This window comes from Streptomyces olivaceus (assembly GCF_000721235.1).
Lineage (GTDB): Bacteria > Actinomycetota > Actinomycetes > Streptomycetales > Streptomycetaceae > Streptomyces > Streptomyces olivaceus.
Genome location: NZ_JOFH01000003.1, coordinates 1 through 56,176, shown reverse-complemented (window position 1 = coordinate 56,176; position 56,176 = coordinate 1). Strand labels below are relative to the sequence as shown.

Annotated in this window: 49 protein-coding genes and 3 pseudogenes (1 of these 52 cut by a window edge); 30 read left to right on the top strand and 22 right to left on the bottom strand. The window is 73.2% G+C overall.

Annotated features, from left to right (window positions below; genetic code table 11):
- A protein-coding gene (locus tag IG94_RS0104765) for a class I SAM-dependent methyltransferase (protein ID WP_031031493.1) crosses the window boundary here: on the top strand, positions 1–504 show its 3' portion. It extends 234 nt beyond the left edge of the window; only the last 504 of its 738 coding nucleotides appear in the window; its start codon lies off the left edge, out of view; it ends in the stop codon at positions 502–504.
- Between the two features lie 185 nt (positions 505–689).
- A complete protein-coding gene (locus tag IG94_RS0104760) occupies positions 690–1,412 on the top strand; it encodes an FAD binding domain-containing protein (protein ID WP_031031489.1) in 723 nt (240 codons plus the stop codon).
- A 37-nt stretch (positions 1,413–1,449) separates the two neighbouring features.
- Here the strand turns inward: IG94_RS0104760 and IG94_RS0104755 are convergent, their stop codons facing one another.
- Positions 1,450–2,283: a lysozyme gene (locus IG94_RS0104755; protein WP_031031487.1), complete on the bottom strand. Its 834-nt coding sequence runs from the start codon at positions 2,281–2,283 to the stop codon at positions 1,450–1,452.
- Positions 2,284–2,710: 427 nt separating this feature from the next.
- Here IG94_RS0104755 and IG94_RS0104750 point away from each other — a divergent pair, with 427 nt between their 5' ends.
- The 5 genes from IG94_RS0104750 to IG94_RS0104730 all read left to right on the top strand — a co-directional run bounded on the left by IG94_RS0104750 (position 2,711) and on the right by IG94_RS0104730 (position 7,203).
- Positions 2,711–4,432 (top strand): ATP-binding protein, encoded by a 1,722-nt coding sequence (locus IG94_RS0104750; protein WP_043482939.1) that lies wholly within the window; start codon positions 2,711–2,713, stop codon positions 4,430–4,432.
- A gap of 117 nt (positions 4,433–4,549) precedes the next feature.
- The gene (locus IG94_RS0104745) at positions 4,550–4,969 is read left to right on the top strand and encodes a roadblock/LC7 domain-containing protein (protein WP_052410553.1); all 420 of its coding nucleotides are present in this window, start codon (positions 4,550–4,552) and stop codon (positions 4,967–4,969) included.
- Complete coding sequence (locus IG94_RS0104740) at positions 4,966–5,325, top strand: DUF742 domain-containing protein (RefSeq protein ID WP_031031481.1); 360 nt, start codon at positions 4,966–4,968, stop codon at positions 5,323–5,325. The genes IG94_RS0104745 and IG94_RS0104740 overlap by 4 nt, the downstream gene beginning before the upstream one ends.
- Positions 5,306–5,941, top strand: coding sequence for a GTP-binding protein (locus IG94_RS0104735; RefSeq protein ID WP_031031477.1), 636 nt, complete (start codon positions 5,306–5,308; stop codon positions 5,939–5,941). Before IG94_RS0104740 ends, IG94_RS0104735 begins: the two co-directional genes overlap by 20 nt.
- A complete protein-coding gene (locus IG94_RS0104730; protein WP_031031475.1) occupies positions 5,938–7,203 on the top strand; it encodes a cytochrome P450 in 1,266 nt (421 codons plus the stop codon). Before IG94_RS0104735 ends, IG94_RS0104730 begins: the two co-directional genes overlap by 4 nt.
- Positions 7,204–7,247: 44 nt before the next feature.
- Here the strand turns inward: IG94_RS0104730 and IG94_RS43315 are convergent.
- The 3 genes and pseudogenes from IG94_RS43315 to IG94_RS0104720 form a co-directional block, all read right to left on the bottom strand.
- A pseudogene (locus tag IG94_RS43315) lies at positions 7,248–7,458 on the bottom strand (cytochrome P450); the annotation flags it as partial.
- A complete protein-coding gene (locus IG94_RS43075; RefSeq protein ID WP_211269651.1) occupies positions 7,385–7,537 on the bottom strand; it encodes a hypothetical protein in 153 nt (50 codons plus the stop codon). The pseudogene IG94_RS43315 and the gene IG94_RS43075, both read right to left, overlap by 74 nt.
- Positions 7,538–7,623: 86 nt before the next feature.
- A complete protein-coding gene (locus IG94_RS0104720) occupies positions 7,624–8,259 on the bottom strand; it encodes a TetR/AcrR family transcriptional regulator C-terminal domain-containing protein (protein WP_031031472.1) in 636 nt (211 codons plus the stop codon).
- 80 nt (positions 8,260–8,339) lie between these two features.
- Between IG94_RS0104720 and IG94_RS0104715 the strand changes: the two genes are divergently transcribed.
- Positions 8,340–9,776 carry an FAD-dependent monooxygenase gene (locus IG94_RS0104715; protein ID WP_031031469.1) on the top strand — a complete coding sequence of 479 codons (1,437 nt, stop codon included), beginning with the start codon at positions 8,340–8,342 and terminating at the stop codon, positions 9,774–9,776.
- Between the two features lie 64 nt (positions 9,777–9,840).
- Here IG94_RS0104715 and IG94_RS0104710 read toward each other — a convergent pair whose 3' ends face one another.
- Together IG94_RS0104710 and IG94_RS0104705 are read right to left on the bottom strand one after the other, a co-directional pair.
- On the bottom strand, positions 9,841–11,718 hold the full coding sequence (locus IG94_RS0104710; protein WP_031031465.1) for a LamG-like jellyroll fold domain-containing protein: 1,878 nt from the start codon (positions 11,716–11,718) through the stop codon (positions 9,841–9,843).
- Between the two features lie 146 nt (positions 11,719–11,864).
- Positions 11,865–12,626, bottom strand: a complete 762-nt coding sequence (locus IG94_RS0104705) for a FadR/GntR family transcriptional regulator (RefSeq protein WP_031031463.1) — start codon at positions 12,624–12,626, stop codon at positions 11,865–11,867.
- A gap of 236 nt (positions 12,627–12,862) precedes the next feature.
- Between IG94_RS0104705 and IG94_RS0104700 the strand changes: the two genes are divergently transcribed.
- The 9 genes from IG94_RS0104700 (at position 12,863) to IG94_RS0104660 (ending at position 20,604) form a co-directional block, all read left to right on the top strand.
- Positions 12,863–14,230 carry an MFS transporter gene (locus IG94_RS0104700; protein ID WP_031031461.1) on the top strand — a complete coding sequence of 456 codons (1,368 nt, stop codon included), beginning with the start codon at positions 12,863–12,865 and terminating at the stop codon, positions 14,228–14,230.
- Complete coding sequence (locus tag IG94_RS0104695) at positions 14,227–15,960, top strand: dihydroxyacetone kinase family protein (protein ID WP_031031458.1); 1,734 nt, start codon at positions 14,227–14,229, stop codon at positions 15,958–15,960. The genes IG94_RS0104700 and IG94_RS0104695 overlap by 4 nt, the downstream gene beginning before the upstream one ends.
- Positions 15,961–15,971: 11 nt before the next feature.
- Positions 15,972–16,478, top strand: coding sequence for a ribose-5-phosphate isomerase (locus IG94_RS0104690; RefSeq protein ID WP_031031456.1), 507 nt, complete (start codon positions 15,972–15,974; stop codon positions 16,476–16,478).
- Entirely contained in the window at positions 16,478–17,257 is a 780-nt protein-coding gene (locus tag IG94_RS0104685) for a triose-phosphate isomerase family protein (RefSeq protein ID WP_031031453.1), read from the top strand. Before IG94_RS0104690 ends, IG94_RS0104685 begins: the two co-directional genes overlap by 1 nt.
- Positions 17,257–18,057, top strand: a complete 801-nt coding sequence (locus IG94_RS0104680; RefSeq protein ID WP_031031450.1) for a sugar phosphate isomerase/epimerase family protein — start codon at positions 17,257–17,259, stop codon at positions 18,055–18,057. Before IG94_RS0104685 ends, IG94_RS0104680 begins: the two co-directional genes overlap by 1 nt.
- Positions 18,057–18,932 (top strand): phosphogluconate dehydrogenase C-terminal domain-containing protein, encoded by an 876-nt coding sequence (locus IG94_RS0104675; protein WP_031031447.1) that lies wholly within the window; start codon positions 18,057–18,059, stop codon positions 18,930–18,932. Before IG94_RS0104680 ends, IG94_RS0104675 begins: the two co-directional genes overlap by 1 nt.
- Positions 18,933–19,073: 141 nt before the next feature.
- On the top strand, positions 19,074–19,238 hold the full coding sequence (gene rpmG, locus IG94_RS0104670; protein WP_031031444.1) for a 50S ribosomal protein L33: 165 nt from the start codon (positions 19,074–19,076) through the stop codon (positions 19,236–19,238).
- A 26-nt stretch (positions 19,239–19,264) separates the two neighbouring features.
- Positions 19,265–19,387 carry a type B 50S ribosomal protein L36 gene (gene ykgO, locus IG94_RS0104665; protein ID WP_031031441.1) on the top strand — a complete coding sequence of 41 codons (123 nt, stop codon included), beginning with the start codon at positions 19,265–19,267 and terminating at the stop codon, positions 19,385–19,387.
- A 140-nt stretch (positions 19,388–19,527) separates the two neighbouring features.
- The gene (locus tag IG94_RS0104660; RefSeq protein ID WP_031031436.1) at positions 19,528–20,604 is read left to right on the top strand and encodes a polyprenyl synthetase family protein; all 1,077 of its coding nucleotides are present in this window, start codon (positions 19,528–19,530) and stop codon (positions 20,602–20,604) included.
- Between the two features lie 112 nt (positions 20,605–20,716).
- On the opposite strand, the gene IG94_RS0104655 is transcribed toward IG94_RS0104660, so the two are convergent.
- Positions 20,717–21,925 (bottom strand): S8 family peptidase, encoded by a 1,209-nt coding sequence (locus IG94_RS0104655; RefSeq protein WP_031031433.1) that lies wholly within the window; start codon positions 21,923–21,925, stop codon positions 20,717–20,719.
- 294 nt (positions 21,926–22,219) lie between these two features.
- Here IG94_RS0104655 and IG94_RS0104650 point away from each other — a divergent pair, with 294 nt between their 5' ends.
- Positions 22,220–23,653 carry a WGR domain-containing protein gene (locus IG94_RS0104650; protein WP_031031430.1) on the top strand — a complete coding sequence of 478 codons (1,434 nt, stop codon included), beginning with the start codon at positions 22,220–22,222 and terminating at the stop codon, positions 23,651–23,653.
- Positions 23,654–23,665: 12 nt separating this feature from the next.
- On the opposite strand, the gene IG94_RS0104645 is transcribed toward IG94_RS0104650, so the two are convergent.
- Positions 23,666–24,088: a DUF350 domain-containing protein gene (locus IG94_RS0104645; RefSeq protein ID WP_031031428.1), complete on the bottom strand. Its 423-nt coding sequence runs from the start codon at positions 24,086–24,088 to the stop codon at positions 23,666–23,668.
- Between the two features lie 29 nt (positions 24,089–24,117).
- Positions 24,118–25,065: pseudogene (locus IG94_RS0104640) on the bottom strand (DUF475 domain-containing protein); the annotation flags it as partial.
- 196 nt (positions 25,066–25,261) lie between these two features.
- On the opposite strand from IG94_RS0104640, the gene IG94_RS0104635 reads away from it, so the two are divergent.
- From IG94_RS0104635 to IG94_RS0104600, 7 genes are all read left to right on the top strand, one after another.
- Positions 25,262–25,717, top strand: a complete 456-nt coding sequence (locus IG94_RS0104635; RefSeq protein ID WP_031031422.1) for a Fur family transcriptional regulator — start codon at positions 25,262–25,264, stop codon at positions 25,715–25,717.
- 25 nt (positions 25,718–25,742) lie between these two features.
- Positions 25,743–27,965 (top strand): catalase/peroxidase HPI, encoded by a 2,223-nt coding sequence (katG, locus tag IG94_RS0104630; RefSeq protein ID WP_031031420.1) that lies wholly within the window; start codon positions 25,743–25,745, stop codon positions 27,963–27,965.
- A gap of 159 nt (positions 27,966–28,124) precedes the next feature.
- Positions 28,125–28,391 (top strand): hypothetical protein, encoded by a 267-nt coding sequence (locus tag IG94_RS0104625; protein ID WP_031031419.1) that lies wholly within the window; start codon positions 28,125–28,127, stop codon positions 28,389–28,391.
- 60 nt (positions 28,392–28,451) lie between these two features.
- Positions 28,452–30,050, top strand: coding sequence for a molybdopterin-dependent oxidoreductase (locus IG94_RS0104620; RefSeq protein ID WP_031031416.1), 1,599 nt, complete (start codon positions 28,452–28,454; stop codon positions 30,048–30,050).
- Between the two features lie 58 nt (positions 30,051–30,108).
- On the top strand, positions 30,109–30,651 hold the full coding sequence (locus IG94_RS0104610; protein ID WP_224290232.1) for a hypothetical protein: 543 nt from the start codon (positions 30,109–30,111) through the stop codon (positions 30,649–30,651).
- A 53-nt stretch (positions 30,652–30,704) separates the two neighbouring features.
- On the top strand, positions 30,705–31,394 hold the full coding sequence (locus IG94_RS0104605) for a response regulator transcription factor (protein ID WP_031031396.1): 690 nt from the start codon (positions 30,705–30,707) through the stop codon (positions 31,392–31,394).
- The gene (locus IG94_RS0104600; protein WP_031031394.1) at positions 31,391–32,713 is read left to right on the top strand and encodes a sensor histidine kinase; all 1,323 of its coding nucleotides are present in this window, start codon (positions 31,391–31,393) and stop codon (positions 32,711–32,713) included. Before IG94_RS0104605 ends, IG94_RS0104600 begins: the two co-directional genes overlap by 4 nt.
- 24 nt (positions 32,714–32,737) lie before the next feature.
- On the opposite strand, the gene IG94_RS0104595 is transcribed toward IG94_RS0104600, so the two are convergent.
- The gene (locus IG94_RS0104595) at positions 32,738–33,613 is read right to left on the bottom strand and encodes a CAP domain-containing protein (protein WP_031031391.1); all 876 of its coding nucleotides are present in this window, start codon (positions 33,611–33,613) and stop codon (positions 32,738–32,740) included.
- Between the two features lie 347 nt (positions 33,614–33,960).
- Here IG94_RS0104595 and IG94_RS0104590 point away from each other — a divergent pair, with 347 nt between their 5' ends.
- Positions 33,961–34,446 carry a hypothetical protein gene (locus IG94_RS0104590; RefSeq protein ID WP_031031389.1) on the top strand — a complete coding sequence of 162 codons (486 nt, stop codon included), beginning with the start codon at positions 33,961–33,963 and terminating at the stop codon, positions 34,444–34,446.
- Here the strand turns inward: IG94_RS0104590 and IG94_RS0104585 are convergent.
- Entirely contained in the window at positions 34,439–35,644 is a 1,206-nt protein-coding gene (locus IG94_RS0104585; RefSeq protein ID WP_031031385.1) for an IS110 family RNA-guided transposase, read from the bottom strand. The genes IG94_RS0104590 and IG94_RS0104585 overlap by 8 nt on opposite strands.
- A 326-nt stretch (positions 35,645–35,970) precedes the next feature.
- On the opposite strand from IG94_RS0104585, the gene IG94_RS0104580 reads away from it, so the two are divergent.
- The gene (locus tag IG94_RS0104580) at positions 35,971–39,345 is read left to right on the top strand and encodes a pyruvate carboxylase (RefSeq protein ID WP_031031382.1); all 3,375 of its coding nucleotides are present in this window, start codon (positions 35,971–35,973) and stop codon (positions 39,343–39,345) included.
- 246 nt (positions 39,346–39,591) lie between these two features.
- Positions 39,592–39,996, top strand: a complete 405-nt coding sequence (locus IG94_RS38415; protein WP_051159683.1) for a hypothetical protein — start codon at positions 39,592–39,594, stop codon at positions 39,994–39,996.
- A 31-nt stretch (positions 39,997–40,027) separates the two neighbouring features.
- On the opposite strand, the gene IG94_RS0104570 is transcribed toward IG94_RS38415, so the two are convergent.
- The 9 genes from IG94_RS0104570 to IG94_RS0104530 all read right to left on the bottom strand — a co-directional run bounded on the left by IG94_RS0104570 (position 40,028) and on the right by IG94_RS0104530 (position 52,156).
- Entirely contained in the window at positions 40,028–41,554 is a 1,527-nt protein-coding gene (locus tag IG94_RS0104570) for a CYTH and CHAD domain-containing protein (RefSeq protein WP_031031375.1), read from the bottom strand.
- A gap of 66 nt (positions 41,555–41,620) precedes the next feature.
- Positions 41,621–42,766: a M23 family metallopeptidase gene (locus IG94_RS0104565; RefSeq protein ID WP_031031373.1), complete on the bottom strand. Its 1,146-nt coding sequence runs from the start codon at positions 42,764–42,766 to the stop codon at positions 41,621–41,623.
- Positions 42,767–42,827: 61 nt separating this feature from the next.
- Complete coding sequence (locus IG94_RS0104560; RefSeq protein ID WP_078892158.1) at positions 42,828–45,560, bottom strand: SpoIIE family protein phosphatase; 2,733 nt, start codon at positions 45,558–45,560, stop codon at positions 42,828–42,830.
- A gap of 229 nt (positions 45,561–45,789) precedes the next feature.
- The gene (melA, locus tag IG94_RS0104555) at positions 45,790–47,115 is read right to left on the bottom strand and encodes an alpha-glucosidase/alpha-galactosidase (RefSeq protein ID WP_031031366.1); all 1,326 of its coding nucleotides are present in this window, start codon (positions 47,113–47,115) and stop codon (positions 45,790–45,792) included.
- Positions 47,112–48,068: a carbohydrate kinase family protein gene (locus tag IG94_RS0104550; protein WP_031031363.1), complete on the bottom strand. Its 957-nt coding sequence runs from the start codon at positions 48,066–48,068 to the stop codon at positions 47,112–47,114. The genes melA and IG94_RS0104550 overlap by 4 nt, the downstream gene beginning before the upstream one ends.
- Positions 48,069–48,116: 48 nt before the next feature.
- Positions 48,117–49,007, bottom strand: a complete 891-nt coding sequence (locus IG94_RS0104545; protein WP_031031361.1) for a carbohydrate ABC transporter permease — start codon at positions 49,005–49,007, stop codon at positions 48,117–48,119.
- Positions 49,004–49,954 (bottom strand): carbohydrate ABC transporter permease, encoded by a 951-nt coding sequence (locus IG94_RS0104540; protein WP_031031358.1) that lies wholly within the window; start codon positions 49,952–49,954, stop codon positions 49,004–49,006. Before IG94_RS0104540 ends, IG94_RS0104545 begins: the two co-directional genes overlap by 4 nt.
- Before the next feature lie 14 nt (positions 49,955–49,968).
- Positions 49,969–51,294, bottom strand: a complete 1,326-nt coding sequence (locus IG94_RS0104535; RefSeq protein ID WP_031031356.1) for an ABC transporter substrate-binding protein — start codon at positions 51,292–51,294, stop codon at positions 49,969–49,971.
- A 34-nt stretch (positions 51,295–51,328) separates the two neighbouring features.
- Positions 51,329–52,156 (bottom strand): endo alpha-1,4 polygalactosaminidase, encoded by an 828-nt coding sequence (locus IG94_RS0104530; protein ID WP_031031353.1) that lies wholly within the window; start codon positions 52,154–52,156, stop codon positions 51,329–51,331.
- Positions 52,157–52,527: 371 nt separating this feature from the next.
- Here IG94_RS0104530 and IG94_RS0104525 point away from each other — a divergent pair, with 371 nt between their 5' ends.
- On the top strand, positions 52,528–52,749 hold the full coding sequence (locus IG94_RS0104525; RefSeq protein ID WP_031031350.1) for a hypothetical protein: 222 nt from the start codon (positions 52,528–52,530) through the stop codon (positions 52,747–52,749).
- 61 nt (positions 52,750–52,810) lie between these two features.
- Here IG94_RS0104525 and IG94_RS0104520 read toward each other — a convergent pair whose 3' ends face one another.
- Entirely contained in the window at positions 52,811–53,896 is a 1,086-nt protein-coding gene (locus tag IG94_RS0104520) for a GNAT family N-acetyltransferase (RefSeq protein WP_031031347.1), read from the bottom strand.
- 814 nt (positions 53,897–54,710) lie between these two features.
- Positions 54,711–55,475, bottom strand: coding sequence for a hypothetical protein (locus IG94_RS0104510; RefSeq protein ID WP_031031342.1), 765 nt, complete (start codon positions 55,473–55,475; stop codon positions 54,711–54,713).
- Positions 55,476–55,805: 330 nt separating this feature from the next.
- Between IG94_RS0104510 and IG94_RS44015 the strand changes: the two are divergent.
- Positions 55,806–55,964, top strand: a pseudogene (locus IG94_RS44015) (cold-shock protein); the annotation flags it as partial.
- Between the last annotated feature and the right edge of the window lie 212 nt (positions 55,965–56,176).

Here is a 56,176-nt window from a genome sequence, read left to right as displayed (position 1 = left end):
GGAGCCGACCGGGTGCGCTGGATCGAGGGCGACGCGACCACGCTCCCCGCGCTCGACGTCGACCTCGCGACCATGACGGCGAACGTGGCCCAGGCCGTCACCGGCCCGAGTGCGTGGCAGGGGACGCTGAGCGGTGCCTACGAGGCGCTGCGGCCCGGCGGACACCTGGTGTTCGAGACGCGGGACCCGGCCCGGCGCGCCTGGCGGGAGTGGGACCGCGAGCACACGCACCGGATCGTGGACGTCCCCGGCACCGGCGCGGTCGAGAGCTGGTGCCGGGTGCTGGACGTGAGCGGTCCGCTGGTCACCTTCCGGTGGACCTACGTCTTCGCCGCGGACGGCGAGGTCCTCACCTCCGACTCCACGCTGCGCTTCCGCGAGCGCGCCGAGGTCGAGGCGGACCTGGCCGGCCAGGGGTACGAGCTGATCGAGGTGCGCGACGCCCCCGACCGCGCGGGCCGGGAGTTCGTCTTCGTCGCGCGGCGCCCCGGGCGCGTCGACTGACCCGCGGCGGTCCGGCACCGGCCCCCGCACGGCGTGCACCGGGCGCACGAAGGGCGCACAGCGGAATTGAGTGAGCCCTGTACGCGCCCCCTTGGCGGTGCGCACAATCGCACTGGTCGTGATCACGCGGCGGGGGAGGCGTACCGCCGTCCGACCGCCGACTGCCGGGAAGCAGGTCGATCAGCATGCTCTTGCGTCTGCCCACGTCCGTGTCCGAGGCACAGCAGTGCCTGGCGGAGGGAGCGGTGCCCATCGGCGGGGCCACGCTCGTGTGGGCCACCTGGCAACGCGACGGTTTCCCGGAGCTGGCCATGTCCCTGCGCAACCTCCCGGAGGCCACCGTCCTCGAACCCGAGGCACTGGGTGCCGCCGTGGTGCTGCACCGCATAGACGACCGCGTGCCCGGGGTACTGCGCGGGGCGGCGGGCTCGGTGGGGACCGGGGCGGTGCGCCGGACGGCCACGGTCGGCGGCAACATCGTCGGCAGCAGTCTGCGCTGTCTGCTGCCCGCGGCCCTGGTGCTGGACGCCCGGGCCACCGTGCTCGGGCCCGACGGGACCTACGGGACCGATCTGGCCGAAGTGGTGGCCAAGCGCCACCTGCTGCTCGGCCTGCGCTGGCGCACCCCTCTCGCCAGCGGCTACCGCAAGCAGCCCGCCGAGGCCGGCGGGCCGCCGCCCCTGGTCGTCGCCACCGCCGTGCACGCCGACGACGACGGCCGGCGCCACCTGCGGGTCGCGGTCCGGGACGGCTACGAGGTGCTCGACGCGACCGTCGCCTGCGACGGGGACACCGGCGAGGCCGTCGGCGCGCTGGAGGGCACGGACGTCGGCGCCCTGCCGTCCGGTGCCCTGGACGTGGTGCGCGAGCAGGTGGCCGACATACTGCGCCCCCTTGCCGGCCGCTGATCCGGCGGCAGGCGAGGGGGCGGGGGCGAGTGCGGGGTCAGCCGTTGGCCAGGGCCTTGACGCGGTCCACCGCCCCGTTGAACTTGTCGTGGTCCCCGACCGTCGGCCCGGTCGAGGTGTACTGCCACATGGTGTGGAAGCCCCACCCGGCCGGCAGGGGACCCACGGTCGAGGCGTACCGGGCGACCCACAGCGGGTTGCTGGCACCGAAGCCGCTGTAGTTCCCCGTGCACTGCTTCCACCAGTTGGTGGAGGTGTAGACGGTGGCGTGGCGCCCGGTGCGCTGCTTGTACCGGTTCAGGAAGTCCCTGATCCAGCTCACCATCTGACTCGACGTCCGGCCGTAGCAGGTGGCGCCGTACGGGTTGTACTCGATGTCGAGGACGCCCGGCAGCGTCCTGCCGTCCTTCGACCACGCGCCGCCGTGGTCGACGAAGTAGTCGGCCTGGGCGGCGCCGCCGGCGGTGTCCGGGGTGCCGAAGTGGTAGGCGCCCCGGATCATTCCGGCGTCGTACGAACCGCCGTACTGCTGGGCGAAGTACGGATTGCGGTAGGAGGTCCCCTCGGTGGCCTTCACGTAGGCCCACTTGACCCCGCTCTTCCACAGGGTGGACCAGGCGACGTTGCCCTGATGGCTGGAGACGTCCACGCCCTCGGTCTGGGCGACCCGGGTGCCGGTGGGACGGCCCTGGACACCCTCGTGGGCGAGGACGCCCGCGCCCATGTGGGCGGAGCCGCGGACGGCCGGCCCGCTGTCGTCGGCCGAGGCCGGGAGCGCGGGCAGGGTGAGGAGGAGCGACTGGGCGGCGAGGAGGGCGCCCGACGTGAGCAGGCGTGAGTGGCTCTGGGCCACGGCTATGGGTCTGCGCATGGCACTCATCTGATCCGCTGTCACGCCCCGCCGCACCTCACGCTCGGCCAGACGGTGTCCCCGTTCGTCCGGGCGGGTGCCACGGACCCTCGCCGGCCCCTCCCCGAAGGCGCCGGCGTCCCGTTCCGCGCGGCCGGCGGGGCGGACACCGCGGCGGGGCACTGCGACGGCACATCCGCCCCGTCCAGAACGCCTGTATCACATCGGTGCGTTCGATTGGCGGGATGCCGTGGAAGTTCGCTCCTCGGTGGGGTTCACGGTCGGTCCGGCGTGCGCGCCGGTGACGCTCACTAGCATGAAACACACCCCCCGCCGGAGTGATCGACGAGCGTCCGGCGGTACTGCTCCGACCCGCGGCCGACGCATGCCGATCGGCCCTTCCCCGTATTCACGAACCCCCGCCATCAAGGACCCGAGGGACCGCGGAATGTCAGTGTCTGCACCCCCCACCCCGCCCCGGACGCAGAAAGCTTCCCGCTCCACGCCCGCCGTCCCCGCGATCGTGCTTCCCGCGGCCGCGGCCGGCGCCGCCGCCGCCTGGGCCGCGGCGCCCGAGGCGGCCCGGGGCTGGACCGCGACCCTCGCCATGACGGCGTGGGTCTGCGTCGCCGTGACCGTCGTCCTCGCCTCCCACCTGGTGGGCCGGGCCCGGCGCACCGCGGCCGGCCGCAGGACCGAGACCGGCGCCCTCAAGGCCCGGCTCGCCCAGGAGAACGCGGCCCTGGTCCACCTGGTCAATGTCGCACTGCCCGCCGTCGCCCAGCAGGTGCGCGACGGCACGAGCGCGGACGAGGCGGTCGCGAACACCGCCGGCGGCTCCGGGCCGCACCTCAGGCAGGTCCTCCAGAGCTGCGCCGGCCTGATGGAGGACGCCGTACGGCGCGCCGCGGACGCCGAGGCGGGACACCGGGAGGCACTGCGCGAGACGCGCCGGAACACCGCCGAGCTCGAACACCTCACCGGCAGCACCCTGCCCGCCACCGTCCTGAAACTGCGCGAGGGCACCTCGGCGGAGATCGCCCTCGCCGAACTGGACTGGCCCCGGGGACCGCAGGCCCGGGCCTGCGCCGAGCTCTTCGTGCGCGAACTGGCCCACAGCGAGCGGCGCACCGCCGCCGCCGAGTCCGCCGCGGCCAAGTCCCTCAGCCGCGTCCAGGCCAAGGCCGTCAGCATGCTCGCCGACCTCAGGGAGATGCAGGATCGTCACGGCGAGGAGTTCCTCGGCGACCTGCTGCGGCTCGACCACAGCACCTCGCAGCTCGGCCTCATCACCGACCGCCTCGCCCTCCTGATGGGCGGCCGCTCCAGCCGGGCCTGGAACAGGCCGATCGTGATGGAGAGCATCCTGCGCGGCGCCGTCGGCCGCATCGCCGCCTACCAGCGGGTCCGGATGCACTGCGCCACCGGCGCCGCGATCTCCGGGTACGCGGCCGAGGGCGTCATGCACCTGCTCGCCGAGCTGATGGACAACGCGGCCAACTTCTCGCCGCCCATCGACGAGGTCCACGTCTACGTGGAGGAACGTACCGCCGGGATCGTCGTCACCATCGAGGACAGCGGCCTGAAGATGGCCGACGCGGCCATGCGCCACGCCGAAGAGGCCGTCTCCGGACGCACCACCGACCTCGCCTCCCTCCAGGGCACCCGGCTCGGCCTCGCCGTCGTCGGGCGGCTCGCCGCCAAGTACGGCGTCGGCGTGAGCTACCGCCCCTCCTCGCGGGGCGGTACGGGCGTCGTCGTCCTCGTACCGCCGCAGCTGCTCGCCCAGCAGCGCGACACGGGGCCCGCCCCGGCCGGCCGCACGTTCGGCGGCGCCGTCCCCGTCCCCGGCCCGGCCCCCGCCGCCGAGGCGCCGGCCCTCGCGCGGCGCGTCCCGGACGTCCGGCCCCCCGCCCCGCCGCCCGAGCCGACCGAACCGGTGGTACGGCCCCGCCGGGCGTCCGCCACCGCGGGCGGCCTCCCGGTGCGCTCGCCGGGCCGCACGATGGCCGATGCCGAACGTGAACGCGGCGACCAGCCGCGCCAGTCGGCCGACCCGGCGGCGACCGCGTCCCGCGACGCGGGCTCCAGCTTCGGCGCCTTCCACCGCGGGCGCAGGTCCGGGGCGAACGGCGGGGCACCGGCGGCCGGGCCGCCCGGCCCGGGATAGCCGCCGCGCGCCCCCCACCGCACGGCGCGTATCGGCGCCCCCTCGCCCCCGAGTTCGTGAGATTGGAGGAACGGGCCGGTGACCCCAGCACCAGCAACCACCGTCCCCTCACCCACCATGCAGACCACCGACAACAGCCTCACCTGGCTCCTGCAGAACCTCCTGGACCACACCCCCGGCACCCGCCACGCCCTCGTCCTGTCCCGCGACGGACTCAAGCTCTGCTGGACCGAGCACCTCACCCTCGACCGGGCCGACCAGCTCTCCGCCATCTGCTCCGGCATCCAGGCCCTCGCCCAGGGCGCCTCCGTGGAGTTCGGCAACGGGACCGGCGGCGTGCGCCACTCCATGACCGAGTTCCACGGCGGACTGCTGTTCATCGTGGAGGCGGGACAGGGCGCGCACCTGGCCGTCGTCGCGGTGGAGGACGCCGACCCCGGCGTGGTCGGGCACCACATGACCGAGATGGTCGAGCAGATCGGCGAGCACCTGCGGGCCGAACCGCGCCACGCCGCCCCCGGGAGCAGCCCGTCGTGACGCGCAGGCCCGTGGACACCGGCGCGCCCGACCGGCTGTACACGGTCACGGGCGGACGCAGCCGCGCCGACGACTCGTTCGACCTCGTGACCCTGGTGGTCGCGGAGTGCGAACCATCGCCCGGCATGCAGTCGGAACACGTCCGCATCCTCGAACTGTGCCGCCACCCGACCGCCGTGGTGGAGATCGCGGCCGAGCTGGCGCTGCCCATCACCGTGATCCGCATCCTGCTCGGCGACCTTCTCGCCACCGGGACGATCACCGCCCGCCATCCGCGCCTCGCGCAGTCCGCCGCCGCGTCGCACCCCGATACCGCCCTGCTGCAGGAGGTGCTCCATGGGCTCCGCAACCTCTGACACACCGGCCTCCGAGCCCGCCGCCCGCGGTCGCAAGCCGCTCACCGACGCCGCGGAGACCGGGCTGAAGATCGTCGTCGTGGGCGGGTTCGGCGTCGGCAAGACCACCCTCGTCCGCTCCGTCAGCGAGATCCGGCCGCTCAACACGGAGGAGGTCATGACCCAGGCCGGTGTCGGCGTCGACGAGACGGACGGGGTGCGGGGGAAGACCACCACCACCGTGGCCTTCGACTTCGGCCGGATCAGCCTCAACGACCGCCTGGTGCTGTACCTGTTCGGCGCGCCCGGCCAGGAACGCTTCTGGTTCCTGTGGGACCGGCTGTTCTCCGGCACCCTGGGCGCGGTCGTCCTCGTCGACACCCGGCGCATGGACGACTCCTGGTACGCGATAGACCGGCTGGAACACCACCGCACCCCGTTCGTGGTGGCCGTCAACCGCTTCGACGACGACACCGCCAGGCACTCCCTGGACGAGATCCGGCTCGCCCTCGCGCTGCCCGAGCACGTTCCCCTGATCGACTGCGACGCGCGGGTGCGGACGTCGGGCAAGCACGTGCTGGTCACCCTCGTGGACCACCTCTACCAACTGGCCCTGGCCCAGGAGAGCACACCGTGACCGACATCGACCCCGCACCCCGCCCCGCCGCGGCGCAGGGCTGCCCCGCCGCCCACCCCGACTCCGTGCCGCTGGCCGGTCTTGAGTACCAGCAGACGCCCTCCGAGCTGTACCGCGGACTGCGCGGCGAACACGGCTCCGTGGCGCCCGTACTCCTGGACGGCGGCGTCCCCGCCTGGCTGGTCCTCGGCTACCCCGAGGTCAGCTACGTGACCAGCCACGACGAGCTGTTCGCACGGGACTCGCGCCGCTGGAACCAGTGGGGCCGCATCCCGCCCGACTGGCCGCTCATGCCCTACGTCGGCCACCAGCCGTCGGTGCTGTTCACCGAGGGCGCCGAACACCGGCGGCGGGCCGGTGTGATCACCGAGGCGCTCGGCGGCGTCGACCAGTTCGAACTGGCCCGGGACTGCCGGCACCTCGCGGACGGACTCATCGCGGCCTTCGGAGGCAGTGGCCGTGCCGAGCTGATGAGCGGCTACGCGCACGCCCTGCCCATGCTCGCGGTGGTGCGCATGTGCGGGATGCCGCACGGCGGCGCCGAGACCCGGCAGCTCGTCGAGGACCTGCGCATCTCCCTCGACGCCGCGGAGGGCGACGACCCGGTGGCGGCGTACGCGCGGGTGGGCGAGCGCATCCACCGGCTGGTCCGCGACAAGCGCGAGCGGCCCGGCCCCGACATCACCTCCCGGATGCTGACCCACCCGGCGGGACTCACCGACGAGCAGGTCGTGCAGGACCTGATCTCGGTCATCGCCGCGGCCCAGCAGCCCACGGCCAACTGGATCGGCAACACGCTGCGGCTGCTGCTCACCGACGAGCGCTTCGCCCTCAACGTCTCCGGCGGCCGGCTCAGTGTGGGAGAGGCACTCAACGAGGTGCTGTGGCTGGACACGCCGACGCAGAACTTCATCGGCCGCTGGGCCGTCAACGACACCCAGCTCGGCGGCCGGTACATCCGCGCCGGGGACTGCGTCGTCCTCGGACTCGCCGCGGCCAACACCGACCCGCAGCTCTGGCCCGAGGCACACGTCGGAGCCGAGAACTCGGCGCACCTGTCCTTCAGCAACGGCGAGCACCGGTGCCCCTACCCCGCCCCGCTGCTCGCCGACGTCATGGCCCGCACCGCGGTCGAGACCCTGCTGGAACGCCTCCCCGACCTCGTCCTCGCGGTCGATCCCGACGAGCTGACCTGGCGCCCGTCGATCTGGATGCGCGGACTGACCGCCCTGCCCGCCGTGTTCACCCCCGTCGTGGTCTGACGCGCCGGGCGGTGCCGCTCAGTCCGCGGGCGTGAACCGCACCGGGCCTTCGCCGGCAGCGCCCCGACACAGAAGTGCCGGCCCAGCGCGAAGGCCGGCGGCGGCGGAGAACGCGGTCGTCGTGGTGAGGTCGGCACGGAGGATGTCGAACCGGTCCGGGGCGCGGTAGCGGCTCCCGTCCCTATTGGCCGCGCCCATGAGGCAGGTGACGGTGGCGCCGGCGGGTATGGTGCCGCCGCTCAGAGCGGGTCGCGTAGTCGGCGACCAGGTCGGCGCGGCCGGTGTGCCGGAACGCGTCGATCGGCTCGCGGGAGTCGTGCTCGATCACCGGCATGAAGTGGTCCTGCAGTTCGGCCCCGCGGAAGGTCGGGGCGACCGGGGCGCGGACGACACCGAGCCCCCGACAGACCGCCGGTGCGGCTATCCCGGCCGGTGCCCGCCGCTCCCGAGGATGCGGTCGACGCCGTCCTCGAAGCGGGCCTCGAAGTCGTCCCCGGTCAGGGCGGGCAGGGCGGCGGCGAGCGCGGGGTACGGCCCGTTAGCGACCGCCTCGCGCAGTCGGTGGGCGTCGGCCAGGTCCGCGGCCTGCTCCTCCTGGGTGAGGCCCAGGGCGAAGTAGACCAGGGCGTACGCGGTCCAGGCGGCCGTCTCCGGGGTGTCGTGGTGGTCGGTGAGGGCGCCGACGAGGGTGTCGGCGAAGCGCAGGGTGTGCGGGTCGGGGGCGTAGGTGCCGGCCACCAGGGCGGCGCCGTCGCGGTGGGCGAGCAGGGAGCGGCGGTAGCGGCGCATCAGTTCACGGGCGCGTTCGCCCGCGTCCCCGGGCAGTTCCGCGTAGCCGATCGTGCCGGCGACGGCGTCCGCCATGAGTTCGAGCAGCCGTGTCTTGGTCTTGACGTGCCACAGCACCGTGTTCATCCGGACGCCGATCCGGTCGGCCACCGCACGCGTCGTGACGGCGTCGAGCCCCGACTCGTCGAGCAGCCGCAGGGCCTCGGCCACCACGGCGGCCGGGGTCAGCCGGGGGCGGGGCGCGGGATCCGTTTGCTTTTTGGTCACCGACCTAGTTTAGTGCGGACAGGCCATTGGTCGCTGACCAATAAGTCGGAGGCGGCCGGAAGAGGCGGGAGAGGTGCGTCATGAGTGAGACGGAAAGCGCGGGCGGGACCGAAGAGGTGGTCGTGGTCGGGGCCGGTCCCACCGGGCTGTGGCTCGCGGCGGAACTGAGGTTGCAGGGCGTCCCGGTGACCGTGCTGGAGGCGCGTACGGAGCGCGACGCGCACTCCAAGGCGCTGACCCTCCATCCCCGGACCCTGGAGATCCTGGGCATGCGCGGCCTCGCGGACACCTTTCTGAGCGAGGGCACGCAGGTCCCCACGGGACACTTCGGCTCCCTGGAGTCGCGGATGGACTTCCGGGTCCTCGACACGCCCTACCCGTTCACCCTCTTCCTGCCGCAGGCGCGCACCGAGGCCCTGCTCGAAGAGCACGCACGGTCGCGGGGCGCCCGCATCCTGCGCGGCCACCGGGTCACGGGTCTGGAGCAGGAGCCGGAGGCGGTACGGATCGAGGCGGAGGGGCCCGAGGGGCCGTACGTGCTGCGGGCACGCCACGTCGTGGGCTGCGACGGCACCCGCAGCGTGGTCCGCCGCGCGGCCGGCATCGACTTCCCCGGCACGGACGCGACCGTGTGGGGCTGGCTCGGGGACGTCGTCCTGGAGCGGCCGCCCGTCCTGCCGCTCAGCGCCTCGGGGCCGCACGGCGGACTCATGGCGGTGCCCATGCCCGGCGGGGTCACCCGGTTCGTGGGGCACGCGCCCGAGGACCGGTGCGCCGGCCACCCGGGCGAGCCGACCCTTGAGGAGGTGCGCGAGCGGACCCGCCGTATCGTGGGCGACGACTTCGGCATGCGCGATCCCCGGTGGCTCTCCCGCTTCGGCAACGCCACCCGGCAGGCCGCCGCCTACCGCGAGGGCCGCGTCCTGCTCGCGGGCGACGCGGCGCACATGCACTTCCCCGCCGGCGGCGTGGGCCTCAACGTCGGCTTCCAGGACGCCACCAACCTCGGCTGGAAACTGGCCGCGACGGTCCTCGGCACGGCACCCGGGGGACTGCTGGACACCTACCACGCCGAACGGCACCCCGTCGGCGCCGCCCTCCTCGCGTCGACCCGGGCGCAGACGGCCCTCATGACCGGCTACTCGCCCGAGGGCCAGGCGCTGCGCGGAGTGCTGTCCGAACTCATCGACACCGTCCCCGAGTTCTCCCGGGCACTGGCCGAGCGGCTCGCCGCCCTGGACGTCCGCCACCCGCCGGCCGGCCCCGCCGCCCACCCGCTGACCGGCACCCGCGCGCCGGACCTGGCCTTCGCGGACGGCACCCGGCTCTTCCCGCTGCTGCGGGACGGCAGGCACCTGCTGCTCGAACTCGACGGGCACCGAGGCGCCGACGCGGTGCCGGCGGGGCGCCCCCTGCCGCACGGCACCCGCCGGCACACCGTGCGTCCGGTGGCGGCGGGAGCGCGGTGGAGCGAGGTGCGCAGGGTGCTGATACGCCCCGACGGCCACGTCGCCTGAACCCGCGCCCGCCCGGGGCCGGTCCGTCCGCCCGGGGCCGGTCCGCTCACCGGGGCCGGTCCGCTCAGCCGAAGGGGGTGAGGAAGTCCTCCGGCCGCAGCGCCCGGCCGACGATGCGGGTGTCGCCGATCCAGCCGTAGAAGCCCTGCCCGAAGGCCTCGTCGAACTGGGTGGCGCCCAGGACGAAGGGCTTGCCGAGCGTGGCGATGCCGGTCGACGGCTGGGCGGGGTTGCGGGCGATCCTCGAGCCGTCCACGTACATGACGGTGCGGCGCCCGTCGTTGACGACCGCGAGGTGCATCCAGCGCCCCACCGGCACGGCGTGGCTCCACGAGGTGGGGTCCGCGTCCTGCCGGTGGGGGTAGACGACGAACTGGAGGAACCGCTCCGGTGACAGGTTGAGGCTGCACGTCGGCTCCAGCGGGGACCAGCCGGTGGTCTTGCCCGCGTCCCCGTTGCGACCCTCCCAGCTCAGTACGCCCATCCAGCTGTGGTCGCCCTCGAACGGCTCGGGGAGCCTGACGAAGGTCTCGATGGTGTACCCGCGCAGGAACCTCTCGCTGTTCAGCGGCGCTCGCGCGCCCGTACGCAGGATCGCTCCGCGGTCCGGCGTCGTGCCGCCGTCGAAGCGGAGGCTGGCGTGGGCCGGCTGCCCCGGGTGGTGCTCCGCCGACCAGGTGAGCGCCTCGGACCCGCTGTCGTGCAGCCGGGCGACGGTGAGGTCGTTGCCGTGACCGGAGAGATCGCGCACGACGGCACCGTCGGCGACCGCGCCGCCGTCCGGGACGGTCCTCATACCGGAGGCGTCGAACCGCCAGTAGGCGAGCGTGCCGCGCGGCAGCACGGCGGAGGCGGGCCGGGGCTTCGGCGGCACGACGGGGGCGAAGCCGGCGAAGCGCCCGTCGAAGTCGATGCTCAGGCTGAACCGGTCGGCGGCGCCGGTCAGTTCGACCGTCTCGGCCTCCAGCGCGGTGCGCCGCGCCGGATCGCGGGAGAGGAACCACGGTGCGAACGTCTCGACGTCGATCACCCCGCGGGCGAGGTCGAAGCCGTACGTCCGGATCATGCCGGCACCGCCGTAGTAGCGGTCCTGGTAGTTGGTGATGTGGACGTGGACGTCGTGGCCGGCGTCGTTGGTGAGCACCGTCCGCCCCGGCGGCCAGTAGTGCCCGCCCAGCGCCAGGAAGATCTGGTCGTTGGCGCGGATCAGCCCGTCCCACAGGCGCTGCCCGTGCTCGGAGAGCCGTGCCGAACCGTCGCCCTCGGGGAGGGCGAGGTCGTGCGTGGTCAGGACGGCGGGCAGGGCGGAGTGGGCGTCGAGCACACCTTGCGCCCAGGTCAGTCCCTTGTCGGAGATCCGCCAGTCCAGGGCGAGGACCAGCCAGTCGCGGCCCCCGGCGCGCACGATGTGGTGGCTGTTGTACCCGTCGGGCGAGGCGCCCTTGAAGGTGGGTATCGAGGCGTAGCGCCGGGGCCCGAACTCGCGCAGGTAGGCGGAGTCGCCGCGCTGGTCGTCCGTCGAGGAGGCGATGTCGTGGTTGCCGGCCAGCACGCTGTACGGCACCTTTCCGTGCAGCGTGCGGAAAGTCTGGGCGGCCCGCCGGATCTCGTCCTCGGTGCCGTGCTCGGTCACGTCGCCGAGATGGGTCATGAAGGCGATGTTGGCCCCGGACCGGTCCGCGACGAGGTGGCGGAAGGTCTCCCGCAGCGGTGCCGGGTCCGCGCTGTCGGCGTCGAAGAGATACTGGGTGTCCGGCAGCACGGCCAGTGCGAAACGCGGACTGCCGGTGTCGAAACGCCGCCCGGCGGCCGCCTGAGCGGCCTGTGCGGGTACCGCGGTCGCGGCCGTGGCCGTGGCCGCCGCCGTGACGGCGCCGCCGGCCGCCGCCGCCCTCAGCAGCGTACGTCTGCCGGGGCCGTGCTGTTCTTCCGCCGTGCTCATCTGCCCTCCGGGAGCGCGCAGTTCGTCGTGCGCGCCCACGGTGGCCAGCGGCCGTGACCGGGTGTTGACGGCCGGCTGAACGCCGCATGGTGGGCGGCGGGCGACTGGAGGGGGCGTTGGGCCGTGCGGGGGATGCCGGGGAGGGGTCAGGACCCGCTGTCGACGGAGGCGCGCAGCCGGGCGCTGGCCATCCGCATGTGTTCGGCCATCGCGCGGTCCGCGGCCTCCGGGTCGCGCGCCCGGATCGCCGCGAGCACCGCGTCGTGCTCGCACAGCGTCCCGCTGACGGTGCCCTCGATGTCGCTGACGCGCTCCATCCAGACCTGGAGCAGCGCCCGGATGCTGTGCAGGATGTCGCTGAGGACGGTGTTGCCGGCGATGCGCGCCGTCTCCAGGTGGAAGGCGATGTCGGCGTCGATGAACGCCGTGACGTCCCCGCCCGCCTCCCGCATGTGCTGGAGGTGCCGCTCCAGCAGGGTCACGTCCGCGTCGCTCGCGCGCTCGGCCGCGAGCCGGGCCGACACGCCCTCCATGTACGTGCGGACCTCGACCAGGTCCTGGGTGCGCCGCTGGCCCAGCATCAGGCCCCAGTTGATCGCCCGGGGCAGGAACTCCGAGGTGCCCTCGCGCACGTAGGAGCCGGAGCCGGGGCGGATCTCGACGATCCCGAGCACGTCCAGGGCCGAGAGGGCGCCGCGCACGCTGGACCGGGCGACGCCGAGGGCCTCGGCCAGCTGCCGCTCGGCGGGCAGCCGGGTGCCGGGGCGGATGTCACCGGCCGAGAGGTGGTCGAGGAGCCGCTTGGCGACCTCGCTGACGGACGACTCGCGCACGACGGGGCGCAGCAGCCGCGCGAGGTCGGGCGCGTCGGCGGAGTGGTGCTGATCAGGCTGACTGGTCACGGTCACCAGTCAACCAGATGCCGCGCGCACGCGGCTGACCAGGCAGTTCATCCCCTTTTCGGGTGTGGTTTGTCAAGAGTTGGGTCAAGGAACGATCTATGACCCTCGCCACACTGGTAAATTGGTGACCAATTTGGGGTCGGAGGCTTAGCGTGAACGCGAACCGGTCGGCCGCCCCCGTGGCGGACCCCCTGGTGTGACCCACCCCGGACGGAGCTGTCCGGGCGAGCCGAGGAGTCGCCATGAGTGCCCAAGCGCCATCCGCGGCAGTCGAGAGGACTGCCATCAAGAAGGTCTCAGTCCGCCTCGTGCCGTTCGTGGCCCTGATGTTCTTCGTGAACTACCTGGACCGCACGGCCGTCTCGTTCGCCGAACCGAACGGCATGGGGCAGGATCTCGCCCTGACCGCCGCGCAGTTCGGCTTCGCGTCCGGGATCTTCTTCCTCGGCTACATCGTGCTCGAGGTCCCCAGCAACATGGCCCTGCACCGCTTCGGGGCCCGCCGCTGGCTCGCCCGGATCATGGTGACCTGGGGCATCGTCTCCCTGCTGTTCACCTGGGTGAGCAGCAGCGAACAGCTCTACACGCTGCGCTTCCTGCTCGGTGTCGCCGAGGCCGGCTTCTTCCCCGGCGCGATCCTCTTCCTGAGCCAGTGGGTGCCGTCCCGCCACCGCACCAAGATCCTCGGCCTGTTCTACCTGGCCCAGCCGCTGACCACCGTCTTCGGCGCCCCGCTGGCGGGCTGGCTGATCGGCCGCCATGGCCTGTTCGGCCTCGAGGGCTGGCGCGTGATGTTCCTGTTCGTGTCGCTGCCCGCGATCATCCTCGGCGTCGTCGCCTGGTTCTACCTGATCGACAAGCCCGCCGACGCGAAGTGGCTGACGCCGGCCGAGCGCGACTGGCTGACCGCCGAACTCGCCGCCGAGAACGCCCAGAAGACCGGCCACGAGAGCACGCACGCCAAGGGCGACCTCAAGAAGGCCTTCAGCAGCGCACGCGTGTGGATCCTCGCCGCCGTCTACTTCGGCTTCGTCTACGGCCTGTACGCGCTCGCCTTCTTCCTGCCGACGATCATCAACGGCTTCCAGGACCAGTACGAAACCACGTTCAGCGTGATGGACAAGGCCTGGATCACCGCCATCCCGTACCTGCCCGCCGCGATCGTCCTCTTCTTCTGGACCCGGCACGCCACCCGGCACGGCACCCGCACCTGGCACGTGGCCGGACCGGCGGTCGTCGGCGGTGTGTCCATCCCCCTCGCCCTCTACATGGGGTCCCCGACCGCCACGGTCGCCGTCATCACCGTGACCGCCTGCGCCATCTTCGCCGCCCTGCCGGTCTTCTGGTCGGTGCCCTCCCGCTTCCTGACCGGCGCCGCCGCCGCGGCCGGCATCGCCCTGATCAACACCGCGGGCAACGTCGCCGGGTTCGCCTCCAGCTACATCACCGGCTGGCTCAAGGACTGGACCGGCGCCTACTACGTACCGCTCTACCTCGTCGGCTTCTTCATGCTGCTGTCCGCCGCACTGATGATCCTGCTCGCCGTGCGCCACCGCACCGACGAGCCGGCTCCGGCCGCCGAGCACCAGGCCAAGGAGGCCATAGGATGACCCGCCTGTTCAACGACCCCGCCGCCTTCGCCGACGAGGCCCTGGAGGGTTTCGCCGCCGCGCACCGGCGCTGGGTGCGGCCGGTCACCGGCGGCGTCGTCCGGGCCGCGGCCACCCCGGCCGGCCAGGTCGCCGTGGTCATCGGCGGCGGCTCCGGCCACTACCCCGCCTTCTCCGGCCTGGTCGGCCGCGGCCTCGCGCACGGCGCGGCCGTCGGCAACGTCTTTGCCTCGCCCTCCGCCCAGCAGATCCGCTCCGTCGCCAGGGCCGCGCACGGCGGCGCCGGGGTCCTGCTCATGTACGGCAACTACGCCGGGGACGTCCTGCACTTCGGACAGGCCGCCGAACGGCTGGCCGCCGACGGAGTGGAGGCCCGTACGTACGCCGTCGCCGACGACATCTCCAGCGCGGCCCCCGACGAGTCCGCCAAGCGCCGGGGCATAGCCGGCGACCTGCCCGTCTTCAAGGCGGCCGCCGCCGCGGCCGAGCAGGGCCGCTCCCTGGACGAGGTGCTGCGCGTCGCCGAACGGGCGGGCGCGCGCACCCGCTCCTTCGGCATCGCCTTCTCCGGCTGCACTCTGCCCGGCTCCGACCACCCCCTGTTCACCGTCCCCGAGGCCCGCATGGCCGTCGGACTCGGTATCCACGGGGAGCCCGGCATCGGCGAGGAGGCCCTGCCCACCGCCGACGACGCGGCCCGGCTCCTCGTCGAGACCCTGCTCAAGGAACTCCCCGAGGACGTCGCGGCACCGGACGGGCAGCGCGCGGCCGTCGTCCTGAACGGGCTCGGCTCGGTCAAGTACGAGGAACTCTTCGTCGTCTACCGCAAGGTCGCCGAACTCCTCGGCGAGGCCGGGGTGGAGATCGTCGACCCCGAGGTCGGCGAACTCGTCACCAGCTTCGACATGGCCGGTGTCTCCCTCACCCTGACCTGGCTGGACGAGGGCCTGGAGGCGCTGTGGCGGGCCCCGGCCGACACCCCCGCCTACCGCAAGGGCGCCCTCGGCACCCCCGAGCCGGAGGACGACGAGCGGGCACCCGCCGAGGACGCCCGGGACACCGCCGTACCCCCGGCCTCCGACGCCTCCCGCGAGGCCGCCGGCACCGTGCTGGCCGCACTGGACGCGGTGGCCGGGATCGTCGAGGCGCACGTCGAGGAACTCGGCCGCATCGACGCCGTGGCAGGCGACGGCGACCACGGCATCGGCATGCGGCGCGGCTCCACCGCCGCCCGCTCGGCCGCCGCCGAGGCCCGGGAGCGCGGCGCGGGCGCCGGCACCGTCCTGCACCGGGCCGCCGACGCCTGGGCCGACCGGGCGGGCGGCACCTCCGGCGCCCTGTGGGGCACCATCCTGCGCTCGCTGGGCACCGCCCTCGGCGACCGGGACGCGCCGGCCGCCCCGCGGGTCGCCGAAGGAGTCACGGAGGCCTCGGCCGCCGTACGCCGCCTGGGCGGTGCCGAGGTCGGCGACAAGACCATGGTCGACGTCCTCGTGCCCTTCGCCGACGCGCTGACCGCCGCCACCGCCGAGGGCGTGCCGCTGACCGAGGCCTGGGACCGCGCCGCGGACACGGCCACCGACGCGGCCGCCGCCACCGCCCGGCTGCTGCCCCGCAAGGGCCGGGCCCGCCCGCACGCCGAGAAGTCCCTCGGGACCCCCGACGCGGGCGCCCACTCCCTCGCCCTGATCACCCGCGCCGTCCACGGCGCACTGCTCAACCACCACTGAGGAAAGCCGCCATGACCGACAAGCTCCGCATCGTCGTCGGCTCCGACGACGCCGGTTACCAGTACAAGGAAGCCCTCAAGCAGGACCTGGAGAACAGCGCCCTGGTCAGCGAGGTCACCGACGTCGGCGTCGACGCCGACGGCCACACCGCCTACCCCCGGGTCGCCATCGCCGCCGCCGAGATGGTCGCCCGCGGCGACGCCGACCGCGCCCTGCTGGTGTGCGGCACGGGTCTCGGCGTCGCGATCGCCGCCAACAAGGTCCGGGGCATCCGGGCCGTCACCGCGCACGACTCGTTCTCCGTGGAGCGCGCGGTCCTCTCCAACAACGCCCAGATCCTGACCTTCGGCCAGCGCGTCGTCGGCCTCGAACTCGCCCGCCGCCTGGCCGCCGAGTGGCTCACCTACCGCTTCGACGAGAGCTCGGCGTCGGCGGCCAAGGTCCAGCTGATGAGCGACTACGAAGGCGCCGGCGACGACACCGCCGAGCGCGCGGCCGGCGACGGGGCGGCCGCCTGATGTCCGCCCCCGCCCCGGCCCCCGTACTGCTGGGGGTGAGCCTGAAGATGTACTTCGGCCACCACCAGACGCTCAACTGGGCCCGCCGGATCGCCGCCTTGGCCGAGCGCCACCCGGCCGTCGCCTCGGGTGCCGCCCGCCTCTTCGTCCTGCCCGCCTTCCCGGCCCTCGTCCCCGCCACCGGCATCCTCGCCCCCTACGGCGTCGCCCTCGGCGCCCAGGACATCGCCACCGAGGACAGCGGCCCCTACACCGGCGAGGTCGGCGGGCCCGTCCTCAAGGAGATCGGCTGCCGCTACGCCGAGGTCGGCCACGCCGAGCGCCGCCGCCTGTACGGCGAGGGCGACACCGTCGTCGCCGCCAAGACCGCCGCCGCGCTGCGCAACGGCCTCACGCCCGTGCTGTGCGTCGGCGAGCGCGACGAGGCCGACCCGGCCGACGCCGCGGCCCGCACGGTCGCCGAGGCGGAACGCCTGCTCAGCGGCGCGCGGGGCGCGGTCGTCCTGGCCTACGAGCCCCAGTGGGCCATCGGCGCCCCCGAGCCCGCCTCCGCCGACCACATCGCCACCGTGTGCACCGCCCTGCGCGAGTGGCTCGACGACAACCCCCGGCACGCCGGCTCCACGGTCATCTACGGCGGCAGCGCCGGACCCGGCCTGCTGACCCGCCTGGCCGGCACCGCCGGGGGCCTGTTCCTCGGCCGCTTCGCGCACGACCCGGCGAACGTCGAGGCCATCCTCGACGAGATCCGCTCCCCGGCCCCGGCGGCGGTGGCGTGATGGCGTACGGCATCAGCACCTACGCCTACTTCTGGCGCATCTCCTCCCGCGCGCCGGAGCCGATGTCCCTGCCCGCGATGCTGCGTGACACGGCGGACCTCGGCGGCCGGGTCTTCCAGATCTGCGACTACGCGCCGATCGAGTCCTACGACCGAGCCCGCCTCGCCGACCTCAGGGCCACCGCCGCCGACCTGGGCCTGACCCTGGAACTCGGCACCCGGGGCATCCGCCCCGAGCACCTCGGGCGCTACCTCGGCCTGGCGGACGCCCTGGGCGTCACCCTGGTCCGCTCCATGCTGCACACCGCCGACCACCGGCCGGACGGCACGGAGGCGGTGGCCCTCCTGAAGGAGGCCGTGCCGCGATACGCGGAGGCGGGCGTCACCCTCGGCCTGGAGACCTACGAGCAGGTCGCCACCGACGACCTGGTGAACGTGGTCCGCGTCGTGGACGACCCGCACCTCGGCGTCGTCCTGGACCCCGGCAACAGTGTCGCCCGGCTGGAACGCCCCGCCGACGTGGTGGCCGCCGCCGCACCGTACACGGTGAACATCCACGTCAAGGACTTCGCCTTCACCCGCCGCGACGGCTGGGTCGGCTTCACCTACGCGGGCTGCCCGCTCGGCGAGGGCCTCCTCGACTACGACGGCATGATCGCCGCCACACGTCCCGGTGAGCGCGGCATCAACCAGATCGTGGAGCACTGGCTCCCGTGGCAGGACGAGGGCTACGACGCCACCGCCCGGCTCGAACACCAGTGGACGCAGCACAGCATCAACACCCTCCTGAGGAGCAAGTAATGGCCACCGAGATCCAGACCCGGGCAGACGTCACGACCGTCGCCGTCATCGGGGCCGCCGGCAAGATGGGCCAGCGCGTCTCCAACAACCTGGTCGAGAGCGACTTCCGGGTGCTCTTCAGCGAGGCGTCCCCCAAGGGGCAGGAGCTGATCCGCGACCTGGGCCGCGAGCTGACCGGGTCCGCCGCCGCCGCGGCCGAGGCCGACGTCGTCATCCTCGCCGTGCCCGACGTGGTGCTCGGCAAGGTCTCCGAGGAACTCGTGCCGCTGATGAGGCCGGGCACCGTCGTCCTCACCCTCGACCCGGCCGCCGCCTACGCCGGCCTGCTCTTCGCCCGCGAGGACATCCACTACGCCTGCGCCCACCCCTGTCACCCGTCGGTGTTCCTGGAGCGCACCACCAAGGAGGAGTGGCAGGACACCTTCGGCGGCATCGCCGCCCCGCAGGAGGTCGTCGCCGCCTACGAGGGCGGGGACGCGGCCAAGCAGGAACTCGCCGACTCCGTCATCCGCGTGATGTACGCCCCGGTCGTCGACGTCCACTGGGTCACCGTCAAGCAGCTCGCCGTGCTGGAACCGACCCTGGTGGAGACCATCGCCTGCATGGTCGGTGCCCTGCTGACCGAGGCCCTGCACGAGACCGTCCACACCGTCGGCGTGCCGGAGAAGGCCGCCCGTGCCATGCTCCTCGGCCACACCCAGGTCGCGCTGGCCAACACCCTCAAGGGCTCCAACCCCTTCTCGGACGCCTGCCTGATCGCCATGGACTACGGCCGCGAGTCCATCGTGCGCGAGGACTGGAAGAAGGTCTTCGAGGACGGCGAACTGGACAAGGTCATCACGCGGATGCTGAAGATCAAGGAGATCCGCCGCTGACCGGAGGCGGTGCCGGCGGTGGTGCCGGAGGCGGGCGGTGCCCGGCGCCGGGGGAATGCGCCGGGCACCTCCGGCGTTGACCCCGTGACTGACATGCGCGGGTCACCACGGCGCCGCGCGGCGGTCGGAAGGAGTCACCCCATGGCACGCAGCACCACCCGTCCGGTCGTCCGGCTGAGGTCGACGGCCGGCACCGGCGTCACCTACGTGACGCGCAAGAACCGGCTCAACGACCCCGACCGGCTCGTCCTGCGCAAGTACGACCCGGTGGCGGGGGAGCACGTGCCGTTCCGCGAGGAGCGCTGAACGGCACGACGGAGCGAGGAGAGCACATGAAGGTACGCAAGTCCCTGCGCTCGCTGAAGGCCAGGCCCGGAGCGCAGGTCGTGCGGCGCCGGGGCGTCACCTACGTGATCAACAAGAGGGACCCGCGGTTCAAGGCCCGCCAGGGCTGAGACCGGCGCCCCCGTCCGGCGGCGCTTCCCCACGAGGCCCGTCCCCGCCGCGCGCGGGGCCGGGCCTCTTCGGTGTCCGGAGCCGAACGGCCTGCTGAGAGACTTGCGGGCGTGCCATCCGTTCCCACCGAGGAGGACCCGTGACGACCGAACGGCCGCCGGACCGGCTCGTCCGCCACCAGCAGAGGTTCGACCGGCTGTTCGCCGACTACTTCGACACGCTGGGCACCACCCTGGACGCACCGTCGTTCAGCCGGTTCGCGCCCGAGTGCGTGGAACTGCTGCGCGACCTGTCCCTGCGCGGCGGCAAGCGGATGCGGGTCGTCCTGCTGCACGAAGCCGCCCGGCTGGTCACCGACGAGCCCGTCGAAGGGCTCGACGCGGCCGCCCTGAGCGTCGAGCTGCTGCAGACGCACGGCCTGGTGCACGACGACCTCATCGACGACAGCGCCACCCGCCGCGGCGGCCCCACCACCTACTACGCCTACCGGGAGCGGTTCCCCGAGCACCCGCGGGCGGCGCTCGGCCTGACCGTGCTCGCCGGTGACCTCGCGCTCGCCCTCTCCCTGCGCGTGCTGCTGGACTCCGCTCTGCCGGCGGAGGTGCGCCGGGCCATGGCCGAGGTCCAGACGAGGGCCGCGGCCGACACGATCGTGGGCCAGATCGCCGACCTGGAACGCGACTTCGCCGCCGCGGTGCCGGACACCGGCGTCCTCCACGACGTCGCCGACCACAAGTCGGCCCGCTACTCCGTGTTCGCGCCGATGCGGCTGGGGCTGCTGGCGGCGGGTGTCCGACCGGACGCCCACGAGGACGAGTTGCGCCGGTACGCGCGGCTGGTCGGCATCTGCGGGCAGATGCGCGACGACTACCTGGACCTGTTCGGCGACGCGGCCGCCATGGGCAAGCCGACGGGCGGGGACCTGCGCGAGGGCCGCCGCAGCTACGCCGTCGCCCGGCTGCTGGCCGCCGTGACCGGCCCGGAGCGCGCGACGGTCGAGCAGGCACTCGGAGACCGCTCCGGTACCCCGGAGACCGTCGCCGCGATCCGCGCGATGGGTGAACGACGCGGTGTGGACGACGCGTTGCAGGCCGACATGCGGCGGTGTGCGGCGCAGGCCCGGCAGCTGGCGCTGGGCTGGCACGGCAGGTGGCGCGCGGAGGCGGTCGACTTCTTCGCGGCGCTGCCGTCGTGGAGCGTCGAACGGGCCGGCTGACCGGGCCGGCCGGGCGCGGTGCGCAACGGACGGCGCCCCGGGAGGCCGAGGCCTTCCGGGGCGCCGCCTCGCGCCGTCAGCGTGCCGTGGGTGTCACGAGGTGCTCACCCGGTCACGGCACCAGCTTCAGCAGACGGTTGGGCGAGCCCGAGCCCGGGCCGGTCACCTTGTCGGCCGTCGCGCCGTCCACCAGCGCGGTGGACACCTGGGCCGGAGTCGCCGAGGAGTGGCCGGCCAGGTAGACCGCCGCGGCCCCGGCCACGTGCGGGGTCGCCATCGACGTGCCCGAGATGGTGTTGGTCGCCGTGTCGCCGGTGTTCCAGCCCGCGGTGATCGAGGAGCCGGGCGCGAACAGGTCGAGCACCGCGCCGTAGTTGGAGTAGCTCGCCCTGGCGTCGGTGTTGGTGGTGGCGCCGACGGTGAGGGCCTCGGTGACCCGGGCGGGGGAGTAGGAGGACGCGTTGGCCGCGCTGTTGCCGGCCGCGACGGCGTAGGTGACTCCGCTCGCTATGGAGGCGCGCACGGCGTTGTCCAGGGTGGTGGAGGCGCCGCCGCCGAGCGACAGGTTGGCGACCGAGGGCCCCGAGTGGTTGGCGGTCACCCAGTCGATGCCGGCGATCACACCGGCCGTGGTGCCGGACCCGCTGTTGTCCAGCACCCGCACGGCCACGACCTCCGCCTTCTTGGCGACGCCGTAGGTCTTGCCCGCGATCGTGGTGGCCACGTGGGTGCCGTGGCCGTTGCCGTCGGAGGCGGTGGTGTCGCCGTCGACGGCGTCGTAGCCGTAGGAGGCGCGGTCGCTGATCTCCTGGTGCGTGACGCGGACGCCGGTGTCGATGACGTACGCCGTGACACCCTCGCCCGCGCTGTCCGGGTAGGTGTAGGTGCCGGAGAGCGGGAGCGAGGTCTGGTCGATGCGGTCCAGGCCCCAGGGGGCGTTGGACTGGGTGGTGTCGGCGAGGCGGACGCGCTGGTCCTGCTCGACGGAGGCCACGGCCGGGTCGGCGGCCAGCCGCCGGGCCTCGGCGGCGGAGAGGGTGGCGGAGTAGCCGTTGAGCGCGCTGCCGAACGTCCGGCGGACCGTGCCGCCGTACTCCTCGACGAGGTCCTTCCCGGCGCCCGAGGCCGTCTTGAGCCCGGCGCCCTTCTCGAGCGTGACGAGGTAGCTGTCCTTGACGGCCGTGGGCGACCCGGCGGCCAGGACGGTGCCCTCGGCCTGGGCGGCCTGGGCGGGCAGAGCGGTGAGCGTGCCGGTGAGGGCGAGGGCCGCGGCACCGGTCAGTGCGGCGAACCGGAGTCTCTTGCTACGCAGTCGTGCCATGACGAGGGAGTCCTCCTCCAGGCGGCGCGCGCCCGGGTAGGGGCGCGCGACTGTGGGGGCGTGCGCGGGATCGCGCACCCGGCTGGGAACGTCGCGTTCCGCTCCCGGCCGTTGATCAGCCTCGGCCGTCCGGCCGTACCGGGCAAGGGAGTTGACAGGCTGTCAACAAACATGACATGTACGCGAAATCATGAGCGGGTGGCGGCCTCGCGGAGCGTTGTCAGTGGCTCCGCCTACTGTTCAGGCAGTGGGACCCGCGGACACGCCGGGGGACCGACCGGGGAGAGGTCTGCCATGTCGAAGACGTACCTGGAGCTGTCGCAGGACGACGGGAGCGCGCACAAGTTCTATGAAGTAACCGTCCAGGGACAGGTCGTGTCGGTGCGCTACGGCAGGATCGGCGCCGCCGGGCAGACCCAGACGTCGACCTTCCCCACCGTGCAGAAGGCCGAGGCCGCGGCGGCCAAGAAGATAGGCGAGAAGGTCCGCAAGGGCTACGAGCCGGCCGTGCAGGGGCAGCGCGCGCCCCGCGCCGTCACCCGTCGGCAGGTGGCCTCCGCGCCCTCCACGGCCCGCGCGGTCGCGCCCGTCCTGTGGCGGTTCCGCACCGGCTCCGCGGCCTTCGGCATCCACATCGACGAGGACCGCTGCTGGGTGGGCAACCAGGCGGGCGACGTCTTCACCCTGGCGCACGGCGGCGAGGTCCTCGCCCGCTACCAGCTGCCGGACGGCGTCAAGTGCCTGGTCGCCGACGACTTCTGGATCTACGCCGGCTGCGACGACGGCCGTGTGTACGACCTCTCCTCCAAACTGCCCTTCGCCGCCTACGACATCGCGGCCGACGTCGACATCTTCTGGCTCGACATCCACGAGGGCGTGCTGAACGTCGCGGACCGCGCCGGCCGCCTCACCGTCATCGACCACGAGGACGAGCACCAGTGGGCGCGCGGCGGGCGCGGTGAGCACGCCTGGATGGTGCGCGCCGACGACCGCGCCGTCTACCACGGGCACACCCGCGGGGTGACCGCCCATTCCCCGGACGGCGGCACCGAGTTGTGGCACACGCCCACCCAGGGCGCCGTGCTCTTCGGCTGGCAGGAGGACGACGCGGTGTACGCGGGGACCGCGCGCCACACGGTCCAGCGGCTCTCGAAGACGACCGGCGCCATCGAGGCGACCTACCGCTGCGACAGCCCCGTGTACTCCTGCGCCACCTCGCCCGGCGGCCGCTACGTGTTCGCGGGCGACTCGGCCTCCTCGGTCTACTGCTTCGACCGGGACGGCACGCGGCTGTGGAAGCTCGGCACCGGCGGTGGCTCCGCGCTGTCCATGCAGTACCGCGACGAGCGGCTCTTCCTCGTCACCACGGACGGCTCCCTGGTGTGCGTGGACGCGAGCGAGGCGGCGGTCACCGCCGCGCAGCAGGGCTCGGTGCCCGTCGCCCGCGACGTCAAGCTCGCCGCCACCCTGCCGACCTACGCGCCGGCCACCGCGGTGGCCGCCGTGGCGACCGTCGCCGCCGCCCCCGCGGGCTCCGTGGTGGTCGAGTGCGTCCAGGAGTACGGCCGCACCCGGATCCACGTGGTGTCGGAAGGCTACGACCACTCGTGGAACGTCCAGTTCCCGAGGGCGATACGGGAGCCGGGCGCGCGGTACGTGGTGGACTCGCTGCACGCCGCCTCGGGCGGCTTCTACCGGGTGCGCGGCGACATCAGGCGCCTGCAGTGACCCCTGGCGGCGTCAGGCGATGGACGCCGAGATGACGGCGGAGACCGCGAGGTTGCAGGACGCCGTCACCCAGACGGCCGGGTGCGGCTCCTGCTCCACGAGCGTCGCGCCCAGCCGTCCCGGGGTGATCAGGTCGACGACCAGGAAGGCCACGGCCATCATCACGAGCCCCAGCAGCCCGAACACCGCCGTGGACGCCAGGCCCTTGCCGAAGTCCTCGTACGTCGTCCATATGGAGGTGAAGAAGATGCCGCCGATGCCGAGCAGTGCCGAGCTGAGTACCGCCGCCGCGTTGCGGTTGCGCTGCTCCCAGATCTGCCGGCCGAGCTTCCCCGGCGTCAGCACGTCCACGAGCACGATGCCGAGAACCAGGAGGACCAGCCCCAGGCCGCCGTAGGCGGCGGCCCGGCCGAGTCCGTTGACGATGTCGCTCATGGCGTAGCCGGCTCCGTGGCGTGAGTGATGGCGCCGTGCTCCAGGTAGACGTAGTCGTCGAGGGTGCCCTGGCGGACCAGGTAGACGGTGAGGGACCGGACGTACATGGCGCCGATGCCCAGGCCGAGGGCCATCAGGACGATGTCGTTGGTGATGGCGAACGCGCCGATGACCCCGTCGAAGGAGAACGAGGCGTCCAGGACCTCCAGGTAGAGGAACATGAAGAACGCGGCCTTGCCCGCCAGCTTGACCGGGGCACCCCGGCCGCCCGTTCGCCCGGCCGACTCCTCCGCCTCGTTCTCCCGTTCCTCCTCGTCCTCCAGCTTCCGCTCGAAGAAGCCGGAGAGCCCGCCGACGACCATGTAGGTGATCAGCCCGGCGATGCCCGCCAGCAGAACGGTCTCGGCCTTGTCGGCGTGGGTGCCGCCGTGCTGATGGGCGTGGGCGCCGAAGGTGAGCGACGAGGCGAGCAGCACGATCAGCGCGAGGCAGACCGACAGCATGTCCACGCTGCCGAGCCTGGCGAGCGGACGCTCCAGCCACCCCAGCCACTTGATCTCGCGGTCCTCGAAGACGAAGTCGAGGAAGATCATCAGCAGGAACATGCCACCGAACGCGGCGATCGACGGATGGGCGTCCGTCACCAGCTCCTGATAGCGGTCCTTGTCCGTGAGCGCCAGGTCAACCGCGTTCCAGGGACTGAGCCTGGCGCTGATCGCCACGATCACCACCGGGAAGACCAGCCGCATCCCGAAGACCGCGATCACGATGCCGACCGTGAGGAAGATCTTCTGCCAGAAGGCGTTCATCTTCTTCAGGATCCCGGCGTTGATCACCGCGTTGTCGAAGGAGAGCGAGATCTCCAGGACGGAGAGGATCGCCACGATGCCGAGAGCGGTCCAGCCGTCGTAGAGCACGCCCGCGGCCAGGCCGACGGCGGTGACGGCGAAAGCCCAGCGGAACGTCTTCAGAAGCACCGGCCACTCATTCCTGTCGTCGCGCCGTACGGGATGGCATCCCCTGCCAGTGCCCGCCACGCACGTTGTCTACCACGATCACCGCGCTTCACCCCGCCGGGAGCTCCGGGACGGCGGCCCGGAACGCGACACCGACCAAGAATGGAATCGTTCGTTTCCTTGAGTCATTCGTGTTCCAGGGAGTAGGTTCACGGCCATGACGGCACCCCGGAACTCCCGGACCCCCGCCACCGCCGCGGAGCTGCGCCAGGCGGGCCTGCGAGCGACGGCCGCCCGTGTCGCGCTGCTCCAGACCGTCCGGGAGGGGAACCACCTCGACGCCGAGGCCCTCGCGGCCGGTGTCCGCGAACGGGTCGGGCACGTCTCCCTCCAGGCCGTGTACGACGCCCTGCACGCGCTCACCGCGGCACGGCTCGTGCGCCGTATCGAACCGCCCGGCAGCCCGGCGCGGTTCGAGGGACGGGTCGGTGACAACCACCACCACGTCCTGTGCCGGTCCTGCGGTGCCCTCGCCGACGTCGACTGCGCCGTCGGCGACGCGCCCTGCCTGACCGCCTCCGACGACCACGGCTTCGCGATAGACGAGGCCGAGGTCATCTACCGGGGCCTGTGCCCCGACTGCTCCACCTCCAGCAGTTCCACAGCACCTTGATCCGCCCCGTTCGGAAGGATTCCCCGTGTCCGAGAACCACGATGCCATCGTGACCGACGCGAAAACCGAGGAGACGGGCGGCTGCCCGGTCGCCCACGGACGCGCCCCCCACCCCACGCAGGGTGGCGGAAACCGTCAGTGGTGGCCGGAGCGGCTCAACCTGAAGATCCTCGCCAAGAACCCGGCCGTCGCCAACCCGCTGGGGGAGGAGTTCGACTACGCCGAGGCCTTCAACGCCCTCGACCTGGCGGCCGTGAAGCAGGACATCGCCGAGGTGCTGACCACCTCGCAGGACTGGTGGCCCGCCGACTTCGGCAACTACGGCCCCCTGATGATCCGGATGGCCTGGCACAGCGCGGGCACCTACCGCATCAGCGACGGCCGCGGCGGCGCGGGCGCCGGCCAGCAGCGCTTCGCCCCGCTCAACAGCTGGCCGGACAACGGCAACCTCGACAAGGCCCGCCGCCTGCTGTGGCCGGTCAAGAAGAAGTACGGCCAGAACCTCTCCTGGGCCGACCTGCTGGTCCTCACCGGCAACGTCGCCCTGGAGACGATGGGCTTCGAGACCTTCGGCTTCGCCGGCGGCCGCGCCGACGTCTGGGAGGCCGAGGAGGACGTCTACTGGGGCCCCGAGACCACCTGGCTCGACGACCGGCGCTACACCGGCGACCGCGAGCTGGAGAACCCGCTCGGCGCCGTCCAGATGGGCCTGATCTACGTCAACCCGGAGGGCCCCAACGGGAACCCGGACCCGATCGCCGCCGCCCGCGACATCCGTGAGACCTTCCGCCGCATGGCGATGAACGACGAGGAGACCGTCGCGCTGATCGCCGGCGGCCACACCTTCGGCAAGACCCACGGCGCCGGCCCCGCCGACGCCGTCGGCGCCGACCCCGAGGCCGCCGGCCTGGAGCAGCAGGGCCTGGGCTGGAAGAGCACCCACGGCACGGGCAAGGGCGGCGACGCCATCACCTCCGGCCTGGAGGTCACCTGGACCAGCACGCCGACCCAGTGGGGCGACGGGTTCTTCAAGAACCTCTTCGAGTTCGAGTACGAGCTGGAGCAGAGCCCGGCCGGCGCCAACCAGTGGGTCGCCAAGGACGCTCCGGAGATCATCCCCGACGCCCACGACTCGTCGAAGAAGCACCGCCCGAGGATGCTCACCACCGACCTGTCGCTGCGCCTCGACCCGGTCTACGAGCCGATCTCCCGCCGGTTCTACGAGAACCCGGCGGAGTTCGCCGACGCGTTCGCCCGCGCCTGGTTCAAGCTGACCCACCGCGACATGGGCCCGAAGTCCCAGTACCTCGGCCCGGAGGTCCCCGAGGAGACCCTCATCTGGCAGGACCCGCTGCCCGAGCGGGAGGGCGGGACCGTCGACGCCGACGACGTGGCGGTCCTCAAGACCAAGCTCCTCGAGTCCGGCCTGTCCGTCGCGCAGCTGGTGTCCACCGCGTGGGCCTCGGCGTCCACCTTCCGCGGCAGCGACAAGCGCGGCGGCGCCGACGGCGCCCGCATCCGCCTGGAGCCGCAGCGCGGCTGGGAGGTCAACGAGCCCGACGAGCTGGCCCAGGTGCTGCGCGTCCTGGAGGGCGTCAAGGAGGAGTTCGACTCCGGCGCCGGCGGCAAGAAGGTCTCGCTGGCCGACCTGATCGTCCTCGGCGGCTCCGCCGCGGTGGAGAAGGCCGCCAAGGAAGCCGGCTTCCAGGTGGAGGTGCCCTTCGCCGCGGGCCGCGTGGACGCGACGGAGGAGCACACCGACGCCGAGTCGTTCGAGGCGCTCGAGCCGGCCGTCGACGGGTTCCGCAACTACCACGGCAAGGGCAACCGGCTGCCGGCCGAGTACCTGCTCCTCGACCGGGCCAACCTGCTCACCCTGAGCGCGCCCGAGATGACCGTCCTGGTCGGCGGCCTGCGCGTGCTGGGCGCCAACTACCAGCAGTCCCAGCTCGGCGTGTTCACCCGGACGCCCGGTTCGCTGACCAACGACTTCTTCGTCAACCTGCTCGACCTGGGCACCACATGGTCCTCGACGTCCGAGGACCAGACCACGTTCGAGGGCCGCGACGCCGCCACGGGTGAGATCAAGTGGGCCGGCAGCCGTGCCGACCTGGTCTTCGGCTCGAACTCCGAGCTGCGGGCCCTCGCGGAGGTCTACGCGAGCGACGACGCCAAGGAGAAGTTCGTGCACGACTTCGTGGCCGCCTGGGTCAAGGTCATGAACCTCGACCGCTTCGACCTGGCCTGATCGCACGGCCTGATCGAAACGGCGTCGGGGCCGGCCGGTGAGTACCGGCCGGCCCCGACGGGCCGACAGCCGCCGCTGCCCGCCGGAACCGCCCGACGAGCCGCCGCCCCCGTCCGGAGCCTGCCGCCGTTGTCAGTGGCGGATGCGAGGCTGCACCTCATGGATGAGGTGGAGTTCATGCGGGGCAGGGTCTACGGCGCGGACCACGACAGCCCCGGCCCGCGGGCCGGACGTGTCTACGCCCAGCTGGTCGGCGGCCCCCTGGACGGGCTGCTGCTGGACGTCACGGACCTGGAGCCGCAGGAGCGCGACCGGGGTGTGTCCCTGGCGACGGAGGTGGGCCGGTACGGCCCGGGCGGCCGCGCCGCCTACGCGCCCAGGCCGGGTGACGCCCGCCGCTTCGACTGGCGTGGCGACGTGCCCTGACCCGCCGGACGGCCGGGCACGCCCACCAATCCGCCCGCCGCCCGGCCCCGGATTACCGGCGTGAGCGACGACGACACGACCCCGCGCAAGACATCGGCCCCGACCTGGGCGCGCCTCGGCCTGGGCGCCCTGAGCGGTCTCCTGGCGGGCGGCGCCGCGCTGGCCGTCGCGGAGCTCGCCGCGGTGGCGGTGCGCCCGCAGGCCGGTCCGGTCGTCGCGGTGGGCTCGGCCGCCATCGACCGTACGCCGGCCGCCGTGAAGGACTGGGCGATCCGCTCCTTCGGTACCAACGACAAGCTGGTCCTCCAGTTCGGCATCCTCGCCGTCCTGACGCTCTTCGCCCTGGCCCTGGGCATGTTCGCCGTCCGCCACCGCCGCACCGGCGCCGCGGGCGTCCTGGTCTTCGGCGTCGTCGGCGCCGCGGCGGCCCTGAGCCGGCCTGATTCCGAGGGCGTCACCGACGCGCTGCCCTCCGTCCTGGGAGCGGTCGTCGGCGCCGTACTCCTGTACGTCCTGGCCGGACTCCTGCCCGCACCGCGCCGGGGTCCGGTGCAGGGGCCGGGCGAGGGGTGGGACCGGCGGCGTTTCGTGATCGTGGCGACCGCCGCTGCCGCCGCCTCGGCCGGTGCCGGTGTCCTGGGCCGCGCCCTCAACGGCGCGGGCGGCCGGGACGCGGTCGCGTCCCGCAACGACATCGCTCTCCCGGCGCCCGGTTCGCGGGCTCCCGCGGTGCCCCGGCGGGCGCAGGTCCGCGTGGCGGACGTCAGCTCCTTCATGACGCCCAACAGCGACTTCTACCGCGTCGACACCGCCCTGGTCGTGCCCAAGGTGGACGCCACCACCTGGCAGCTGCGCATCCACGGTGACGGCGTCACCCGCGAGAAGACCCTCACCTTCGACGACCTGCTCCGCCGGGAACTGGTCGAACGGAACATCACCCTCACCTGCGTGTCCAACGAGGTCGGAGGTCCGTACGTCGGCAACGCCCGCTGGATCGGCGTCCGGCTGGCCGACCTGCTGGCGGAGTGCGGGGTCCGGCCGCCGTCCAAGGGCGGCCCGGCCGACCAGCTGGTCGCCCGCTCCGTGGACGGCATGACCATCGGCAGCCCCGTCGAGGACGTCATGGACGGGCGCGACGCGCTGCTCGCCGTCGGCATGAACGGCGAACCGCTGCCGTTCGACCACGGGTTCCCCGTCCGCATGCTGGTGCCCGGCCTCTACGGCTACGTCTCGGCCTGCAAGTGGATCGAGGACATCGAACTGACCACGTTCGACTCCTACGACCCGTACTGGGTCAAGCGCGACTGGGCCCGGAAGGCCCCGATCAAGACCCAGTCCCGCATCGACACCCCGAAACCGTTCGCCCGTCCCGAGGCGGGCACCGTCATGGTGGCCGGGGTCGCCTGGGCCCAGCACCGGGGCATCGACAAGGTCGAGATCCGCGTCGACGACGGACCCTGGGAGGAGGCCGTCCTCGCTGCCGAGGACTCGCGCGACACCTGGCGCCAGTGGTCCTACGCCTGGCGGGCCGGCAAGGGCGGCCACACCCTCACCGTGCGCGCCACCGACCGCACCGGCGAGACGCAGACCGAGAAGCGCACCCGCACGGTCCCCGACGGAGCCAGCGGATGGCACTCCGTCGTGGTGACGGTGGAGTGAGGTACGGGGGAGCGGGACGCCCGGGGACCGGCACGAGGCGTCTCACCACGACACCTCCTTGACGTCGGCCCGGCTCTGCGGCTCCGTCGTCGCCGTGATCTCCGAGCGGTGGCGGCTCGCCGAGAACGTGACCGTCAGCGTCTTCGGCTCCTCCTGCTCGGTGCTCACGGTGAAGCCCTGGTCCGGTACCGCGGAGACCAGGCACACCCCGTCGCCTCCGAACCGCACGGTCGCCTTGCCGCCCTCCGACGGCACCGTGAAGGCCCCGGCCCCGCCCTCCTCGCACGCCGCCGGGTCGCCGCCGCCCGACGACGGCTGCGGACGGTCGGTGCGGGCGCTGGGCGTCGGTGTCGGACTCGGCTCCGGCGGCCGCTCGCTGGTCCGGGCCGGCGCCGGGCTCGGACTGGCCGGCCCGGTGGCCGGCGACGGGCTGGGGGAGGGGCTAGCGGGGCCGGACGAAGTCGGTGCGGGCGAGGCGGGGAGTTCCGGGGCCGACTGCGCGACCGGTGCCGTCGGCCGGGTCGAACCCAGGACGAAGTGGATCGTCAGGATGACGGCCGTGACACTGGCCGCCGTGCACGACAGCCAGATGATCAGGTAGCGCAGGAGGCGGGACACGACACCATAGTGACGGACCGGCTAACGTGCCTGCCCATGGCCTCCGTACTTGTCGTCGAGGACGACCCCGTGATCCGGGCCGCGCTGATCGAGGTCCTGACCGGGCACGGCTACGCGGTGCAGACCGCGCACCAGGGTTTCGAGGGGCTGCGCGCCGTCACCCGGAGCCCGCCGGACATCGTCGTGCTCGACCTCGGGCTGCCCGACCTCGACGGGCTCGACGTGCTGCGGATGATCCGGGGCGTCTCCCGGGTCCCGGTCCTGGTCGCCACCGCACGCGACGACGAGACCGAGATCATCCGGCTGCTCAACGCGGGAGCCGACGACTACCTGGTCAAGCCGTTCTCCGGCGGCCAGCTCGCGGCCCGGCTCGCCGCCGTGCTGCGACGCTCCGTGCCCGACGACGTACGGGCCGCGCGGCGCCCGGTCCTCCAGGTCGCCGACCTGCGCATCGACCCCACCGCCCGCACCGCGCATCTGGCGGGCCGCGAACTCCCCCTCACACGGCGCGAGTTCGATCTCCTGTCCTACCTGGCCGCCAACGCCGACCAGGTGCTGTCCCGGCAGCGCATACTCGCCGAGGTGTGGCAGCAGCCGTACGTCGAGGACCAGACGGTGGACGTCCACCTCTCCGCGCTCCGCCGGAAGATGGGCGAGAAGGCCCGCAAGCCCCGCTACCTGCACACGGTGCGCGGGATAGGCATCAAACTGGTCAGCTCGCCATGAGACGTGCCCTGGCCGGGATCGCCCTGGCCGTCACCTCGATGGTGGCGCTGTCGTTCCTCGTCCCGCTCGCCCTCCTCGTGCGCGAACAGGCCCGGGACCGGGTCACCACGGCCGCCGAACAGCGCGCCGCGGCCCTGTCCCCGGTGCTCGCGCTCACCACCCGGCGCGCCGACGTGCAGCAGGCGGTCACCGAGCTCGGCTCCGCGGACCAGCTCGCGGTGCGCCTGCCCGACGGCGGCCTCGTCGGCACCCCGCACGCGCCCAAGGACGCGCTCGACCGGGCCGTACGGGGGCGCGAGACGCTCGCCGTGGACACGGACGACGGCTGGGTCTACCTCCAGCCCGTCGTCCTGCGGGGCGAGAGGGTCGCGGTCGTCGAGGCCCATGTGCCCGCCGCCGACCTCACCCGGGGCGTCGCCGCCTCCTGGGGCGTGATGGCCCTGCTCGCCGTCGGCCTGGTCGGCGGCTCGGTGCTCGTCGCCGACCGGCTCGGCGCCCGCGTGGTCCGCTCCTCGCGCGGCCTCAAACGCGCCTCCCTCGCCCTCGGCTCCGGCGACCTCGACGTACGGGTGCGGCCGGACGGGCCGCCCGAGCTGCAGGAGGCCGGAGTGGCGTTCAACACCATGGCCGACCGGGTCGTCGACCTGCTCGCCGTCGAACGCGAACTGGTCGCCGACCTCTCGCACCGCCTGCGGACCCCGCTGACCGCCCTCTACCTGGAGGCCGACCGGATGGGCGCGACCCCGAGCGCCCGGCGGGTCACCGAAGCGGCGGGCCAGCTGGAGAGCGAGCTGGACTCGATCATCGCGGCGGCGCGCACGCCCCTGGCCTCCGCCCACCCGGGCGGCGCGGCGGCGGGCGCGGGCAAGCCCTGCGACGTCGCCGAGGTCGTCGCCCTGCGCCTGGACTTCTGGACGGTCCTCGCCACCCAGCAGGAGCGCCTGTGCGAGCGTTCCTTCACCCCGCGTCCGACCCCCGTCGCCTTTTCCGAGGACGACCTCGCGGCCGTCGTCGACGCCCTGATCGGCAACGTCTTCCGGCACACCCCGCACGGCACCCGCTTCGTCGTCCGGGTGGAACGGCAGGACCGGCACGTGGTCCTCACCGTCGACGACGCCGGGCCGGGCGTGGCGGACCCCGACGCGGCGCTCACCCGCGGCGTCAGCGTCGGCGGTTCCACGGGGCTCGGCCTGGACATCGTGGCCCGGGCGGCCCGCGCGGCCGACGGGGAACTGACGATCACCCGCGCGCCGCTGGGCGGCGCCCGGGTGCGGGTGTCGTTCGCGCTGGCCGAGGGCCCCGGGAGCGCCCGCCGCTGACGGACCCCGGGCTGGCGGGGGGCTTCAGCGGCCCGTGCCGAAGTCCTGGGTCCACCACGGGCCGCCGTCGCCGAAGTGGACGCCGACGCCCAGTTCCTTGAAGGAGCAGTTCAGTATGTTCGCGCGGTGGCCCTCGCTGTTCATCCAGGAGTTCATCACCGAGGCCGCGTCCGCCTGGCCCCGGGCTATGTTCTCGCCGAGCGTCGACCACTGGTAACCGGCGGCCTCGACCCGGCTCGCCATGGTGGAGCCGTCGGGGCCGGTGTGGGACATCACGCCGCTGCCCGCCATGACGTCGCTGTAGTCGTCGGCGGCCCGGGTCAGCCTGTCGTTCGCGGTGACCGGCGCGCAGCCCGCGTCGGCCCGTTCCTCGTTCACCAGCGCGAGGACCTGTGCCTCGGGCCCGCCCGACGCGCCGGAGCCGCTTCCGGAGCCGGATCCCGAGCCGGAGCCCGATCCGGAACCGGAGCCCGACCCCGCGCCGCCGCCCCCGCCACCGCCCGACGGGCTGTCGTCGCCGCTCTTCGGGGCCGCCTTCACCGGAGCGCTCGACGCGGGCGCCTTGGGCGCGGCGGTCGGGCTCGCCGACTTCTCAGGCGTCCTGCTCGGCTCGGCGCTTCTGCTCGGTGAGGCGCTCGCCGACGTGCTCGGGCTCGCCGACGGGGACGTCAGGGGCGCCGCGCCGCCCGCCGCGTCCTCGGTGTTCGGCGTCCGGCCGGCGGAGTCCGCGACGACCCGGTCCGCGGAACCGCCGTCGTCGCCGTCGGTGACCGCCAGCGTGATCCCGACACCCGCCGTCACGGCGACGGCGCCCAGCGCCAGCGCGGCACCGCGGCTCCTGAGCCCGCCGCGGGGGCGGGCGTGGGAGCGGGACGGGCGGGCGGCTCGGCGGGAACCCATACGCAGGACACCTCGGCTTGTCTGTCGGCTGGCGAAACCCCCGTACCCGTCCCCGGTGGACGCTCTCCCGCGCCCACCGGGACCGTGGGGGGCGTTCGAGAGCCTAGAACGCCTCAGGGGTGAAACGGGCGTTCGAAGGTCAACTTCAGAAAGCCTTAAAAGAGCCGCCAAAGTCCGCTGAGGTGACCGACCCGTCGCGGGGCAGAGGAAAGAAGGAGAGGAGAACGGGGGAGCGGCGCCCGGCGCCGACCTCCGGACCCGGCTGTGCGAGGGGGGGGTGCCCCTATGTCTTTGGTCAAGGGAAACGGGGGGTGCGTCGAGTCGGTGAGCCGGGGCAGCATGGCGGGGTGGCTGATCTGCTGTGGGATGACGTGAAGTGCTTCTTCGATCCGGACTTGATGGGGTCGCTGCCGGACGTGCGTGTCCCGGATGCCTCGGTGGAGGACTGGCAGGCGGTCCTTGATCTTGTCGTGGAGAAGGGCTGGAAGCGCCAGTACTCCGAGGGAGAGACGGTGCTTCCAGTGCCCCGGGCGGAGCCCGTGCTATCCCGCCCGGCGGATGCCGAGTGCCCGGACCTGCGGGTCTGGCCGACTGCAGATGTATTGGCGATCTTCCGCTTCCATGCTGCCGATGAAGTCGACTTCGACGTCGACCTGCGGGAGTTGCAGGGCCAGGAGCGACTGGATGTGTTCTGCGACTTCCTCCGGGAGATCGGCCGACGGCTGGGCAAGCCCGTGCTGATGGACCCGGAGGGCGACGATGGCCATCCGGTGATCGGCTTCGACGTCGAGGCCGATCGAGTCGTCCTCCTCGCAGACCAGCGGGTCAGGTGACTGCGGCCGACGGCTGCGGTGCATAGAAGGTTCCGTCGCGGAGCATCGCGAACAGGACGTCGGCCCTGCGGCGGGCGAGGCAGAGCAGGGCCTGGGTGTGGTGCTTGCCCTGGGCGATCTTCTTGTCGTAGTAGGCCCGCGATGCCGGGTCACCCAGAGCGGCGAACGCGGAGAGGAAGAAGGCCCGTTTGAGCTGCTTTTTTCCTCTCCGGGAGGGCTGTTCACCGCGGATCGACGACCCAGAACTGCGGGTCGCGGGTGCGAGTCCTGCGTAGGCGGCGAGGTGGCCGGCGGTCGGGAAGGTGCTGCCGTCGCCAATCTCGATCAGGATCCTGGCTCCGGTCCTGACGCCGACGCCCGGCATGGACGTCAGGACCTTCGAAAGAGGGTGGTCCTCCAGCAGTTCCTCGATCCGCCCGGCCAGCAGTTTCCGCTGGTCAAGGACAGCCGTCAGGGAGGCGGCTAGGCTCGGGACGATCAGCGCGGCCGCCTCGGTCCCCGGAACGGTGACGGTCTGCTCGTCCAGCGCGGCGAAGATCTCCTCGACCAGCCGCTCGGCCATCCTCGGCGCCTTCGGCCGCAGCAGCGTGACCAGCCGCCGACGGCCCGCCTTGCGTATCTGTGCCGGTGAGCCGAACCGCTCCAGCAAGGCCAGGACGGCAGGGTGCTGCAACCGCGGTCCCAGGATCCGTTCCAGCGACGGATGGATCTGGGTCAGCAGGCCGTGCAGCCGGTTGGCGACGCGGGTGGCCTCGCCGGCGAGGTCGTCGTCGAACCCGACGATCATCTCCAGCTCGGCGATCGTCTCGTCCTCGCCGTCGATCGCCCGCAGCGTGTGCGGCATCGCGCGGGCCGCGTCCGCGATGATGAACGCGTCTCTCGCGTCGGTCTTGGCCTCGCCCGGGTAGAGGTCGGCGATCCGCCGCATCGTCAGCCCCGGCAAGTAGGCGACCGGGCAGCCCATGTCCCGCGCGACGGCCAGCGGCAGGGCGCCGATCGAGGCCGGCTGGTCGACCACGACCAGCACCGTTCCGTGCTTGGCCTGGAGTTTGGCGAACAGCTCGCGGAGCTTGGGTTCGGTGTTGGGCAGGCGTTTGTCGAACGCCTTCTTTCCGGCCGGGGTGACGGCGGTGGCGTGGTGTTCGCCCTTGCCGACGTCCAGGCCGAGGAAGACGTCGATGTCGCCGGTGTCGATCACGTGCAGGCCTCTCCATCACGCTTTCGTCCGGCCTTGCCTGGGCACCGAGCTGCCACATCCACGTTACGGAGAGCTCTTCCAGCCTGGGTGAAGCCGGTGCTCAAGCCCCTCATCAGCGGTCCGTCGATGCCTCCGGGCCCGGTGACACCACCCCCCGGATCATGGACAACAAGGGGGGGGGAAGTCATGCCGGACCCGAAGGCCGGTAGCCCCATTGCGGGGCCACGAAAAAGGTAACGGGGGGGGGAGTGGCCCGGCTCACATGGCGTAGCGCGGGCGGCGCCGACACCATGGTCAGGTCACCCGGCAGGCTGAAGGGATCAAGAATGTTCCGCAAGGTGCTGGTCGCCAACCGCGGTGAGATCGCGATCCGTGCGTTTCGGGCGGGCTACGAGCTCGGCGCGCGCACCGTCGCCGTCTTCCCGCACGAGGACCGCAACTCGCTGCACCGGCTCAAGGCCGACGAGGCCTACGAGATCGGCGAGCCCGGCCATCCGGTGCGCGCGTATCTCTCCGTGCCGGAGATCGTCGACGCGGCCCTGCGGGCGGGAGCCGACGCCGTCTACCCGGGCTACGGGTTCCTGTCCGAGAACCCCGAACTCGCCCGTGCCTGCGAGCAGGCCGGGATCACCTTCGTCGGACCCAGCGCCCAGATCCTCGAACTGACCGGCAACAAGGCCCGCGCCGTGGCCGCCGCCCGCGAGGCCGGCGTACCGGTGCTCGGCTCCTCCGCCCCCTCCACGGACGTGGACGAACTGGTCCGCGCCGCCGCCGACGTCGGCTTCCCGGTGTTCGTCAAGGCGGTCGCCGGCGGCGGCGGCCGCGGCATGCGGCGCGTCGAGGAGCCCGCCCGGCTGCGCGAGGCCATCGAGGCGGCGTCCCGCGAGGCCGCCTCCGCCTTCGGCGACCCCACGGTCTTCCTGGAGAAGGCGGTCGTCGAACCCCGCCACATCGAGGTGCAGATCCTCGCCGACGGCGAGGGCGGCGTCCTCCACCTCTTCGAGCGGGACTGCTCGGTGCAGCGCCGCCACCAGAAGGTGATCGAGCTGGCGCCCGCCCCCAACCTCGACCCGGCCCTGCGCGAGCGCATCTGCGCCGACGCCGTGAACTTCGCCCGGCAGATCGGCTACCGCAACGCGGGCACCGTCGAGTTCCTCGTCGACCGCGACGGCAACCACGTCTTCATCGAGATGAACCCGCGCATCCAGGTCGAGCACACGGTGACCGAGGAGGTCACCGACGTCGACCTCGTCCAGTCCCAGCTGCGCATCGCCGCCGGCGAGACACTGGCCGACCTCGGGCTCGCGCAGGAGAACATCACCCTGCGCGGCGCCGCACTCCAGTGCCGCATCACCACCGAGGACCCGGCCAACGGCTTCCGGCCCGACACCGGACGGATCAGCGCCTACCGCTCGCCCGGCGGCTCCGGCATCCGCCTGGACGGCGGAACCACCCACGCCGGTACGGAGATCAGCGCGCACTTCGACTCCATGCTGGTCAAACTCTCCTGCCGGGGACGGGACTTCACCACCGCCGTGAACCGGGCCCGGCGCGCCGTGGCCGAGTTCCGCATCCGCGGGGTCTCCACCAACATCCCCTTCCTCCAGGCGGTCCTCGACGACCCGGACTTCCAGGCCGGCCGGGTCACCACCTCGTTCATCGAGCAGCGCCCGCACCTGCTCACCGCACGGCACTCCGCCGACCGCGGTACCAAGCTGCTGACCTACCTCGCCGACGTGACCGTGAACAAGCCGCACGGCGAGCGCCCCGAGCTGATCGACCCGCTCACCAAGCTGCCGACCGTGCCCGACGGCGAACCCCCCTCCGGATCCAGGCAGTTGCTCACCGAGCTGGGCCCCGAGGGCTTCGCCCGCCGGCTGCGCGAGTCGGCCACCATCGGCGTCACCGACACCACCTTCCGCGACGCCCACCAGTCGCTGCTCGCCACCCGGGTGCGCACCAAGGACATGCTGGCCGTCGCTCCGGTGGTCGCCCAGACCCTGCCCCAGCTGCTGTCCCTGGAGTGCTGGGGCGGCGCCACCTACGACGTGGCGCTGCGCTTCCTCGCCGAGGACCCGTGGGAGCGGCTCGCCGCGCTGCGCGAGGCCGCGCCCAACATCTGCCTCCAGATGCTGCTGCGCGGCCGCAACACCGTGGGCTACACCCCGTACCCCACCGAGGTCACCGACGCCTTCGTGCAGGAGGCCGCCGCCACCGGCATAGACATCTTCCGCATCTTCGACGCCCTCAACGACGTCGAGCAGATGCGGCCCGCCATCGAGGCCGTACGGCAGACCGGCACCTCCGTCGCCGAGGTCGCGCTCTGCTACACCGCCGACCTCTCCGACCCCGCCGAGCGGCTCTACACCCTCGACTACTACCTGCGGCTCGCCGAGCAGATCGTGGACGCCGGCGCCCACGTGCTGGCCGTCAAGGACATGGCGGGCCTGCTGCGCGCCCCGGCCGCGGCGACGCTGGTGACCGCGCTGCGCCGCGAGTTCGACCTCCCGGTGCACCTGCACACCCACGACACCACCGGCGGCCAGCTCGCCACCTACCTGGCCGCGGTCCAGGCCGGCGCCGACGCGGTGGACGGAGCGGTGGCGTCCATGGCCGGCACCACCTCGCAGCCGTCCCTGTCGGCGATCGTGGCCGCCACCGACCACACCGACCGTCCCACCGGGCTCGACCTCCAGGCCGTCGGCGACCTGGAGCCGTACTGGGAGAGCGTCCGCAAGGTCTACGCCCCCTTCGAGGCGGGCCTCGCCTCCCCGACCGGCCGGGTCTACCACCACGAGATCCCCGGCGGCCAGCTCTCCAACCTGCGCACCCAGGCCATCGCGCTCGGGCTCGGCGACCGCTTCGAGGACATCGAGGCGATGTACGCCGCCGCCGACCGGATGCTGGGCCGCCTGGTCAAGGTCACCCCGTCGTCCAAGGTGGTCGGCGACCTGGCCCTGCACCTGGTGGGCGCCGGTGTCTCCCCCGCGGAGTTCGAGGCGGAACCGGACCGCTTCGACATCCCCGACTCCGTCGTCGGCTTCCTGCGCGGCGAGCTGGGCACCCCGCCCGGCGGCTGGCCCGAGCCGTTCCGCAGCAAGGCGCTGCGCGGGCGCGCCGAGGCCAAGCCCCTCGCCGAGCTGTCCGCCGACGACCGCACCGGGCTGGACAAGGAGCGCCGGACCACCCTCAACCGGCTGCTGTTCCCCGGCCCGGCGCGGGAGTTCGACACCCACCGCGCCTCCTTCGGCGACACCAGCGTCCTGGACAGCAAGGACTTCTTCTACGGACTGCGCCCCGACAAGGAGCACACCGTCGACCTGGAGCCCGGCGTCCGGCTGCTCATCGAGCTGCAGGCGGTCGGCGACGCCGACGAGCGCGGCATGCGCACCGTGATGTCCACGCTCAACGGCCAGCTCCGTCCCATCCAGGTCCGCGACCGGTCGGCGGCCTCCGACGTCCCGGTCACCGAGAAGGCGGACCGCACCGACCCGGGGCATGTCGCGGCGCCGTTCGCCGGTGTGGTGACCCTCGCCGTCGCCGAGGGCGACACGGTGGAGGCCGGGGCGACCGTGGCGACCATCGAGGCGATGAAGATGGAGGCCACCATCACCGCACCCAGGTCCGGCACGGTGGCCCGGCTCGCCATCAACCGCGTCCAGCAGGTCGAGGGCGGCGACCTCATCGTCCAACTCGGCTGACGCGGGGGCCCGTTCGTCCCTCCGGTGCGCGCACCCGCCTCCGCCGGGCGCGCGCACCGGAGAGACGGGACGCGGAGGAGGCGGCGGCGCGGCCGGTCCGCCGGTGGAGATCATTTTGGGGGCGCAGATTCCGTAATTCCGGCGAGAGTTGTCGGTCCCGTCAGGAAGAATGGGGTCCGACAGAGATCAACACCGGCCCGACCGGGTAGGAGATCTTGAAGTATTGACCCGGAAAGGCCATCACCGATGCCCCTCACCGCCGCAGCCCGTCCGCTGACCTCCGTCCCGCGTGGCGCCCGGCACCGCTCACGGCTCGTCGAGCCCGTCTCTCCCGAGGCCGACGTCCTCCGCGTCGTCGCCGACGCGCGCACCCCGGTCTTCGTCACCGTGCGCCAGGACGGGCGGCGCAGATACAGCTACTGGCGTCCGCTGGACTCCGTCACCGGCCGGGGCGGCTGCTACGCCGCGCTGCCGACCGCCGTCTGCGACGCGCTGCACGCCGCGGGCCGGATCACGCTCGGCGAGCCGATAGCCGACCCCGACCGGACCACCTACCGGGTCGGTGTGGTCCGCACCCCGCCGACGCCGGTGGCCGAGCTGCCGCGCCAGGTGCGAGGGCGACGCGAGCAGGCGATGTCCCGCGCGGCGTGACGGACACCCCGCGTGGGGCGCGCGCCGCCGGTCAGTGGCCGAGCGGCGCCCGCAGCGCGGGATCGGACGCCGCCCGCCACGCACCGGGCAGCTCCGCCAGCCGGGCTTCGGCCACCGCCCGCTCCCGGCCGTGCAACAGGCCCCAGGTGAAGGCGGATTCACCCGCCCCATGGGCCGCCACCGCCAGTTCCCGCAGGGCGTCCTGGGCGACGACGGCGTCCTGGTGGTCGCCGAGCAGCCGCTGCACCGCCTTGGCCCGCTTGCCGAGCCGGGCTGCCGGTTTGCCCAGGGGCCCGCGTGCCACTTCGGCGGCGTAGCGGAGCTTCTTGGCCGCCTTGCGCGCCTCGTGCAGCTCCGCGTCCCGCGCCCGGCCGGGCGGCTGCGCCAGCGCGTGCTCCACGCGCCCGGCGAAGCGGCCGTACTCCTTGAGCACCGCCCGCGCCATCGCCCGGGCCGGCTTGCGCCGCGCCCCGGCCCGCAGCGGCGGCTGCCGGACCAGGGCGTCCAGAGCGTCCAGGAGACGCAGATGGCGGGTCGTGGTCAGGGCCTGGTGCGCCCGGGCCAGCGCGCCGGCGTCGCGGGAGACCTCCCACACCCGCAGCCGGGCCGCGACGGGACCCAGCACGAGTTCCTCCGGCAGTTCCGCCAGTGCGGCCCCGATCCGTTCGCCCAGCACCTCCTGGTCGCGCGCCACCCCCAACTCACCGGCCAGCCAGCGCAGTTCCACGCGTACCGGGTCGGTCACCCGCCGGTCGAGCACCGACCGGTACGAGCGCAGGCAGCCGCGCAGCCGCCGGCACGTCACACGCATCTGGTGCACCGCGTCGGGCAGTTCACGCCGGACCGCCGGATCCAGTGCCACCAGCCTGCCCACCTGCTCCCGCAGGTACGCCAGCACGTACGAGCCGGGGGAGCCGGCGACCACGCCCGACGGCGGCACCGGCGCCACCGCCGCCCCCGTCTCCCGCAGCGCCCGGGCGAGTTTGGAGGGGCTGCCGGCCCGGACGACGCCCTTCTTGCGGAGTCTCTTCTCCACGGTGTCGAGCAGCGAGGCATGGACGCCGTCCGCGAGTTCGACCTCCAGCTCCCGCCACTCGGCATGTCCGCCGCCGGCCAGGAGGGACTCCGCGCGCACCTCGTCCAGGCTCACCTCGGCCAGCAGCCCGCCCTCGGCGTCGCGCAGGTGCCGCACGGCACGGTCGGACCTAATCCGGACGACCGGGAGCAGCTCCGCACCCCGCGTGCGCGACAGCACCAACGCGCGCAGCTCCTCGGGCACGTCGTCCGACAACCCGGCCCGCAGCTCCTCCCGGGTGTCCCCGCCGAGCGGCAGTTTGAGGTGCCAGCCGGCGTCCGCCCCACCGGTCCGGCGGCGCAGGGTGACCGAGGCCGCGGCCAGCCGCAGATCCGCTGTGTCGTGGTAGACGGCGTCGAGTTCGTCGGCACCGGCCGGGACGGACTCGGCGACGGGACCGGCGCCGGTGAGGTCCGGCAGGCCGCCGGCGCCCGAGGAGGAGGGTTCGTACTTTCGTTCCGTCTCGCGCTTCGACTTACCCATGCTGAGTCTGTCGACGGGATTCGCCCGGTCAAACCCCCGCGCGGGCCGCCGTCCGCCGCGGGTGCGCTAACCGCCCGCGACGACCCACGGGCGCGGATCGGTGTAGTACCCGTCGAGAATGACCTCGAAGTGCAGGTGGGGGCCGGTGGACAGACCGGTGGACCCGACGCGTCCGATCGGGGTGCCGGCCTCGACGCTCTGCCCCACGGCCGTCTCCAGGGCCGAGAGGTGACTGTACGTCGTCTCCACCCGCTTGCCCTGGATGGTTCCGTGGTCGATCACGATGCGGTTGCCGTACGCGCTCGTGGCCGCGGCGAACACGACACGCCCCTTCCGCGCGGCGACGATCTGTGCCCCCTGGGGCGCGGCGAAGTCCACACCGGTGTGCAGCTTGGTCACGCCGGTCAGCGGGTGCTCGCGCGAGCCGTAGGGCGAGGTGATGGTCAGCGGGCTCACCGGGGCGGTCAGCAGGGTGCCGGCCGCCCCGCCGGAACCGCCGCCCGCGTCCTCCCGGTCGAGCGCCTCGTACCGGGGGACCAGGGCCTTGACCTCGTCGAGGTAGGTCCTGGCCTCGGCGGGGACGCGCCCGGCCTCGGTCACGGCGTCCGGTCCCGTGGCGTACGCGGCCAGGGTCAGGTCCACCAGGTCGCCGTTGACCCGGCCCGCGGTGCGCAGTTCGGTCACCTTCCCGGCCAGGGAGCAGTCCCGCCGGCCGAGCGCCATGATGGCGTCCGCCGGGTCGCGGGGCGACGACGTACCGCTGCCGTCGTCGTCCTTGCCCCAGGTGCGCCATTCGCCGTCGGTGAAGGCGGCGATGCCCTTCTGGCCCGAGAGGTCGTCGGTGTCGTCGCTCCAGCCGGAGAGCTGGTCGATCTGGGCCGCCAGCACGGACGGCTCCAGGACGGTGCACGCCGAGGCCGCCTTGCGAAGCCACGGAATGTAGGAGGGATCGACGTCGGCAGCCGTCTTCCCCTTGGCCTCGGAATCGTCCTGCCACGGGGCCGGCAGGCCGCCCAGCGCGAGGAACGTGGCCACGCCGGTGACCGTCACCAGGCCCGGAAGCACCAGCAGGGTGAAGGGTCCGGGGCCCCGGCGCTTGCGTTTGGGCCGCTGCTCCGGCTCTTCCGGCTGCTCCTGCCGGGCCGGCAGCCCGGTTGCCTGCTCGTCCGTACCGTCGGCGCTCTCCGCCACGGTCAGTCGCTCTTCGTTCACCTGGCCGCTCGCCGGGACGTGATGCTCACGAGAGGGAGGCTAACGGCGTCCTGGCGGAGCGTCAGGAGCCAGAAAGGCACAAGGCGCTGCCCGAACGGGCACAACCGGCACCGCCGGCCGGACGGGAACGCGACGCCAGTGTCCAGGTACCGTCGTCGCAGGCCGGGGGCGGCGAGGGGCGGACCGCGAGGAGGGCGATGTCGTCGGCGTTGTCGGCGCCGAGGCCGATCATCAGCTCGTCGCAGAACGTGTCGAGCGGCTCGCGCGCCAGATCGGCGGTGTGCCGGCGCAGCCGGTCCAGGGCGTCGTCGAGGTTCTCGTCGCGGCGCTCGACGAGGCCGTCGGTGTAGAACAGCAGCGTCGAATGGGCCGGCAGGGTGTGCCGGGCACTGGCCCGGGGCGGCGTCGGGTCCATGCCGAGCAGCAGACCGGCGCCGTCCTCCAGGTAGCGGGTCCCGCCCTCCCGGGTGGTGAGCAGCGGCGGCGGATGGCCGGCGCACGCGTAGGTCAGCTCCCAGGGGCCGTGCGCGGGGCCCGCGACGAAGCCGTAGGCGCAGGTCGCGGTGGCCTCCTGGTGCAGGCTGTGGTTGGCCAGGTCGAGGCGGCGCAGCACCTCGCCCGGAGGTTCCTGGCGGTCCACGGCGATGCCGCGGAGCATGCTGCGCAGCTGGCTCATCGCGATGGCCGCGTCCAGGTTGTGGCCCGTGACGTCCCCGATGGCCACGGCGGTGTTCCCGTCGGGCAGGACGAAGCTGTCGTACCAGTCGCCGCCGACCTGCGCGGTGGTCGAGGAGGCGGCGTAGCGCGCCGCCAGCCGGAGGTTGTCGACCTGCGGCAGGCTCGTCAGCAGGGAGCGCTGGAGCCGCTCGGCGATGGAACGGGACGCCTCGTACAGGCGGGAGTTGTCCACCCCCAGCGCCAGGCTGTGCACCAGGTCGTCGACCAGCGCCAGGTCCGCCTCGGTGAACGGGGGCGCGCCGGGCGCCCGGGCCAGGGTCAGGGCGCCGAAGATCCGCCGGCGGGCGCGCAGCGGAGCGACGACGGCGCTGCTCGCCCCGAGCGCGCGCAGCAGTTCGAGGTGGCGGCGGTCCAGCGCGCCGGCCACCCGCTCCGGTGGGGGAACGTCGGTGAGCAGCAGCGGTCCCGCGCCGCGCAGCACCCGGGCCAGCGGTCCGTGCGCGTCCTCCGACGCTGCCGGGAGCCTGCCCTCGTAGGCGCCGAGCCGCAGGTCGCGGGGGTCGCGGTGGACGACGCAGACCCGTTCGACCTGCTCGTCCTCGGTGAACAGGTCCACCGCGCACCAGTCGGCCAGCCGACGCGTCAGCAGCCGTCCGGCGGTCCGCAGCCCCTCCGTCAGGTCCGGGGTGTCGTTGAAGTGCGCCGCCAGGTCCGCCAGCAGGGAGAGCCGTTCCAGGGCGGACATGCCGCGCTCCGCGCCGTCCCTGCGGTTCACCCGCCCGGGGGCGGTGGGCGGCCGTCCGCCCGCCGGTGCCTCCTCGGCCGTCTCCCGGCCGTTCCCGGGCACCCTCGGCACGGCGGGCGACGTGGTCGCCCGCGGGGTGAGCTGGGCGACGAAGACGGTGCGTCCGTCGGCCGTCTCCTGCGTCTGGATGTGCAGCCGGACCGGGACGACGGTGCCGTCACGGTGCAGCGCGGGGAGCGGTACGGAGCGGCCCACGATACGGGTGCGGCCGGTGAGCAGCATCGACGAGAAGGCCGCGGCGTGCCGCTCGCGCAGGTGTTCGGGGATGAGTGTGGTCAGCCTGCGGCCGACGAGGTCGTCCGGCTCCCAGCCCAGCAGGTCCGCCGCCGGGCCGTTCGCCGCGATGATCCGGTTCCCCTCGTCGGCCGCCACGGTCGGCAGCCCGCTGGTCCGCGCCTGACCCGCGTCCCACGGCACCACTTCCAGCGCGCCGATCTCCGGGTCGCGGGGCATCACCGTCCACGCGGTGGGCCGGTCGCCGGCCAGCTGGCCCACGATCTGGTCGAAGAACCAGTCCTGGAAGGCACGGCCGCGCGGCAGGCCCGGCAGTGTCAGGAGCCGTTCCTCCCGTGCCGCCTCCTCGGCGCGTTCCAGGACGCGGCGCAGGGTGCGCACCGCCTCGGCCGCGTCGGACGGCAGGGCGACGAAGAGCGTGCGCAGATCGGACTCCGGCAGCGGCCCCGCCAGCTCGGCGGTGACGCAGGCGCTGATCACGTTGCTGATGTCGCCGGCCGTCGCGAGGTCGCCCGGCGACAGTCCGTACGGGTCCGCCGACGAGGCGGCGAAGGTCAGCTCGCGCAGCATCGCGTGCCGGTGCTGCCGGCAGGCCGCGTCCAGGGCGGCGGGTACGTCGATGAGCGTCACGGACCGTTCCGAGGCACAGGGCGACACGGCCGGCTCCCACCCCGACACCGGGGGCGGCGGACCGTCGGACCACAGTTCGAACCAGACCGTCTTGTGCTCGCCGTCCGTGTCGGCGCCGTACCGCGAGGCCAGCTGCTCCACCAGCGCCAGCCCCTGCCCCGTACCGGCGTACGCCGGACACGCCTGCGGTACGGGGCCGCGGTCCGGGCGGCGGTCGGTGACCCGTACGCGCACCCGGCCGTCGTGGCGCCGGACGGCGACCTCGAACTCGGTGCGCGCGTGCAGCACCGCGTTGGCGGCCAGCTCGCCGGCCAGCAGCCGAGCCGTGTCCACCAGGTGCGATGCGGTACCCGGCAGCGCGCCGAGGACGAAGTCCCGGGCCGCCGCCGCGCTCGCCGGGTCCGGGGGAAAGCGCCGCGACACGGCCGTCGGACCGAGGGAACCCATGCCCCCCAGTGTGAGCCCGGCACACCCCGGCACGCAGCGCGCAGACCGGGGACCGCCCGGTACGGACCATTCCTGCGCTCCGCCGTTCGGGTGACGGTCCGGGCGGGCCGGAGGACGACGGGGTCGCGCAGGGGTCTGGCAGGCCGCCGCACACTCCGATAGCTTGCAGGTGCGGCCCCGCGTTCTCCCCCGTACGCGGGGCCGCACCAGTCCGGCCGCTCCGCGCGGATCAGAGGGGGAGCGCCGCCCGCAGCCCCGGCTGCAGCAGGTCCCCGTGGGCGCGGACCATGTCGTCGCACAGCTGCCAGATCTGCTCCACCCGCAGGCTCGCCGCCGTCGCCGGGTCGGCCATCGCGGCGTGCCTGATGTGCCGCGGGTCGTTCTCCGTCGCCGCCCGCACCACCAGGTCGGTGGTGCTCAGGTAGGCGCGGTTGAGGGCCGCCAGCTGCGGCGGCAGCGAGCCGGCCCGGGTGGGCTGGATGCCCGCGGAGTCGACCAGGCACGGCACCTCGACCGTGCCGCGGGCGGGCAGGTTCTCGATCAGGCCCCGGTTGGGCACGTTGCCGTAGACCGTGCGGGGGGTGCCGGTCACGATGCTGTGGATGATCTGGGGCGCGTACTCCATGGTGCCCTCGACGGTCAGCGGCGCACCGCACGCCAGCGCGTCCCGGGTCCGCTCGTACTCCGCCATGTTCTCGTCGACGATGTCCAGGTAGGCGCCGACGGGCAGCCGCAGCCGGTCGACCTCGCTGTCGTGGTGCAGGTACCAGGGCACGTACTCGGAGGAGTGCTCGCTCGTCTCGGTCGGGTAGGCGCCCAGGCGCCGGTACATGTCGATGCGGACCCGGCGGCGCAGCTGCTCGTCCTCGGCGATCAGGGCGTCGAGGCGCGGGTACAGGTCCTCGCCCCCGTGCTCCAGGCGCAGCACCCACGCCTGGTGGTTGACGCCCGCGGCCCGGTAGGTGACCTCGTCGTAGGGGACCTTCAGCAGGTCGCACAGGCCCTGGACCGTCCAGTACACAGAGTGGCACAGACCCACCACCCGCGTCAGGCCGGTCGCCTCGGCGAGGTACTGGACGTTCATCGCCATCGGGTTGGTGTAGTTGAGCAGCCAGGCGTCCGGGCACACCTCGGCGATGTCCTCGCCGAGCGCCTTGAGCAGCGGGAAGGTGCGCAGGGCGCGGAAGATGCCGCCGACCCCGAGGGTGTCGCCGATGGTCTGGCGCAGGCCGTGGCGGGCCGGCACCTCGAAGTCGGTGCGGGTGGCCTCGCGCATGCCGACCTGCACGATGTTGATGACGAAGTCGGCGCCGGCCAGGGCCTCGCGGCGGTCGGCGTGCGCGGTGACGCGCGGCTTGGCGCCGCGCTCGGCGGCGATGTACTCGGCCGCAGCCTTCGCGGTGGCCAGCCGCTCCGGGTCGATGTCGTGCAGCGCGATGTGCGCGGACTTCAGCTCGTCGAACGCGAAGAGGTCGGCGAGCAGGCCCTGGGTGAAGACGACGCTGCCTGCTCCGACGAAGGTGATCTTGGGTGCGGTCGGGTGGGCGGTGCTCATGCGGGGTTCTTTCCGTTGCGGGTGACCTGGGCGAACGCTTCGTCCCAGGTGGGCTGGGCGGTGGTGCCGCCGTGCGCGCGGGTGGACAGCGCGCCGCAGACGGCGGCGAGTTCGAGGGCCTCGGGCAGGGCGAGCCCGGCGAGGAGCGCGGCGACGAAACCGGCGTCGAAACTGTCGCCGGCCCCGACCGTGTCCACCGGCCGGGCCGGGATGCCGGGCGTGGTGACCAGGGTGTCGCCGTCGTGGCACAGGGCGCCCTCGGCCCCGTTCTTGACGACGACCGTCGGCCCCCGGCCGGCGAGCGCCGCCGCGGACTCCACGAGGCCGGCGCCGTCGAGCCCGGCCAGCCGCCGGGCCTCGGCCGCGTTGGGCAGCAGGTAGTCGGTGTGCGCGAGTACGGCGTCCAGGCCGGGCGGGTCCCAGCGGCCCGAGGGGTCGTCGTTGGTGTCGAGGGACGTCGTCGCGCCGTGCGCGCGCGCCGTGGCCAGCAGTTCGGGCAGCGAGGCGGCGAGCGCGGGCAGCAGGAAGTACGACGCGGCGTGCACGTGCCGGACCGAGGCGAGCAGGCCGGCCGGGACGTCCGCCGCCGTCGTGGCCGGCAGCGTGCCCGGCGCCGTGACGATGGCGCGGTCCTCCCCCTGGGTCAGCACCACGGTCAGGGGGGTCGGCAGCCGCGGATCGGTGTGCAGGGCGCCGGTGTCCACGCCGTGGGAGTCGAGGGCGGCGCGGATGTAGCGCCCGGCGTCGTCGTCGCCGACCCGGCCGGCGAAGGCGACCCGCAGCCCCAGGCGGGCCGCGCCGCACGCCATGATCGCGGCGGAGCCGCCGAGGGTGAGGGCGCCGTCGGGGACGAGTTGTTCGCGCTGGCCGAAGGCGAGCGGTGCGTCCAGTGGTCCGAGGACGACGTCGGGATTGGCGTCTCCGACGACGAGCAGGTCGAAGCTGTGCGGCATGGGCCTTCCCTGGAGTGGCGGTGGTGAACGGGCGGGGCGGCGCGGTGGTCAGCCCTTGAGCCCGCTGGAGGTGATCGACTGGATGAAGGTCTTCTGCGCGCCCAGGAAGGCGAGCAGCACCGGGAGCACGGTGATGACGTTGCCGGCCATCACGGCGGCCCACTGGGTGTGGTGCTGCCCCTGGAACGTGGTCAGGCCCAGCTGCAGCGTGTACTGCGTGTCGTGGTTGATGGCGATCAGCGGCCAGGTGAGGTCGTTCCAGGTGGTGAGGAAGGTGAGGACGGCCACCGTGCTCAGCGCCGGGCGGGACAGCGGCAGCACGATCCGCCACAGCACCCGCAGCCGTGAGCAGCCGTCGATCCAGGCGGCCTCCTCCAGCTCCCTGGGCAGCGAGAGGAAGAACTGCCGCAGCAGGAACACCGCGAACGGGGTCACGAGCGACGGCACGATCAACGCGCCGAGGGTGTCGATGAGCCCGAGCTTCTTCATCACCAGGAACGTCGGGATCATCGTCAGCTGGAACGGCACCGCCATGGTGGCCAGCATCAGCCCCAGCAGCACCCGGGAACCCGCGAACCGCATCCGGGCGAAGGCGTACCCGGCGAGCGAGCCGAAGACGAGGTTCGCGGTGACCGTGACGGCGGAGACGATCAGCGAGTTGACGAACCAGCGCGGGAACAGCGCGTTGTTCAGGACGTAGCGGTAGCCGCCGAGGTCGATGCCGGACGGCCACAGGGCCGGCGGGAACCGGTTGATCTCCGCGTTGGTCATCACCGAACTGAGCAGCAGCCAGACCAGCGGCAGGGCGAAGAGCAGGGCCAGCGGCGCGAGCAGCAGGTGCCAGGGGCTGAACGGGAGCCGCAGGCGGCGGCGTCCGGTGGCCTCGGGCTCCGTCACGAAGGCGCGGGCGGTGTCGGGCCGGGTGGAGGTCGCCGTCATGACTGGGCCCCTTCGAGACGGTGGCGTCCCCGACGCCGGACGATGCGGACGGCCCCGGCGACCAGGCCGAGGGCGACGGCCAGGACGTACGCGGCCGAGGCCCCGTATCCGGCGGTCGCGTTCTTGAAGGCCTGCTCCCAGATGAAGTAGACGATCACCGTGGTCGAGCCCAGCGGGCCGCCCTTGGTCGTGACGTACACGAGGTCGAAGACCTGGAGGGACTGGATGGCCTGCCACAGCACCAGGAAGACGGTGACCGGCGTGAGGGTGGGCAGGGTGACGTGGCGCAGCAGGTGGCGGCGGCCGGCGCCGTCGAGGCGGGCCGCCTCGATCAGCGACTGCGGCACGTCCTGCAGGGCGGCGAGGTAGACGACGACGCAGAAACCGGTGCCGCTCCACAGCGTGATCGCCACCAGCACGAGCAGCGCCTGCGAGGGGTCGGAGAGGAAACCCTGCGACGAGACGCCGAGGCGGTGCAGCAGCGAGTTGGCCGCACCGAACTCCGGGTCCAGGATGAAGGAGAACAGCACACCCTGCGCGGTCGCCGACAGCACGAACGGCACGAAGATCAGGGTGCGGTAGATGCCGACGAAGCGGATGCGCCGGTTCAGCACCAGGGCGAGGACCAGGCCGAACAGCAGGCTGAGCGGCACGTACAGCACCGTGTAGAGCAGCGTGTTGCGGACCGCCTGGCTGAAGTTGGGGTCCTGGGCGAGGGCGCGGTAGTTGTCGAGGCCGACCCAGCGGCTGGGCGTCACCAGGTCGCTGGCCTGGAAGGACAGCAGCAGTGACCAGATCACCGGGACGATGCTCAGACCGAGGACGATCAGGACCGCCGGTGAGACGAAGGTCCAGGCGGCGGCGGTCTCGCGGCGGCGCTTGCGGCGCAGCGGCCGCGGGTCCGGCGGCGGGCCCGCGACGGTGAGTGGACGGGGGAGGCGCGGCATGGCGGTGTGGCTCCTCAACGCGGTATGAGCAGGGCGGCGTTGGCGTCGTCGGCACAGGCCCGCAGCGCCTTCTCGGGAGTACTGCGCCCCAGGAGCACGGCGACGACCGCCTGCCCCAGCGCCTGCGAGACCTCCGGGTACGCCGGGTGTACGGGGCGCACGCGCGCCGTCTCCAGTGCGGTGGTGAACACCTTCAGGCCCTCGGTGCGGGCGACCTTGTCCTGCCACTCGGGCAGGGCCTCGGTGCGGCGGCTGAGCGGGAGGCTGCCGGCCTCGATGTCCCAGCGCACGTCCTGCTCGGGCCGGGCCAGCCAGGTCAGGAAGGTGCGGGCGGCCTCGGAACGGGCCTCGCCGTTGTCGAACACCGTCCAGGTGTCCGGCCCCGAGATGGTGACCGGGCGCCCGCTGAAGGAGGGCAGGGGGACGACCGCGTAGTCGATCCCGGCGTCCTCGATGTCGGGCAGCTGCCACGGCCCGGTGACCACCATGCCCATGCGGTTGGACAGGAACACCTGGTACATCTGCTCGCTGCCGGGCTTGGGGTCGACGTACACGCTCTTGTCCCGGGCCAGGTCGGCCACCACCTCGAGCGCCCGGGCGCCGGTGTCGGCGAAGCCGATGCTCTTGCCGTCGTCGTCGACGACGTCGCCGCCCAGGTCCCAGATCAGCGGCCACATACGCCACACGGTGTCCTCGTCGCCGGTGCCCGGCCAGCCCGTGCCGAACCGGCCCTGGCCGGACCGGGTGAGCGTACGGGCGCAGGAGACGAAGTCCTGCCAGGTCCAGCCGGCCTTCGGCAGCGGCAGTCCGGCCTCGCGGAACAGCTTCTTGTTGCAGACGACGGCGAGCGAGTCGAGCACCGCGGGGGCGGCCCTGACCCTGTCGTTGAGCGTGACGGCGTCCCTGGAGGCCGCCCAGTAGTTCTTCCACGGGACGGGCCCCGACTCCACCATGTCGGTGAGGTCGACGACCTGCGGACTGCGGGCCACCCGGGCGAGGTCCGACCCGAAGATGTAGGCGATGTCGGGGAAGGAGCCCGCGGCGACGGCCGCCGTCACCTTCTGCAGCATCACGTCCGCCAGCACTCCGCCGCCCAGGTCCACCTTGATCTTCGGGTGTTCCCGCTCGAAGTCGGCGACGAGCCCCTCCAGGACCTTCTTCGCCGTGTCCGCCTGGCCGTGCCACATCTCGATGGTCACCGTGCCGTCGGCCGCGACCCCGTCGTCCGTACCGGCGCCGCAGCCGGTCACCGCGGTGCCCGCCGCCGCGAGCACAGCGCCCCCGCCGGCCCGCAGCACCCGCCTGCGCGAGGGGCGCGCGGTACCTCGGACCGCGTTCATCTCTACCTCCAAGGACTGGACTGGCCGTCGGGTGTCAGCAGGTCTCACGGACGTAGCCGCTGCTGCCCTTCGGGGACACGTCCAGGTCGCGCCGGACGATGCTCAGCGTGTCGCCGAACTCCGAGCACGCCGTGGACAGGCCCTTGGCGGTGTACTCGACGACGATCACCCGGTCGCCGAACTCGGCCGTGTAGTCACCGCACTCGTCCCACTCTCCGCACTCCTCCGCGACGGCGAAGTCCAGGCCGTTGGCCTCGCGGTTGCCGGCGAGTTCGACGGTGTTCTTCTGGCCGATGGCCAGTCCGTCGCCGTGGGCGCGCTCCGCCAGGAGCTTGATCAGGCCCTGGGCATCGGCCGAGTCCAGCAGGTCGCCCGCGCGGGTGTAGCTGTCGTAGTTGTCCGGCTCGACGGCCTGGAAGCCCTTGTCCCCGCAGGAGTCGATCCAGCTGCCGACCTTCTCGGCGATGCGCTCGCGCTTCCCGGCGGTGCGGATGTCGAGGAAGGCCTCGCCCCAGTCGGTGTCGTAGACGACGTCGCCGTCGGCGTCGCGCAGCAGCAGGTCGTCGTCCCACTCGTCCTCGGCGCCGGGCTGCGCCTGGAAGGCGTTGACGTAGCAGATGTTGTACAGGCCCGCCGCGGGGGAGGCCGTGTGGTCGCGGCTGACCACCTGCACTCCGGCCGGCGGGGTGTAGGCGCCGCCGATCTGGTAGTCGAAGCCCGCGTGCGCGGGAGGCGGGGTGAAGCCGGCCGCCTCGGCCGTCGAGCCGCCCGGGACGAGCGCGGCGGCGGTGACGAGCACGGCGGTGGCACAGATGCCGGCCAGCACCGGCTTCCTGGAGGTGTGCGCCTGCGTACGGCTCATGTTCGAGCTCCGGAGGGTGGTGGGCACGTCCCCGCCTCGGAGGGCGCGTGGCCGTCCTGGCGACTCAGTCCGGGCTCCTGGCGCGAAGCCAGCTACCGGCTGGGCGTACCTCTGCCGCCGATCACACGACATCGGCGTTGATCGGGAGTAAATCGACCGGATCCAGGCCTGTCAAGAGTTCAAAACACGGGAGCTGGTGATTGAAGGTGATCGAAGCGCGCTCATTCGGCGCACAATCAATCATGATGCGTCGATCTGTGGACACCCGGGAACGATCGGACCGGGTCGGCCGGGAGCCGTGATCACCGGGCGGCCGCGGGGCTGGTAGCGTCGCGTGGTCGCGGCGGGCGGCGCGAGAGAGGTGTCGGTGCGTGGGAGAGCGGCAGGACCGCGAGTGGGTGGCGATGACGCCGGGGGACTTCGACGTGGAGGCCCCCCTGGTCCTCAACGTGGGCACCGGCCCCGCCACCGTCCCGGCCGAGCCCGACGAGTACGGCACCGCTCCCCTGTTCGGAGAGGCGGCACCGGCACCCGGTACCCGGCCGCGCGGCCGGCGGGGACGGCCCGCGCCCGGCCAGCAGACACTCTTCTGACCGTCGCCGTAGCCGTAGCCGCCCCCACGCCCGTCCCGGTCCCCGTCCGCGCCGGGGCGTTTCAGCGGTCGCGCAGCCGGCCCAGTTGCGCCAGCACCCGGGCACCGGCGCGGGCCGGTCCCGGCCGCTCGCGCACGAAACGGCGCGCCGCCCGCACCGGTGCCCGCCCCAGCCGGTGCACGGCGCCCCCGAAGCCGGGACACACCACGGAGCCCTCGTACACCCGCAGGTCCCGGGTCTTGAACGACTCCTTGTAGCGGGCCGGACCGCTGCCCAGGTCCACCAGCCCGATCCCGTCCTCCGCCGCCGCCTCCAGCATCCGCAGCAACAGCAGCAGTCCGGGGGAGTACTTGCCGTACGCCCGGTCGTAGGCCGGGAACCACCAGGACAGGACGGTGGGCGAGCGCAGTCCGAAGTGGGCGGCGACGGGCCGCCCGCCGGCCCGCAGCACGGACAGCACACCGCGGCACTCCGGGTCGCCGCCGCGGGCGAGGCCCTCGACCAGGCGGGCGATCCACGGCTGCGCGAACCGGTCGCGGCGGCCCGTGCGCCGGTACTGGGCGGACTTCCAGCGCATGAGCGTCCGCAGCGCCCCGGGATCGGTCTCGTCGTACACGAAGCGGACCTCACCGGCCTGCCGGGCGAGTCTGCGCTCCTTGGCGAGCGTCTGTTTCAGGAAACCCGGCGAACCGGCGCCCAGCGCGCGGACGTAGCGTTCGAATCCGTCGGCGAGGTCGACGACCGGCGAGGCCAGGGCCTCGGCGGTGTGCGGCAGGAACACGTCCTGGCCCGCCTCCAGGCTGTCGAACTCCCAGGACGACAGGGCACACGCCCGCAGCAGCGCCCGGGCGTCGATACGGACACCCTCGCGCAGCACGGCGCCCTGGCTGTCCGACACCCCGAGCCCGACGGCCCGTCCCTGCCCCGCGAACCCGCGCTCGTACGGGAAGTACCCCACCGGGAAACCGTCCTCCCGCAGGACCGCCACCTCGGCCCGCGGCCGGACCCGCCCGACGGCCACCGTGAACGCCGGGTCGAGGAACGGGTTCGCCGGTGCCCCGGAGGCGGCCCTGATCTCCCGCCAGATCTTGTGGTCGCCGGTGTCGAGCCGTCCTGGCCCGACCACCTCGATGCGCCGTGTGGACATGTGCCCGCCTTCCGCGTCGTCACCTCTGTGGACACGCCAAGGCCTGCTGGAATGCCGCGGATCGGCGTGCGGTACCCGGGCCGCGCGGCGCAGGCCCCGTCGACACCGCCTCGCTCAGCAGCGGAACGTCTGCAACCGGGTCACGTCCCCCGGGACCCGGCAGGCTCCAGGCCCGTCCGCCGCCACGCCCGCCGGGCGCGGGCCCGCGACGGCCGGCCGCGCGGCCCGGACGGGTGCCGGGGCGCACCCGGTGCCCCGGCCGTTCTCCGGCCCTCCCGCGGCCCTCGGCGCACGGACGCCGACATGGCCGCGCGAGGGACCCCCGTGGCACGGCACCGGTTCGCCGGCTGTCTCGCCGGGCACGGTGGTCTCGCCCGGCACGGGGGTCTGGGCGGTCTCGGGGGTCTGGGCGGGCTCAACGGCCGCAGCGCTTACGGCGGGCACGGGTGCGGCCGTCGTCGCGGCCCGGTGCTGCTCCCGGGGCGGCCCGCCGGTTTCCGCCGCTCCCGGTGCGAGGAGACCGAGCAGCGCCCACGCCAGCAGCACCGCCGCCGCTGCCCGTCCACCCCGCACTGCCGGACTCCTGACTGCGCGGCCGGGGCCGGCGGGCGGGCCGGCACCGGACCGGCCCCCGCACACGCCCAGTTGTGTCTCCAGTAGGCCGACCGGGCCCCGCTCCGTCAACCCCGCGTGGCGCGGACCGGGCCGCCCGGCCCGGCGCGGGGACGTCGTGCGCCGTTGCCGTGCCGCGCGGGGCGTCCACGGCCGGTGGACGCCCGGGGGATGCCGCCGTGCGCACCCGGGGGAGGCGGGGCTACCGCGCCAGTACGGTCTCCGGTCCCATCACGACGACCGGCTCCTTGGCCGGGTCCAGGGCGGTCAGCAGCGCCCGCATGTGCTCCGTGCTCAGAGACACGCAGGCGTTGGTCGGCCCGTCGTGGTCCACGTGGATCCAGACCCCGCCGCCCTTGTCCTCGCCCAGGGGCCGGGTCCGGTCCAGCGGTGTGGTGCCGGGCACCCGGTTGTAGTCGATGGCGACCACGTAGTCGAACGACCCCTCCAAGGGCTCGCCGAGGTATCCGGTGCCCTCCACGGAGAACCGGGGATCCTCGTCGTAGGGGAGCAGGGTGCCCGGGTCCGGCAGCCGGCCCCCCGCGTCGCTGAGCCCGAAGACGCCGACGGGCGTGTGCAGGTCGCCCGCCTCGTGGTCGTCGGTCCAGCCGCGCAGTCCGTTGTGCGCGGGCCAGGGACCGGCGACCGGGCGCCAGCCCCGGGCCGGTTCCCGCTCGTAGAGCACCACCCGCGCCTGCGAGGAGTCCTCGGTCTCGCCGGTCACCACCAGGGCCTGGCGGGTGCCGGCCGGGACCAGGTCGCGCATGACCGGACCGACGCCCGGCAGCGGGCGGGGGAAGTGCTGCGGGGGAGCGGGCCGGGGGGAAGCGGGCCGCGCAGCGGAGGTGCTGGGGGCGTGCGCGTCCTGCGTGACGGCGTCCGTGTGCTGCCGGGCGCAGCCGGTTGCCAGCACGGCGGCGCACATGGCGGCGCCGATCACCGGGATCAGCGCTTTCCTGACGGTCATATCGATCTCCGACTCCGTGTGTGGACTACTCATAGCTAGACCACGCGCGGAACCGGGGTGTGCGGCCTCCTCGACGTCTCCCCCGGATGGCCCAGCGGGGGACCCGCACGGCCGTCAGAGAGGCGCCGCTCCGCAACATCGTTGCCGCTCACACCCCTTACTCACTGGTGGGGTCCGGACATGCCGTGTAGCGTCAGCAGCAGATGTCGTGGTTCGCCCAGACCGCCCGCCCCGGAGTGCGGGCGGTTTGCTGTGCAATGCCGGAGGACCAGGACGACCACCTCCGGGTTCGCGCGGTGCGAATCCGATAACGGCTGAAAGGCAAAAGGCATGGCCAGCGGAACTGTCAAGTGGTTCAACTCTGAAAAGGGCTTCGGCTTCATCGCGCAGGACGGCGGCGGCCCCGACGTCTTCGCGCACTACTCCAACATCAACGCCCAGGGCTACCGCGAGCTGCAGGAAGGCCAGGCCGTCACCTTCGACCGCACCGGGCGCCGACCACGTACAACCAGTACGCCGGTCGACGCCCGGCACGCCGAGAGCACGCACCTGACGCCGCCAGGCCCGCCCTTCGGGCGGACGGCGGGAATGTGACGACAGGCCCTAGTAGTGCTTGGTCACGTGCGGTTCGTGGTGGCGTGTCTTCTTGATCGGTCGTGTCGTTGACCGGGTGTGCTGGGTGGGGAGTTGGCTGCGGTCCG

Excerpts from the sequence above, each read along its gene's own strand:
- IG94_RS0104520 (WP_031031347.1), bottom strand. The coding sequence starts at position 53,896 with ATGTCCACACGGCGCATCGAGGTGGTCGGGCCAGGACGGCTCGACACC.
- IG94_RS0104695 (WP_031031458.1), top strand. The coding sequence starts at position 14,227 with ATGACCCGCCTGTTCAACGACCCCGCCGCCTTCGCCGACGAGGCCCTG.
- IG94_RS0104560 (WP_078892158.1), bottom strand. The coding sequence starts at position 45,560 with ATGGGTTCCCTCGGTCCGACGGCCGTGTCGCGGCGCTTTCCCCCGGAC.
- IG94_RS0104645 (WP_031031428.1), bottom strand. The coding sequence starts at position 24,088 with ATGAGCGACATCGTCAACGGACTCGGCCGGGCCGCCGCCTACGGCGGC.
- IG94_RS0104745 (WP_052410553.1), top strand. The coding sequence starts at position 4,550 with ATGCAGACCACCGACAACAGCCTCACCTGGCTCCTGCAGAACCTCCTG.
- melA (WP_031031366.1), bottom strand. The coding sequence starts at position 47,115 with ATGAGCACCGCCCACCCGACCGCACCCAAGATCACCTTCGTCGGAGCA.
- IG94_RS38415 (WP_051159683.1), top strand. The coding sequence starts at position 39,592 with ATGCCCCTCACCGCCGCAGCCCGTCCGCTGACCTCCGTCCCGCGTGGC.
- IG94_RS0104580 (WP_031031382.1), top strand. The coding sequence starts at position 35,971 with ATGTTCCGCAAGGTGCTGGTCGCCAACCGCGGTGAGATCGCGATCCGT.
- IG94_RS0104605 (WP_031031396.1), top strand. The coding sequence starts at position 30,705 with ATGGCCTCCGTACTTGTCGTCGAGGACGACCCCGTGATCCGGGCCGCG.
- IG94_RS0104540 (WP_031031358.1), bottom strand. The coding sequence starts at position 49,954 with ATGCCGCGCCTCCCCCGTCCACTCACCGTCGCGGGCCCGCCGCCGGAC.
- rpmG (WP_031031444.1), top strand. The coding sequence starts at position 19,074 with ATGGCACGCAGCACCACCCGTCCGGTCGTCCGGCTGAGGTCGACGGCC.
- IG94_RS0104710 (WP_031031465.1), bottom strand. The coding sequence starts at position 11,718 with ATGAGCACGGCGGAAGAACAGCACGGCCCCGGCAGACGTACGCTGCTG.
- IG94_RS0104760 (WP_031031489.1), top strand. The coding sequence starts at position 690 with ATGCTCTTGCGTCTGCCCACGTCCGTGTCCGAGGCACAGCAGTGCCTG.
- IG94_RS0104735 (WP_031031477.1), top strand. The coding sequence starts at position 5,306 with ATGGGCTCCGCAACCTCTGACACACCGGCCTCCGAGCCCGCCGCCCGC.
- IG94_RS0104545 (WP_031031361.1), bottom strand. The coding sequence starts at position 49,007 with ATGACGGCGACCTCCACCCGGCCCGACACCGCCCGCGCCTTCGTGACG.
- IG94_RS0104530 (WP_031031353.1), bottom strand. The coding sequence starts at position 52,156 with ATGAGCCGTACGCAGGCGCACACCTCCAGGAAGCCGGTGCTGGCCGGC.
- IG94_RS43075 (WP_211269651.1), bottom strand. The coding sequence starts at position 7,537 with ATGCCGGTGATCGAGCACGACTCCCGCGAGCCGATCGACGCGTTCCGG.
- IG94_RS0104535 (WP_031031356.1), bottom strand. The coding sequence starts at position 51,294 with ATGAACGCGGTCCGAGGTACCGCGCGCCCCTCGCGCAGGCGGGTGCTG.
- IG94_RS0104690 (WP_031031456.1), top strand. The coding sequence starts at position 15,972 with ATGACCGACAAGCTCCGCATCGTCGTCGGCTCCGACGACGCCGGTTAC.
- IG94_RS0104655 (WP_031031433.1), bottom strand. The coding sequence starts at position 21,925 with ATGGCACGACTGCGTAGCAAGAGACTCCGGTTCGCCGCACTGACCGGT.
- IG94_RS0104650 (WP_031031430.1), top strand. The coding sequence starts at position 22,220 with ATGTCGAAGACGTACCTGGAGCTGTCGCAGGACGACGGGAGCGCGCAC.
- IG94_RS0104755 (WP_031031487.1), bottom strand. The coding sequence starts at position 2,283 with ATGCGCAGACCCATAGCCGTGGCCCAGAGCCACTCACGCCTGCTCACG.
- IG94_RS0104510 (WP_031031342.1), bottom strand. The coding sequence starts at position 55,475 with ATGACCGTCAGGAAAGCGCTGATCCCGGTGATCGGCGCCGCCATGTGC.
- IG94_RS0104715 (WP_031031469.1), top strand. The coding sequence starts at position 8,340 with ATGAGTGAGACGGAAAGCGCGGGCGGGACCGAAGAGGTGGTCGTGGTC.
- ykgO (WP_031031441.1), top strand. The coding sequence starts at position 19,265 with ATGAAGGTACGCAAGTCCCTGCGCTCGCTGAAGGCCAGGCCCGGAGCG.
- IG94_RS0104680 (WP_031031450.1), top strand. The coding sequence starts at position 17,257 with ATGGCGTACGGCATCAGCACCTACGCCTACTTCTGGCGCATCTCCTCC.
- IG94_RS0104675 (WP_031031447.1), top strand. The coding sequence starts at position 18,057 with ATGGCCACCGAGATCCAGACCCGGGCAGACGTCACGACCGTCGCCGTC.
- IG94_RS0104700 (WP_031031461.1), top strand. The coding sequence starts at position 12,863 with ATGAGTGCCCAAGCGCCATCCGCGGCAGTCGAGAGGACTGCCATCAAG.
- IG94_RS0104635 (WP_031031422.1), top strand. The coding sequence starts at position 25,262 with ATGACGGCACCCCGGAACTCCCGGACCCCCGCCACCGCCGCGGAGCTG.
- IG94_RS0104685 (WP_031031453.1), top strand. The coding sequence starts at position 16,478 with ATGTCCGCCCCCGCCCCGGCCCCCGTACTGCTGGGGGTGAGCCTGAAG.
- IG94_RS0104550 (WP_031031363.1), bottom strand. The coding sequence starts at position 48,068 with ATGCCGCACAGCTTCGACCTGCTCGTCGTCGGAGACGCCAATCCCGAC.
- IG94_RS0104600 (WP_031031394.1), top strand. The coding sequence starts at position 31,391 with ATGAGACGTGCCCTGGCCGGGATCGCCCTGGCCGTCACCTCGATGGTG.
- IG94_RS0104750 (WP_043482939.1), top strand. The coding sequence starts at position 2,711 with ATGTCAGTGTCTGCACCCCCCACCCCGCCCCGGACGCAGAAAGCTTCC.
- IG94_RS0104625 (WP_031031419.1), top strand. The coding sequence starts at position 28,125 with ATGGATGAGGTGGAGTTCATGCGGGGCAGGGTCTACGGCGCGGACCAC.
- IG94_RS0104570 (WP_031031375.1), bottom strand. The coding sequence starts at position 41,554 with ATGGGTAAGTCGAAGCGCGAGACGGAACGAAAGTACGAACCCTCCTCC.
- IG94_RS0104595 (WP_031031391.1), bottom strand. The coding sequence starts at position 33,613 with ATGGGTTCCCGCCGAGCCGCCCGCCCGTCCCGCTCCCACGCCCGCCCC.